The organism is Hanstruepera flava (genome assembly GCF_023634025.1).
Classification (GTDB): Bacteria; Bacteroidota; Bacteroidia; order Flavobacteriales; family Flavobacteriaceae; genus Hanstruepera; species Hanstruepera flava.
Genome location: NZ_JALJCW010000001.1, coordinates 172,388 through 230,058, shown reverse-complemented (window position 1 = coordinate 230,058; position 57,671 = coordinate 172,388). Strand labels below are relative to the sequence as shown.

The following is a 57,671-nucleotide window of genomic DNA, read 5'->3' as shown; positions in this document are numbered from 1 at the left end:
GTGTTACATCTGGATGTGTAGCATCAACCATGACTACTCCTTTTACCTCATCTTTATATTCTACAGCAAACAAATTGGCTTGAATACCGCCCAAAGAATGTCCAACGACAATGTATGGTGCTTTGTAGCCAGCTTTTTGTAAGGCCTGATAGGTATCGTATACTTGTTGGTTTAATGCTAGCCCGTGCCCATGTTCACTCCAGCCTTCTCCTGCAAAATCAATAGCTACAGCTGTTGCAAACCTTCCAACTTTTGGTAGTACTAAATTCCAATGTAAGGCAATATCGCCTGCACCATGAAAAAATACTACCGTTGGTCCTTTTTTGTCTTTGCCCTCCACTAATAAATGAATATTATATCCGCCTATATCAACAAACTCTCCAGGAGCATTAAATTCTTTTTCTTGAGGACTTGCTTTAATACTACTCATTAAGAACAGGACTATTACTAACTTCTTCATTTTTTTGTTTTTTGTAGTTTTATTATTTGAAAATTTATTAACTAATTTTTAATTAGTTGCGAGATGATTCTATTGCCTTTAAATACTCTACTGCACGAGCTTTGCCTTTTTTTGATTTCTCTGATAAAATGACATCAAATTCATTTTGAGAGACTACCTTACCACCTTTAGGAGTTTTAAACTCTTTCCTTTCGTTTTGAAGTTCTACATTTGTACATAGATAGCTGAAGTTGCCATCATCTGCCTGTAAAATGAGCCCTGGAAGGCCATCATATAAATAAGGTCCATTAGCTATTGGGATTTGAGTTGTAAACCACGCAGTAACCAAAATCAAGGAGTCGTTTTTTTTGTATTGAAGCGTTGCTTTGGAGCATGAATAAACCCCTATGTTTTTTGTTTCCTGATGAATTTGCCATTCTTTAGCTTGAATGGTGTCTTGAATTGAAAACACCTTTCCTTGCAATTCCTTTTTATGGACATAACGTCTTGTTGTGAAATTTTTGAACAATTTATCATTGTAATTATTGGTGCTACCATTTAGATCTAGTTTTTCTTTTTCAAAGAATAAGGATTTGGTTTTATTAAACTCTAAAACATATTCCTTTTGAAATTGTTTAGTAAAATAGCCTTGTACGTTTTCTATCGTTTCTTTATCATATTTAGTGCTATCTAACAAGGTTTTCATCTTTTTATGGGACTTATAAGTTACCTTTCCTACAATGTTTTGAGAATTCAAATAAGTATCTGATTTTTCTTCAAAATCGTTGGTTTTTATGTGAGATTGAAAAAAGGTCAATGCTGTTAAGCATACTATTGCAATAAATATTAGGTTTATTTTATTCATTATTGTTTCCATTCTCTTGACAACTAAGAGCAAGTGCAAATGCAAAGAGTATAAAATAATCAATTATTGTTTTTTTATGTGTCATTACTATATATAGAGTTATAATTCTGAACAAAAATATTTTTATTAATTGATATATCAATTATATTTGTATCAAATATATGTTAAATGTTTGAAATAGATCCTCGTAAAAGTATTTTCTATTATATAGATGAGGCTATAAAAGAATATAGAAAGTATGCTCAAAAAAAAATATCGGTCATTGATCCAAATATAACTTTAGATCAGTTACTGACGTTAAACCTTATAAAAGAAGATCCGGATAGTGCTCAAAAAGAGTTAGCTCAAATTCTATTTAAAGACTATGCATCTTTAACTCGAATAATTGAGCTATTGGTAAAAAAGGGCTATTTATCTCGATCAATTAATCAATCAGACAGAAGAAAATTTCTTTTAAAACTTACAGCAAAAGGCTATGCAATTGTTGATAAATTAACTCCTATAATTATTGAAAATAGAAAAATAGCGCTCGAAAATATTTCAGATACCGATTTAAAAAGCTTAAAGACAACATTGAAAAAAATTACAGATAACTGTAATTCTGATTTATAAGACGAATAGGTATCTACTTTTAAACATTAAATCAAACTAGAATTATGAAAATCTTGAAATTAATAAATGATGCCGCCTTTTTAAATATTATTTTTTGTCAATGTTCATTATTACAACATTTATAAATGCTCAATACACAAGTGCAACAAACAAGTCAGAGGTATTACGTTTTCTTGAAGGGCATTGGGATATTAAAATTATGCATTAGAAAATGAAATATGGAATCCCATTGGCAGCACTATTTCTGTTATTATTGTTGAACTAAATGGTAAATTTATTACAGAAAAAGTAAAATATTTAACCATATTTGGTGAGATTAATATGATCGCAAATATAATGTTTTGAAGTGTTTTTAGTTTTTATCAAGACTTTATGGTTGGGACCATTTTTTCAACTTTACAATTTTTAAGGATGTAATTAAAATGTTCAACATCATCTACATTAAGAGACAATATTCCCTTGACCATAATTAAATCGTCTGTTTCATAGGGTTGCTTTTCTTTAAACTGTAACTCTATGGCTGTTTCTGGTCCGCCTACACCGCAAAAGAAGCATGAAGCCATAGGATTTTTTGATAGAATATAGATGTTTTCTGCTGGCGAAATATTTAAAAAGTATCCAATAATTACAATTTCCTTTCCTTCTAAATCTTTTACAGCTTGACTGAATTCTGGGTACAAAAAAGTCTCACCCAAAGCTGGAAAGTATTTTTCTGAAAATTTAACTTGCGCGAGATCATCCCAGGTCACTTTCTTTTGACTGAAACAGGTATAGGTGCTTAAAACTACAAGGGCTATTAAAAGGGCTAATTTATTTTTCATTGCTTAAAATTTTTGAGACGTTCATTGATATGATTGGGAGTATAGATAACGTGATGGCCACTACAATCATTGCAAATACCCATACACTGGTCTGTAATATATCAATATAGGATAAATTTTGCATTATGGTTTGTTTGTATTCTTCTTTAATCATTCTGTAAACAAAAAATAGGCCAGATTGTGAAATGATTACTCCACAGACTGTTGCCAATACGCCTATCAAAAAACCTTCGTAAGCGACAATTTTGATCAATTGAAAATTACTGGCTCCATAGGTTCTAAGTAAGGCCAAATCAAACGCGCGTTCTTTTACCATTTTAAAAAGGCTAATAAAAATGGTGATGCATGAAATGATTAATATGATATAAGCTATCCATGAGATAACCTTTACGCCAATTCCTGTAAATTGAAAAAGACGTTCAATTTCATATTTTGGTAATGCAGCTTGCATGGATGTTTTTTCATTGATCTGTCTCGGAATGGTTAATAGTCCCATGGGACTTTTAAAATTGACTAGTAAAGACGTAATTTCTTTATCCTCATCTATGTGTTCAATATGTTCGCTATGGTCATCATGTCCCTCATGGTTTTCGTGATCTTTATGGTCGTCATGGTCATGTGCTTCCCAAACACTTTCTAAATTGGTTACAATAAGCCTATCAATAACTTTTTGAGTGGGTTTGTAAATACCTACAACAATCAACGGATCAGAATGCACATCCATATCATTATCCATAAAACCATGAGAACTTAAAAAGGTATCGCCAACCTTAAGGTTTAATTGTTGCGCAACGGTATGCCCTAAAACGACTTCCATGGCTTTTTGTGCCAATTGCCCTTTATCAAGCTCGGCTTCATATAAAGCAGCAAATTGCTCGGTTGACCCAACAATTCTAAAGCCTTTATAATTGTCTCCATAAGAAATAGGTACAGCGGTTTTAATCAATGGGTTTTTGCTTATTTTTTTGGCTTCTTGATACGAGATGTTCCCAGTAGGATTGTCTATATGCATGACCGATGCCAATACCAACTGTAAAGGACTTCCTTTAGCACCTATAACCAAATCGATATTACCTAAACTGTTATCAAACTGTTGCTTTACAGCGGTATCCAATTGCCTAATTCCTAAAAGCAACCCAATACTAATAGCCAATGCTATAATACTTAATAACGTATATAAAGGTTTATGAAACAGATTTTTTATGCTGATTTTCCAAATATTCATAACTCCAATATATTTTGAAATAGCGGTTTTACACGTTGGTCATGTGTAATAACCACAAGATTGGCTTTGTTTTTCTTGGCTTGATCTAATAACAAGCTCATAACGGCTTGACAGTTTTCATCATCAAGACTGGCTGTAGGTTCATCGGCTAAAATTAATTTTGGTTCATGTATTACAGACAGCGCAATGCCCAATCGTTGTAATTGACCTTCGCTTAACTCATTAATTTTTTTCGATTTACAGCTTTCTATATTGAGCTGTTGAAGCAAATTTGTAATAGCTGAATGATCAACTTTTTTCTTACAGAAGAATAAGCGAGCCTGGATGTTTTCCATAACGTTTAAAGACCGAACCGCATAGTTTTTTTGAAATACCAAACCAATATTCTCACCAATAAACTTATCCAATTGTTTGCTGTTAAGCGATTGTAAATTGACATCAGTAATGGTTACAGTCCCTGAACTGGGTTTTAACAAACCAGCCATTAGGTGAAGTAAAGTGGTCTTTCCAATTCCAGATTTACCCAGAATAAGCAGGTTTTCAGTTTGATTTAAGTCAATATCAGGGAATTGAAAAACCGTTTCTTTTTGATGGTATTTAAATGTTAGATTTTCCGTACGTACCATATACTTTTTCGAATGGGAATTTAAAACTGCTTTAAAAAGGTTATTTTACTAATACATTGTTTTTTCTGGGTCATAGGATCAAAAAGGTCTGTTTGAATATTATTAAACACCAAATATATGAATGATAATGGCATATATTCCCAACTTAATCTTAAATTCCATTGACCATGTTTATCAAAACTATTGTATTGATAAAAGGTATTGAATAGTATTCTAGGATTTAAGACTAGTCTTAAGTTTGCAGAGTATAATTCTGTGTCTAAATCTTGGGCAGGTAGACCAAGCGCATTAATGTTGTGTTCGGACAACATGTTCTCATTCAGGTTACGCTAATGTACCTATTTGGTGGTTAATTGATCACCTCTTTTTATCGGTTTAGAAATAGTCATAGTACTATATTTTTGAAAACGAGCATTGACGGATTTTTGAAGTTGTTGAACATGTTGTTTGTTGTCTGCTATTTTAGTAAACCTACTTTCCAGTTTTAAATAATCTTCAATGGGTATAGTTGGATATTGAGAATCCAATTTTAAGGTGTTCAGGTTTTGGTTTTTTCTTCTTGGGTCGTTTCTATATAACAGCCATTGTCCTGAAGCAACTGCTGCTTTATGATACTTGCTTGGACTTTTCATGTCGATACCATGATTGCTACTATGGCAATAGGCTATTATGATGGATGGTCCATTAAAACTTTCGGCTTCGTTAAAGGCTTTTAAGGTTTGTTCTTGATTGGCACCAATGGCCACAGACGCTACATATACGTTTTCGTAATTCATGGCATACCAGCCTAAATCCTTTTTTTGCTTGTTTTTGCCACCAAAAGCAAATTTGGCTTGTGCTCCCAGCGGTGTTGCTTTTGAGGCTTGGCCTCCTGTATTGTCATACACCTCGTTATCTAGAATAAGGATGTTGAGGTTTTCGCCAGATGCCATAACATGGTCTAATCCGCCAAAGCCAATGTCGTAAGCCCAACCGTCGCCACCTACAATCCATACGCTCTTTTTGACCAAGTTATCAACTATGTTCAGTAGTCTTTTTGCGACTGGTGAATTGATTTCGAGAAGCTTTTCTTTTAGAGTGCAGATGCGTTCACGTTGTTCGTTAATTTCCTTTTCGTTGTTTTGGGTTGCTTTTAATATGTCGTACGCCAAATCGAAATCCAAAACTGGCAATAAGGATTCCAATAGATTTTTAGCTTGTTTTTCCAATTGGTTTATGGACATTCTGTAGCCTAAACCGAATTCGGCATTATCTTCAAAGAGGGAGTTTGACCAAGCAGGCCCTTGACCCTTACTATTAGTTGACCATGGCGTAGTGGGTAAGGCGCCGCCAAAAATGGAGCTAGAACCTGTAGCATTGGCAATAAGCATACGGTCACCGAATAGTTGTGACATGACCTTTAGGTAAGCCATTTCGCCACAACCTTTATCTCCATTGGCATATTTGAATAAGGGTTCCTGTAGTTGTTGCTGACTGACTTTTTCGGTATTGATTTTGGATCTATCAAATTCTGGAATGGTTTTAAAATGGCTCCAGTTTGATACTTCCTCTTGAAACCTATTTGTTTGTGTAAGTGCGTTAGACGGGCAAACATCCAAACAGTTATTGCAGTGATTGCATTGTTCAGGGTTTACTTGAATGGTATAATTTAGCAAATCAAAATCAAGTGATGTGGTCTGATTGAATGAATCGGGTTTGTCTTTTAAACACTTGTTATCATATACTTTAATACGCAGAGCCGACAATGGGCAAGCCATGCTGCAAGCGCCACATTGCGTACAGGTATTGGCATTCCATGATATGATCTCTTGGTTGTTGGTTGGTGAATTGAACTGCGATGTGTTTGTTGGATACTTACCATCGATAGGAAGGAGGCTTACTGGTACATCATTGCCTCTGTTTGATAATAACTGACCTAAAAGCGTTTGATTGAAAGCTTTGTCAAAGTCTGCTGTAATATATTCAGGATTGTGATTCACTGTTTTATCGACTTGGTAGATGAATTCCTTATATTTTGAAAATTCATTTTTAAACGCATAATCGGATTTTAAAGCCAAGAAGCATGCATGTATAGCTGAAATTGCATTGATTTTCTGTATGTTGGAGGCTTGTATTTCTTCCGTATTTACTGTTAGTAGCTCAATGTTTTTTTCAATGATTTGATACTGTTTATTGGCTGAAAGCATTTGCCAGAGCGCTTTTGTTGAAAGCCGTGTTTTAACCAAAATGGTGCCGCCTATTTTGGTTTTTGAAATGATAGCATCATTATGGTTTAGTTGCGTATCGGTACAACTTATAAAATTGGCTTGCGTGATTAGATACGGTAAGTTAATGGAGCTATTACCCATTCTTAAATGTGCCTCACAGTATGCATCGGACTTTTTATAACTTCTGGTTATGTAATTCTGAACAAAGTGGTCTTTTTGATACCCTAAAAGTTTGGTTATGGTATTAAAACTGTTGACCTCTTCATTTGTTTTTTCTTGATAGAAGATGGCTTCGTAATGGTTGTTATTCAGTTTAAAGGTTTTTGGATAATCCAGGCTTAAATGCGTGACATCGTCGGTTATTCCAATGGTGAAATTATTTTTAGGTTGGTCTTGTTTTAAATTTTGAAAGATGGCGGTCACCATACTTGGTGTGAATTCTTTTGAGGATAGTCCATAACGCCCTCCAACTATTTTAGGCATTGTTGTGATTTTGTTTTCTTGATAAGCCTGATTTAAAGCTTGTACGATATCTAAATATAAGGGTTCGCCAGTTGAGCCAGGTTCTTTGGTTCTGTCCAAAACAGCGATTGATTTCACTGTATTTGGTAAGGCTTTTATAAGGTGTTTGGTGCTAAAGGGCCTGAATAAACGCACTTTAACTAAGCCTAGTTTTTCACCCTTTTCATTTAATTGATTGATTGTCGCCTCAACCGTACTACTAGATGAAGCCATAGCTATAATTATATGTTCGGCTTCAGGATGACCTACATAGTCGAAAAGTTTGTATTCCCTGTCTGTTAATCGGGCGAATTCATCCATCTTTTTTTGAACTACTTCAGGGCATAGCTTGTAATGCGTATTCACGGCTTCACGGCTTTGAAAGAATACATCAGGGCCTTGCGATGTCCCTCTAATTACAGGCTTGTTGGGGTTTAAAGCTCTGTTTCTATGTTGTTCAATATGTTCGTCATCTAACATACGTTGAATAACACTATCTGGGATTAGTGCTATTTTATTCATTTCATGCGATGTTCTAAAACCATCAAAGAAATGCAAAAAAGGAACCCTTGATTCCAAGGTTGCTGCTTGCGCTATGAGTGCAAAATCATAAGCTTCCTGAACCGTTGAACTACCCAACAGAGCATAACCAGACTGACGTACAGCCATAATATCACTATGGTCGCCAAAAACAGAAAGGGCATGGGTCGCGATGCTTCTGGTTGCTACATGAATGACATTTGGTGTTAATTCACCGGCTATTTTATACATATTGGGAAGCATTAACAACAAGCCTTGTGAGGCTGTAAACGTTGTTGCCAAAGACCCTGTTTGCAATGCACCATGCATGGCTCCAGCTACTCCAGCTTCACTTTGCATTTGAAATGCGGAAGGGGTATTGTTAAAGATGTTTATTTTGTTTTCTGCACACCATTGTTCAACCATCTCGCTCATTTCCGAAGCAGGTGTAATAGGATATATGGGAAATACATCGTTTGTTTTAAAGGCTATTTCAGCGACAGCTTGATTGGCATTTAGTATGGCTTGAGGTGCGGGTTTCATTTTTTGTGAATGATGTGATAATGTTATCTTAAAGCAAAAAATGGCTGATCACGTTCTGTGATTCAGCCATTTTTTAAGTTTTACTACTCCTTTACAATTTCTATTGAAACTGGAGTAGGATTGGTAATCATGTCGAAAACTGGAGAAAATTTGGCTAAATTTTCCAATTGTTCAGCTGAAGCATCGGATTTTACCTTTAATTTAAAAGTAATACCGTTAAATCCTGTACGCACTTCAGGATCCAATCCTAAGAATCCGTGTAAGTCGGCATTACCCTCTAAAGAAGAAGATGCGCTCTCGATGTCAATTCCGTTAGCGGCTGCATGGTAGACCATAGCGCCCGTTAAACACGAACCTAAAGCATGTAATAATACCTCTGGTGGTGTTGCAGCTTCGTCTTGGCCTAAAAGGACTTGTGGGTGACTGCATTCCATAGTGAAGGTTTCTTCACGTGATGAATCTTCTGCACCTGCGCCGTAAAAGCTTTTGATGCTCGATACACAATGTCCGCCATCGATCCAGTTGTTTTTAGCTCTAAATTGAAACTTGGCTAACTCTGGTTGTTCTTGAATGTGACTAATTGTTTCTACTAATTGGTCAACGTTTACTCCGTTTTTAACATTTGCTGTTGTAATCATTTTTTTAAAATTTAAATTGTTAAACATTTTTGTTGCCAATATATAAGCAGTAGCTGTGCCAAATTTTATAAATAGTTGATAATCAGTTATTTATTGTATATTTTATTGTAGTGAATTATAACGATATGTCGTTTATTCACGAATTATCGTGAGTTTATTTCCGAGATTTCGTGAATTTTGAGAAGTTTAAATGGGTCTCTCGATACCTAAAGCTTTTATTCTTGAAGCAAGTGTGGTTGGTGGTAGTTTTAATAGTTTGGCGGCACCATTCTCGCCAGAGATTTTCCATTTGGTACGTTTAAGTGCACGTTCAATATTGGCTTTTTCAATTTCTATAAGCTCTGGTGCTGTATAGATTGTATTGGATGTTTGTAGCGTAGTTGCTTCCTGTTCAATACCACCTTGAGGGATAATAGATTGCCAAGAAATGCTATTGTTTTGTGAAATAATAATAGCGCGTTCAATTAAATTTTGAAGTTCACGAACATTGCCTGGCCAATTGTAGTTTATTAAGGCCGCTTTATCTTCTTTGGACAATTGGTTTATAGGTCTGTTCAATTCGCGTGAAAATTCTGCTATCATATGATCGGCAATCAAACAAATATCATTACCACGATCGCGAAGCGGTGGAACTGTAATAGGAAATACATTCAACCTATAAAACAAATCTTCCCGAAACTTTTTATCCTGAACATGTTGCAATAAATCACGATGAGTAGCCGCTATGATGCGAACATCTACCTTTATAGTTTCGGAGCTACCAACAGGATCAAACTCACCTTCTTGAATAACACGCAGTAATTTTGGTTGTAACTCCAAAGGTAATTCACCTATCTCATCTAAAAAGATGGTTCCCTTATCAGCCAACAAAAACCGGCCTTTTCTGGTTGCTGTGGCGCCTGTAAAAGCCCCTTTCTCGTGACCAAACAGTTCGCTTTCAATTAAATTTGTTGGTATCGCACCGCAATTAATACGTATAAGTGGTTTGTCTTTTCTATCACTTAGTTGGTGTATGGCTCTTGCAACAAGCTCTTTTCCTGTGCCAGTTTCACCATTGATGAGAACCGTAGCATTTGTGGATGCCACTTTATTGACAAGTTGCAGTACCTTCTTCATGCTTTTATCTTCAGCTATGATTCCATGGTCGCTGGTGAGTTCCTTAATTTCTTCTTTGAGATACTCCGTCTGTGAGGTTAAAAATTCGATTTTATCTTCTGCTTGAAGCCTGTCTTGAATATTTCTTAAAATTAAGGTGTAGAATGATGTTACATTATCTCCCCATTTGCTTATAGTTCCTTCGTTTAAGGTTTCGGTTTCATGTGATCCTATTACTTTGATGACATCAGGAAGGTAATTGCTGCTCAAGGGCTGGTCGTTATTCAAATCGTTTTTTATAAGATTTTGGATACGATTGGCACTGCTTTCGTCTAAAAATAGTAACAAATTACGTTGGATAACATCGTTATTCTCGAACAATACGCTAGCTGAAGGATTGGTTAGTAGGATTCTAAATTTTTCGTCAAACATAATAATCGCATCCATGGCGCCATCAATCAAGCCACTTAATTTAGAATTGGCTAATTCCAAAGCTTTTTTTGAAGAAGCTAAATTTTCCTGTATGATATCGATATTGCGATGCCTTTTAATAAGTACCGAAAGAATACCTTGCGAAAACCCAATATCATTTGAAATAAGTTGAAAAAAGTGTTCTCTATAAATTTTTAAAACATGAGTTTCTTCTAAAGTAGTAATTGAAGCCGAGCGTTTATTACTATCAATAAGGGCATATTCACCAAAGCATTCGCCAGCGTGCATGTGCCCGAACACATGATTTTTTTCATGTACTTTAACACTGCCTGATAAAATGATGTACATATATTCGCCTACACTGCCTTTTTCAAACACCAATTTATTTTTTCTAAAAGTCTCTCGTTCCAGTACAGTGGTTAAATGTTTAAGGGAGCTTTTGGTGACTTCAGAAAAGAAAGGGATGTTTGATAAAAACTCAATTAGATTTTCAGTTGCGGGTTTAGGCATTGTCTAAAAATTGTCCCATAAATATATTAATATTTATCGTGTTATTGCATCGTTTGTTAATTTGAAAATTAAGTTTAATAATATTTACTTAAATTTAATCTGTTAATTAATTCGTCGTTTAGATGTCTCAACAAAGGTTGCTTGCCGCTATTATGTTTACTGATATTGAGGGTTACACTTCGTTGATGCAACGGGATGAAGCCGAAACAATAGCAATTAGAAATAGGCATCGTGAAACTTTTAAAACTATTACGGCCAAACATAATGGTAACATTATTCAGTATTTTGGAGATGGTACATTAAGTACATTTAAAAGTACTGTTGAGGCTGTAGACTGTGCCATTGAATTACAGATGGAGTTTTTAAAAGAGCCCAAAATTCCTGTAAGGATTGGTATTCATGTTGGTGATATTGTATATTCTAAAGATGATATTATTGGTGATGCTGTAAATGTAGCATCCCGTATTGAGGACTGTGCGCTACCTGGTAGTATATTGATTTCTGACAGGGTACATGACCAAATACGGAACCATAGTCATATTGAATCAAAATTCCTTGACGCGTTTGAATTAAAGAACGTGAACGATACCATGCCATTATTTGCGATATCAAATAAAGGTTTGGTTATCCCCAAAAAGGAAATAATTAAAGAGAAATTAAAAAACTCTGTTCCGCAAAAAAAGAAGCATTTGGGTCTCAAGGTATTAGCTATTGCCTTACTTTTATCAGCTATTGTTTTTACTTTTTATAAGTTGGATTTTTTTAAAGGCAGCAATCCTGTCAATGACAAATCTATAGCTGTACTGCCTTTTGATAACTTGAGTGATGACCATGATGCTGAAATTTTTAGAGATGGCATGACAGAGGATATCCTTACCAATTTATCTAAAATAAAAGACTTGCATGTTATATCCAGAAATTCTGTTATGGGCTATAAAGACACCGACAAGAGTCTGGATAAGATAGCTAAAGAGTTAGGGGTTTCCTATGTTTTGGTGGGTAGTATTTTAAAATATGATAGTGATGTACGAATTAACACCCAATTGATTGAAGTTAGCACAGATAAAATTATTAGCGGCAACAAATACGATGTTGTTTTAACCGATATTTTTAAGGTGCAATCTGAAGTCTCCCAAAAAATTGTTGAAGCTTTAGATATGAGTATTTCCTTTGAAGAACAAAAAGAGTTGGCTACAATACCTGTTCGTGATATTGAAGCCTATAAACTCTTTTTAATGGGAAGAAAGGAGGCCGATAAACGAAATAGCGAAAGTTTGGCAAAAAGTATTGAGCTTTACGAAAAAGCCATTGAGCTTGATTCTAATTACGCTGAAGCCTATGCCGAAATTGCGAATTCCATTTATTTGGAAACCTATTATTCTTCACGAGATCCAGAAGAAGCTTCGCAATTGGCCCACACCTATCTTAATAAAGCCGAACAAATTAATAACAAGGTGTCCAGAATATACTCTGTTAAAGGTTTAATTTATAATATTGAAGGTGAAACAGAAAAGGCAGATGCCGCTTTTAAAAAAGCCATTGCGTTGTCGCCAAACGATGTAACAGCTAGACACCAATATTCAACATTTTTTTATTACAACCAAGAGTACGAAAAACAATTGGAACAAGCAGAAATTGCCTATAGGTTGGATCCGCTGTCATTTGCTACGGCTAATGGATACTTTACGGCTTTAATGGCAAATTATAAATATGATGAAGCTGAACAACTCATGAAAAAGGTTCAAAAGGACGATTCTGGAAATAACGAATTTGTTATCAATAGAAATTTCTTCAGACTGTATTTAGACCAAGATAAATACAACGAGGCTATTGTGCCCTTGCGTAAAATGGTAAAAAAGCAGAATGTTTTTAATAGGTTTTTAGGGTATTGTTACACAAAGGTTGGTGATACGGCCAGTGCTTATAGAATTATAGATTCTATACGAAAAAACGCTACCGAAAGAGAAAAAAGTCACCAGCTGGCTATGGTATATTCCAGTTTAAAACAAACCGATAGCGTGTTGTTTTATTTAGATACGGTTAGAAATAAGCAAACACGAACATTTAAGCGCGAACGAAATGCCTTTTTTGGTTACTTAAAAGACGACCCGCGTTTTATTCAGGTTCTTAAGGATCATGGTATAGATACCAATAAATAAGAATTGGTTGATAACATTATTGCTTCGTAAGCAAAACTGTACTTGACATGAATAGGCGGTACTCACTTTTTTAAAAGCTGCTTCATGACTTTTAAGGTTCCTTACTTCAATAATTTGTATAATTGTAATTATTAAATGATTTTTTGTGAAGTTAAAAGCAATTTATATTTATTTTCTTTTTCTGGCTTTTTTGTCTAGTAAATTACTAGCACAAGAATTACCTCCAATTGAAAGTTTTACGCCTCAACAATATGATGCGGATAATCAAAATTGGGATGTTTCGCAATCGTCCAACAAGTACATTTATATAGCAAACAATAAAGGTTTATTAGAGTATAATGGAGCTACATGGGATTTTTATAAAAATCCAAATGAAACTGTTATGAGGTCTGTTCATGTTGTTGGGGAAAAGGTGTATACAGGTAGCTACATGGAATTTGGTTTTTGGGTTAAGGATGATACAGGAACATTAATTTATACATCTTTATCTAATAAGCTTGAAGGCATTGTTGAGGATGAAGAATTTTGGAAAATCATTAACATTAAAAATTGGATTTTATTCCAATCACTTGACAGAATATATATATACAATACTCTAGATGAAAGCTTTGATGTTGTGGAACCAAAATCTAGCATTGTTAAAATGTACAACATCGAGGATCAAGTGTTTTACCAAGTATTTGGGGAGGGTATTTTTAAGATTGAAAATGGCACTTCAGAACTATTTATAAATTCACCTGAAATTTTAGAATCTAGAGTTGCGAATATGTTTGATTATAATAAGGGTTATTTAGTTTTAACTGAACGAAAAGGGTTTTATTATTTTAAAGATGGCAATTTGACTCGTTGGAATATTGAGTTTGGTGAAAAAATTAAGGACATTACGGTTTATTCTGCTGAAATACTTGAAAATAAAACTATTCTATTGGGAACAATATCTAATGGTTTGATTGCTCTAGACTATGATGGTAATTTACTTTATCATATTAATCAAACTAGAGGGCTTCAAAATAATACTGTTCTTTCAATAATTGAAGATATTGATAATAATATTTGGCTTGGATTAGATAATGGAATCAATTTTATAAAAAGTAACTCGCCATATGATATATATTATGATTATTCAGGTAAATTAGGAACTATTTATACGTCCATTGTATTTAACAATAATATTTATTTAGGTACAAATCAAGGGCTGTTTTATAAGAGAGTTAATAGTAATGAAGAGTTTTTGCTAATTCCAGAAACTAATGGGCAGGTATGGAATTTGTCGGAAATCAATGGAGAGCTATTCTGTGGGCATGATCGTGGTACATTTGTTGTTAAGGATGATAATCGGGCTCTTTTGTTACTTAATACGCAGGGTACTTGGGCCGTTAAATCTATTAAAGATAATCCAAACCTATTGATTCAAGGAACATATGATGGTCTCAATATATTGGAAAGAAAAGTTGGTGAGTGGCGTTTTCGAAACAAAATTAAAGGATTCGATATTTCTTCCAGGTACTTTGAATTAATTGGTCGTAAAGTTTTTGTAAGTCATGAATACAAGGGTGTCTTTAAAATTGAATTGGATTCATCTTTAAAAAAAACAATACAAGTTAATAAAGAACCAGATTTTGAAAAAGACCTGAATTCTGGGTTGATCAAATATAAAGGGTCCGTTTTTTATGCAAATCAAAGTGGTGTTTTCAAATACAATAAATTACAAGACCGCTTTTATAAAGATTCCATTTTTTCAAAGCTATATAGTAAAATTGAGTACACATCTGGAAAACTTATTGTTGATGAAACAAATAAGTTGTGGGGATTCTCAAAGTATAATTTAGCATTTCTAGATTTTGATTCCTTTAGTAATATTCCGGAGCTAACAAATATACCGTTACCAAAAAAACTTATTAATAATAAGAATGGCTATGAAAACATTAGTTATTTGTATGATACCCATTATTTATTAGGAACTTCAAATGGTTATTTAATAATTGATTTATCAAAATTGAAGGTTGACGATAAATTTAATATACTAATCAATCATGTTGAGGCTGGAGCGCTTGATTCAGAAATGAAAAAAGTTTCTCTAGAGGAATTATCAATATTTAAGAATAAGACCAATAATATTTATTTTTCTTTTAGTATTCCGGAATACTTCAAATATTCTGAAAAGCGATATCAATATATTTTAGAAGGTTATAATAACAATTGGAGTAATTGGTCTACAGAAAACGTTCACTTATTTGAAAACCTACCATATGGTGATTATAATTTCAAAGTTAGAGGAAAAATTGGAAATGTAGAAACCATTAATACTGCTTCATTTAACTTTAAAATTAAAAAACCTTGGTATTTGTCAAATCTTTTTCTGGTAATTTATGTTATTATTGGTATTATAATGCTTTTGATTATTCACTTTATTTACAGAGCATATTACAAAAACCAAAGAAAAAAGATATTAGCCCAAACCCAAAAGGACCTCGAATTAAAAGAGTTGGAAAACCAACAGCAGGTTATTAATTTTAAGAATGAGAGTTTAACACAAGATATTGAGAATAAAAATCGTGAGTTGGCGATTTCCACGATGAGTTTAATTAAGAAAAATGAGTTTTTAAATAGCATTAAGGAAGAGTTGAAAAAGATTAATGCAGAAAAGAAGCTCAACCCTGTAATCAGATTGATTGATAAAAATATCAACAACACAAATGATTGGGAAATGTTTGAAGAAGCTTTCAACAATGCTGATAAAGACTTCTTGAAAAAAGTGAAATCCAAACATTCATCCTTAACACATAATGACCTTCGCCTGTGTGCGTATTTGAGACTTAATCTATCTTCAAAAGAAATAGCTCCTTTGTTGAATATCTCTGTGAGGAGTGTTGAAGTAAAACGATATCGATTGCGTAAAAAAATGGAATTAGAGCATGAAACAAGCTTAACAGACTACATATTGGAATTGTAAAGCATACAACAATTAGCTTTTTTGACCATACATTACCACAACATTTTGGTTTTACAGTCTTTATTTTTCTCCCCAATCATAAAAATGTTATGTTGCATTTTCTTCCATTTTAAAAGCAAACATTGATGATTTGATAATTTTTGGTCATATTTTTTGAAATGTATGTTTTTTGTTGGGGTTGAAAATGACAAATTCATAGAATCAAAGGTTAAATTTACAATTATGGTCTTGTGGGTTTCAACTTTATTTATACTAACAGTACGCTCGCTTACTTTATTTCATTAAAAACTTAACACTATGAGAGACAAATTAGTAACAATATTTATATTCTTTTTCACATGTTTTTGCTTTTCCCAACAAAACACAGTAACCGTTAAAAAAGATGCTTCTGGAATGCGATTAATGGTTAATGGTGAAGATTTTATTGTTAATGGTATGAATTGGGATTACATTCCAATAGGTAAAAATACTGTAGATGCTAGATTTTGGGAGAATTCTGACGATATCATTAAAGAAGGGCTTGACACAGAGATGTCCTTATTGAAAAACATGGGCGTAAATGTGATAAGACAATATACAGGAGTGCCAGCAAGATGGATAAAGTATATTTATGATAACTATGGGATTTATACTATGTTGAACCATTCTTTTGGTCGCTATGGATTGACACTTGATGGCGTTTGGACACCCGTAACCATTTACGATGACCCTAATACTCAAGAGTATTTGTTAACAGAAATTGAGGGCCTAGTTAATGAGTATAAAAACACACCTGGATTATTAATGTACCTATTAGGAAACGAAAATAATTATGGTCTTTTCTGGCAAGGTGCTGAAACAGAAGACTTTCCTGACGATGAAAAAGAAAAAGAATATATAGGTGAAAAAAGAGGTAGACCTATGTACCGTTTAATGAATGAAGCTGCAAAACTCATGAAATCGGCAGACCCATCTCATCCTGTGGCTATTTGTAATGGGGATGTTCTCTTTATTGATATTGTAGCTGAAGAATGTAAAGATGTTGATATATATGGAACTAATACTTATCGAGGCGTGTCCTTTACTGACATGTTTGATGTCGTAAAGGAAAAATTAGATATGCCATTATTATTTACTGAATTTGGTGCAGATGCTTTTAATGAAATAGAAAAGAAAGAGGATCAAAAAATGCAGGCATATTATATGTTGGGTAATTGGAAGGAAATTTATGAAAATGCGGCTGGATTGGGTAAGTCTGGAATTTCAATAGGAGGTTTCACCTTTCAGTTTAGCGATGGTTGGTGGAAATATGGGTTCGATGATAGGGTTAATGCTGATGTTCATGATAGTAACGCCTCATGGGCGAATGGTGGATATCCGCATGATTTGGCTCCTGGTGAAAATAATATGAATGAAGAATGGTTTGGAATTTGTGCCAAGGGCCCAACAAATGAGCGAGGCCTTTACGACCTTTATCCACGCGCGGCTTATTATACACTCAAAGAAGCTCATCAATTAAATCCTTATGATGAAGGGATGACTTTAGAATTCTTAAATAATTATTTTAAGAATATTCAAATTATGGATGCCGTTTTAAAGGCAAGAGGTGATAAGGCTGCGCTCGAATCGCAAAGCTCACAAAAATTAGGAATTAGTCAATTAAGAGCTGAATTCACAACTTTTAATACTGGTGGTAGCTTAATTACGACACCTGATGAACCTAGTGAAGATGATTTGGTATTTCCGGATGAGTTAGGTTTTGATCATATGCAATCTTTCTATATTGGAGTAGAAGCTAATCCAACAGCAAACATGAGAGCTAATGTGAATGTGAATATTGTGGGTAATGTAGCCGAAAATCCAATAGATGAAATATTTTATGAAAATAGAGCAAGAACCAGAGCAGTTAACACAGCCGAAGGAGAACTTCAACTTTCGGATATTGAAAGGGTTAAAATATATAGCGCAGAATACGAATGGAACCATAAAGACTTTGATTTAAGAGGATTTTATAGAACCAATCATTATCACTGGCAATATGAAGGCGATTTTTTTGGTTTATATCCAGAGGCCAATTACGGCCCCAATTTAGATATCTACAATGGGGAGATTTCAGGTATGGAAATTGACGCTAAAGGTTCACTTAAAGGATTAAAAGCTGCTTTTGGACCACAATTGTGGTGGGGAGCAAATCCAGCTTTTCTTTTAAAATATGAACGAACTTTTGGTAAGTTTGATGTAGCTGCTGTTTTCCATAATGATATTGATGATGCACCTGAAGCCGTATCTTCTATTGCAGTACCATTACCTCAGACTAGAAGAGCTTCGCTTTATGCTAAAACCAAAATTGGTAATGTAGGCCTTGAGATTGGTGGGATTTGGGCTGGACAACCTCTGAATGGTCGCAAGTTTCAATATGCTGTAGGAGAATCAGGAAATTACACGGTTTATGAAGATGAAATTAAAGGCCAAGATAATTGGGGTGGAAAAGCAAAAATCACCTATTCTAAAGGGCGATTTAATTGGTATGCACAAGGTGCTGTAATGGGATTGGTTGCTAATGGTGGAGCCGATGCTACTCAAACTTTTACAGGCTGGAGACTCAAAGATTCAGGTAGTGGAAACCAAAGCAATTTTTTAACTGGGTTTACTTACTCATTTGGAAACTTACAGGTAGCACCTAATTTCCTATGGCAAAAACCATTGGTTGATCCTATGCCAGGGGATGTTGGCGCTCCAGGACGATTAAGAAATATTCAAGATGATCCATTTGCAGTTAGAGTTAACAGAGAAACGGTGGCTGGTGAATTACTCTTAACTTATGATCCAACGCCAGGAACATGGATGTACCAATGGGACAATGATAGACAAGAAGACGCCAAATTTGCTTTTAGTACTGGTTTTGTTTTTCGTCATTTACCCACTTCACAAGATGCTGCCATTGGTATTTTGCCTGATGGAAGAACTACATTTGCATTTCCAGGAGCAGCTCCAGCAGAGGACCTGTGGGAATCTAATACCAGAATAGTATCTAAAATTCATTCAGATTTTGGAATTATAGCCAACTTGTATTTTGGGAATGCCCAAGCAAATGGTAGTGACCCAAGATTGATTGAACGGTATGGTGGTGATATAAGGGTAATTTATAAAAAATTAAAGGTAGTTTACTCATCAAAGTTCAATGATTGGGGACCTTATGATTATCATCGCGACTTCAACCTGACATTCCCTGTTCAGGTAATGCTTGATTTATCAACTACATTAGGAAAACCGGATTGGTATATTTTACCAAATACACAAATTGGCATTAGAGGGACCTATCGTACTTTAGACCAATATTCTAATAGGTATGCTCCAGCTGCAGTTGAGGGATTTTCTACTTTACCAATATTAAGCCCTGTTGGGTTTCCTGATGGAAACGAATGGGAGATTAGAACATATATCCATATTAACGTAGGTAAATAAAAAAATAAGATTATGAGAAATATACAAATCAATAATAAAATTAAAGGGCTACTATTAATATTTGCCGTTTTATTAATAGGAAGCTGTGAACGTGATTTATCAGATGATGCTGTTTTGGCTGGATTTTCCAAAGAAGGTGATATTTTTATTGATGGGCCAATTGCTTTAGGAAGCAATTTTTACTTTCCTTACAACGGCTCTAAACCGGATGCCGTATCTTTTGATGGAATTGATACATATAGAGGTAGCGCGTCAATTCGTATAAATGTACCAAATGCTGATGATCCAGAAGGTAATTATGCTGGAGCGATTTTAAGAATTGATGGTGCAGGAAGAGATTTAACAGGGTTTGATGCGTTAACCTTCTATGCCAAAGCATCGCAAGGAGTAAACTTGGATGCCATTGGTTTTGGTGAAGATTTTATAGATAACAAATATCAAGCAACAATAACTAATGTAAGTATTGGTACAGGATGGAATAAATATATTGTTCCAATTCCAGATCCGTCTAAACTTGTTGAAGAACGAGGTGTATTTAGATATGCTGCGGGAACACAAGCAACAGGTGGCCTAGGATATACAATTTGGCTAGATGAGATTAGGTTTGAAAAATTAGGTACACTAGCTCATCCAAGACCCCAAATTCAAAACGGAGAGGATGTTATAGTAGATACTTTTACAGGTGTAGAGTTGGAAGTTTCAGGTTTAACTCAAACCTATAATTTAGGAACAGGCCTTGATCAAACAGTTGTAGCAGCGCCTAGTTATTTTGAATTTGTTTCTTCTAATCCTGGTGTTGCTAGTGTCGACGAATTAGGCCAGATAACGGTTAATTCTGGTGGAACAGCTATTATTACTGCTGCTATTGGAGGATTGGAAGCTGTTGGATCTCTAACAATTAATTCTTTAGGGGATTTTGATTTAGCTCCTGAACCAACACGAGACCCAGATAACGTGATTTCAATTTTTAGTGATGTTTATGAAAATGTGCCAGTTGATTTTTATAACGGCTATTGGGAACCATTCCAAACTACCTTATCAGCTGATTTTGCTATTAATGGAGATAATATATTAAATTATACGAACTTTAATTTTGTTGGAAATCAGTTTGCGAACCCAACTGTAGATGCGACGGGACATTCCAATTTACATCTCAATATGTATATACCAGGTGATGTCCCATCAGATTTTGACTTTTTAATTTCGGTTGTAGATTTTGGCGATGACGGACAAGATGGTGGTGGTGATGACACCAGACAGCAGATTTTTGTTAATTCTTCCGACGTTGTTTCTAATCAATGGGTCACTTTAGAGTTCCCTTTAACTTTAGCTAATAAAGATAATTTAGGACTCATTATATATGAAAACATTAATGGCTCATCGTTAAGTAATTTCTATTTAGATAATATTTATTTTTACCGTGATGTACTAGAACCTTCACCAAATGTGGATGATTCTATGGCAACTGAAGTCGCTTTTCCAATAGGTTTTGAATCTACGAGTTTAGTTTATGATTTTGTTGGATTTGAAGGAGCAGACTCTTCGATTCAGCCCAATCCTATGGCGACCGGAATTAATCCAACATCAACAGTTATGCAGTCGATTAAAACTGTAGGAGCTCAATTTTTTGCTGGTACTGCATTAAATTTGGATTCTCCTATTGATTTTTTGACCTCTCAAAAAGTCAGGATGAAAATTCTATCTCCAAAAAGTGGTATCCCAATAAAGGTTAGGTTGGAAGATCAAAATAACACTGCGGGTATAGAAATTGATGCTTCAACAACCACTTCGGATGAATGGGAAGAATTGGAATGGGATTTCAGTAGCGTTTATAATCCTTCAATAGATTACGTAAGAATAGTAGTATTTTTTGAATTTGTTGTAGATCTACCTGGTGACGGTAGCACCTACTATTTTGACGATATTCAAATTATTGATTAATAAAAAAAAGAAACTATATAAAATGAATAAATTAAATTATATACTATTAATAGTATTTAGTCAGTTTCTAATAAGTTGTTCTACAGATGAAACCCAGACTGTAACAACTTTGAACCAACTGGTTTGGCAGGATGAGTTTAATACGGATGGACCATTAGACACAAGCAAATGGAATTATGACATTGGAAATGGTTCCGAGCAAGGTATACCCGGCTGGGGAAATAACGAATTACAATACTATACAAGCAGACCAGAAAATATTAGTGTTCAAGATGGGATGTTGATGATTACTGCTCGTGAAGAATCTTATGAAGGTTCAGGTTTTACTTCGGCCAGAATTCAAACTAAAGATTTATTTGAAAAAAAATACGGACGTTTTGAAGCCCGCATTCAGTTACCATGGGGACAAGGTATGTGGCCAGCCTTTTGGATGTTAGGCTCAAATTCTGATGTGGTTGAATGGCCAGCATGTGGCGAGATTGACATCATGGAAAACCGAGGGAGTGAACCAACTATTATTAATGGAACAGTACACGGACCTGGATATTCTGCAGGAGAATCTATATCAAAAGCTTACGATTTAGTAAATGATAGGTTTGATACAGGTTTCCATGTCTTTGGTATTGAATGGGGTCAAGGATACATTAACTTTTATGTAGATGATGTGTTGTACAATCAAATAACACCAGAAGATGTTCCTGGCCCTTGGATTTTTGATAACCAACCGTTTTACATAATCATGAATGTTGCAGTAGGTGGTAATTATGGAGGGCCTCCAAATGCCAATACTATTTTTCCACAGACTATGTACGTTGATTATGTCCGCGTTTATCAATAGAACACTTTAAACATATTATATTAAAGGTCGAGACAGTTTCTCGACCTTAAAAAATACCCAAATTTTTACGAATCATCAATCTAGCCTACTAGTTTGTAGGTGTAGGTTTAAAAAACTACAATGACGACAAAAGCTTTAACTAATAATCAAGATATAGATGACAAAGAGATAATTATGAGTCGTAATAAAATTTATTTAGGCAACAACCAGGCTTCCTTTGACGAGGAAGCGATTACTGGTGAACTTATAAATTTTGAGGGCGAGGTTTATTTTAAAATTTCAAATTCCGACCGGATGAGACCATTTTTTATGAGTCTCATCAGTAATTCCAATCACTGGATGTTTATATCAAGTAATGGTGGTCTGTCTGCAGGAAGAAAAGACGCGAATCACGCATTATTTCCATATTATACAGATGATAAAATCACAGAATCTGCTGAAACAACAGGGAGTAAAACCATATTGGGTGTTATTAAAAGTAATAAGACTTATTTATGGGAACCTTTTTCCAATAGATATTACGGCATCTACGACATTCAACGAAACATTTATAAAAATCAATATGGCAATAAAGTGATTTTTGAAGAAATCAACAATGATTTAGAACTGACTTTTAGTTATCAATGGAGTACCAGTAACGCCTATGGTTTTATTAAAAAGTCAAAGCTAATTAATCATTCAAATTCTATTGTGACCGTGAATGTTCTAGATGGGCTTCAAAACATAATTCCTTTCGGAGTCGGATCTGACTTACAAAATAGTTACAGTAATTTGGTCGATGCCTACAAACGTAGTGAGTTGCAAGAACAAACAGGTATAGGTATATATGCATTAAGCGCCATAATAGTTGACAAGGCTGAACCGAGTGAAGCTTTAAAATCAAACACCGTCTGGAGTTTAGGGTTTGAATCACCAAAATATCTATTGTCTTCAATGCAACTGGATAAATTCAGAAGAGGAGAACCCGTTCAGACAGAAACAGACGTTAAAGCTGAAAAAGGTGCTTATTTTATTTCTACAGATTTCAACTTGGAATCAGGACAGAAACAAGATTGGATGTTCGTTGCCAATGTTAACCAAAGCATTAGTGATGTGGTTAGTATTTCAGAAAAAATAAAATATGAAACCAACTTAAAAGCTCAAGTTTTAGATAATGTTCATTTAGGTACCAAGCATTTATTAGAATTAGCAGGAGCATCTGATGCTATGCAGCTAAGTAGAAACAAATTGCGCAATGCTCGTCATTTTTCAAATACCTTGTTTAACATTATGCGCGGAGGTATTTTTGACAATAACTATCAAATTGAAAAAACCGATTTTATACCATATCTACAAAAAGCGAATAAACAAGTCTATAAAGAAAAGGTACATGCACTAAATAGTTTACCAGAAACCTTTAGTCTAGAATACTTAAAAGGTCTCGCAAACGCTGATAATAACAGTGATTTTAAAAGGCTTTGTTATGAATATTTACCATTAAAATTCAGTAGAAGACATGGCGATCCAAGTCGTCCATGGAATCAGTTTTCAATTAACACAAGAAGCGAGGTTGATGGTTCCAAAATTTTAGACTATGAAGGGAATTGGCGCGATATCTTTCAGAATTGGGAAGCCCTAGCTCATTCTTATCCAGAATTTATTGAAGGCATGATTCATAAATTCTTAAATGCGACAACATTTGATGGCTATAATCCATATCGCGTTACAAAGGACGGTTTTGATTGGGAAACGATAGAGCCAGATGATCCATGGTCTTACATAGGATATTGGGGAGACCATCAAATTATTTATCTACTCAAGTTTTTAGAAATTATAGAAAGTCATTATCCACATAAATTAGCTACTTATTTTAATGAGAATATGTTTGTGTATGCCAACGTACCATACAAGATAAAAGCTTATTCAGATTTGTTAAAAAACCCAAAAGACACCATTGTTTTTGATGATGCACTAGATGCCAAAATACACCAATTACGTGATGAGTTTGGAGCTGATGGTGCTTTGTTGAGAGATAAAACCAAAGGCATTTGTAAGGCTAATTTAATGGAAAAGCTTTTGGCAACTGTTTTGGCAAAATTGTCCAATTTTATACCAGAAGGCGGTATTTGGATGAATACGCAAAGACCTGAATGGAACGATGCTAATAATGCCTTGGTGGGGAACGGTGTTTCTATGGTTACGCTATATTATTTAAGACGATTCATTAGCTTTTTCGAAAACATAGTATCAAATACTGAAACCGAATCTTTTGAAGTTTCAGAAGAACTTAAAGTGTTTTTTGATAGAATACTGAACACTTTTAATGATTTTAAAAATCACCTAAACACTAGTTTTTCAAATAGCGATAGAAAATTGGTACTAGATGGACTAGGTCAAGCCGGAAGTGATTTTAGATTGAAAATTTACGATAACGGATTTTCGGGAAATAAAGGCAACATAACCAAAGCTAGTATTTCACAGTTTCTAGATTTATCCAATGCTTATCTTGAGCATTCTATCAACGCCAACCAACGCGAAGACAAGCTCTATCACGCATATAATTTAATGACTGTTAAAGGTGATTCTGAAATAGCAATTTCATATTTGCCAGAAATGCTGGAAGGACAAGTAGCTGTTTTAAGTTCAGGGTATATTTCTGGAGAGCAATCGTTAGAAGTTTTAAACGCCTTAAAATCTAGTACTTTGTTCAGGCCAGATCAGTATAGTTATTTATTATATCCGAATAAGGAGCTTCTAGGATTTTTTGAAAAAAATAAGCTACCTAAACAAGCCGTTGAGCAGTCTGAATTGTTGCAACAATTACTCAAAGATGGAAATAAGCAGATTATTCAACAAGATGTTTTAAATAGTTATCATTTTAATGGCAACTTTAATAATGCAGATAAATTGAAGGAAGCTCTTGATGCGTTACCACAAAAGTATGAAGCACTTGTTAAAAAAGACAGAACCTTACTTTTAAACACCTATGAAGAACTGTTTAATCATAAGGCATTTACAGGACGTTCGGGAACATTTTTTGGATATGAAGGTCTTGGTTCCATTTACTGGCACATGGTATCAAAGTTATTATTAGCAGTTCAAGAAACCAGTTTGAAAGCGTATAAAGATGGTGAAAGTGAAGTGACCATTGGAGGTTTGTTGGACCATTACTATGAAATAAATGAAGGTATTGGTGTTCACAAATCACCAAAACTATATGGAGCCTTTCCAACAGATCCATATTCGCATACACCATTAGGTAAAGGTGCTCAACAACCCGGGATGACAGGTCAAGTAAAAGAAGATATTCTATGTCGTTTTGGTGAATTGGGTGTTTTTGTGGAAAACGGAAAAATAGTCTTCAACCCCAAACTATTGAGAGGCAATGAATTCTTAAAAGAGACTAAAACTTTTGTTTACACAGCACTGAATAACGAAATCAAAAAATTGCCTGTCGATGAAAAATCTATTTGCTTCACCTATTGTCAAGTGCCTATCATATATAAACTATCTAGTCAAAGTTCTATAGAAGTAGTCAAAAACAATGGTAAATCAGAAGTCTTTGATTCTCTAATTATGGACACAAAATCAAGTGAGAGCGTCTTTAAAAGAAAAGGTGAAATAAACTATATACTAGTTTCTCTAAAAGAATAAAAACCAATGAAAATAACATCATTACATATCATCTATGTCTGTTTATCAATAGTTATGTTTTCATGTAATGATTCAAACCCAAAAAAGAGCAATACAGTACCTGTGAAAAAAGTGAAGCACTTAACAGCAAAAGATATTTTGGGTAATCCAGAATATCTAGCAATATCCTATGGCGGTTACAGAGAGATATCCAGAGATAGTCAGCCAACCATTAAGCAGCTTAAAAATGATATGAGACTATTGTCTGCCATGGGCATAAAAATTTTACGTACCTACAACGTACAATTAGATCATGCGCCTAATGTATTGAAGGCTATTAAAGAGTTAAAATCTGAAGACCCTAATTTTGAAATGTACGTCATGCTAGGTGCTTGGATAGACTGTTTAAACGCATGGACAGACCAAGCTCCCAACCACGATATAGAAAGTCCCAATAACGCAGGAGAAATTGAACGTGCCGTAAAATTAGCAAATGCATATCCTGATATAGTGAAAATTTTAGCTGTGGGTAATGAAGCCATGGTAAAATGGGCAACAAGTTACTATGTGCAGCCTCATGTCATTTTAAAATGGGTTACCCATTTGCAAGACTTGAAAAAGGAAGGAAAACTTCCAAAAGATTTATGGATAACAAGCTCGGATGATTTTGCATCCTGGGGCGGAGGTGATAGCCAATATCATAATGAGGATTTAAATAAATTAATTGAAGTGGTTGATTATATTTCAATGCATACTTACCCATATCATAATACACATTATAATCCACAATTTTGGGTAGTTCCTGAAGATGAAACAGAATTATCCAGTATTGAAAAAATTAATGCAGCCATGAAACGGGCTATTCAATTTTCAAAAAAACAATTTGATAGTGTTTCTAATTATGTAAAAAGTTTAGGCATAACCAAACCCATACACATAGGAGAAACAGGTTGGGCTAGTGTATCTAATGGTCATTATGGTCCAAATGGTTCTAAAGCCACTGATGAGTATAAACAAGGGCTTTATTACAAACAAATTAGGGAATGGACAAATAACAATAATATTTCCTGCTTTTATTTTGAAGCATTCAATGAAAAATGGAAAGATGCCCACAATCCCAAGGGTTCAGAAAATCACTTTGGTTTATTCACAGTGGATGGTCAAGCTAAATACCCTATTTGGGAATTAGTAGATAAAGGTGTTTTCAATGGGTTAACACGAAATGACAATGCAATTTCAAAAACCTACAACGGTGAATACAAATCGTTAATGGTTGATGTTTTGGTGCCGCCATCACATGAAGAATTAATGGCCCATAGATAATGGGCAAAAAATGAAAATGAAGCAATATGAAAATAATGAGCTATGTAATGGCTTGTCTTTTTTTAGGGTTTATGGTTAGTTGTAATCAGAAAGAACAAAATAAGGCTTTGAACGTTGAGGTATATGAAACTTCAGCCAGTGGGAATAAATTATCCAAACTCGATAGCTTTCAAATCAATGATTCTGCTAAAATCATTAGAATTTTACCGAGTAAGAAATATCAGACCATCACAGGTTTTGGAGGTTCATTTACAGAATCTTCAGCATATTTATTAAACAAGCTCAGTAAAGTTAATAGAAAAAAAGTGTTAGATGCCTATTTTTCAGAAGATGGTGCACACTATTCTTTAACGAGAACTCATATAGCTTCGTGTGATTTCTCTTTGAATAATTACACCTATGCACCAGATGAAGGAGATTTAGAGTTAACTAATTTTTCTATTGAAGAAGATAGAGAAGATCTTATTCCTATGATAAAGGACGCTATGGCTACTTCAAAAGATGGGTTTAAAATCATAGCCTCACCTTGGACCGCTCCGCCTTGGATGAAAGACAATAAAAATTATGTTGGCGGAAAATTACTACCAGAGTTTTATGACACATTTGCTTTGTATTTTAATAAGTATTTAGAAGCCTATAAAGTTGAAGGGATTGATATTTGGGGAATTACGCCAGTAAATGAACCACATGGTAATGGTAATAACTGGGAAAGTATGCATTTTAACCCAGTAGAAGAAACAGATTTTGTTCAGAATCATTTAGGGCCAAAATTAGAAGCAGAAGGGAAAAGAGATGTGAAAATTTTAGGTTACGATCAAAATAGAGCTGGTTTAAAAGAATGGGTAGATGTTATGTACGCCACAGAAGCATCTTCAAGATATTTTGATGGAACTGCTATTCATTGGTATGAAAGCACTTACGAAGTATTTCCGGAAGCTTTGCAATACGCACACCAAAAAGCTCCTGATAAGTTTTTAATTGAAACGGAAGGATGTGTAGATTCAGAAGTTCCAAAATGGAAAGATGATGCTTGGTATTGGAAAAAAGAAGCCACAGATTGGGGATGGGATTGGGCTGCAGAAGATGAAAAATATTTGCATCCAAAGTATGCTCCAGTTAATAGATATGCTAGAGATATTATTGGTTGTTTAAATAACTGGGTTGATGGATGGGTAGACTGGAATATGGTTTTAGATAGGCAAGGTGGTCCTAATTGGTTCGAAAATTGGTGTGTTGCACCTGTTATTGTGGATCCAGATGCCAATGAAGTCTACTTTACACCACTTTATTATGTCATGGCTCATTTCAGTAAGTATATCAGACCAGGTGCCCAGGTGATAGGTGTTTCAAATCCAATTACTGATCTTGTTATGACTGCTGCAAAAAATCCAAATGGCTCAATAGCTATAATTATTTTCAATGAGGGAAAAGAATCAAGAGAATTTCGAATAGAATTAGAAGGAAAACAAATAGGAATCGGGATAGGTGATCAAGCTATTCAAACAATAATTATTCCGAATAAAATCTAAATAATTATGTCAACGACTCATACCATTTCAAGAAATAAAGTCCCAATTGGTCAAAAAGCAGCTTTTGGAGCTGGACATTTTGTGTTGAATCTTTTGCCTGGAGTCTTGGGTGTTTATTTACAAGTATTTATACTCACAGCTTTTGGTATGGATCCCGTTTGGGCTGGACTTCTTGGTGGCTTGCCTAGAATTTTTGATGCATTAACAGATCCCATTATGGGATTCATATCAGATAATACAAAATCGCGATGGGGACGAAGAAGACCCTATATTTTCAGCGGAGCTATTATTAGTGGTATTCTGTTTATATTAATGTGGCAACTTGATGAAAATGCATCACAGACCTTCAACTTTTGGTATGTGATGATTTTGCAAATCTTGTTTCTCGTTGGTAATACTATGTTTGCCACTCCGTTGGTGGGTCTTGGTTACGAGATGACTTCTGATTATAATGAAAGAACCCGCTTAATGAGTCTTGCTAATTCGATGGGGCAAATTGCATGGATGATTGTACCATGGTTGTATGTAATAATTCCAGATGTAAATACTTTCGATAATCCAGCTCAAGGTGTTAGGACCATGGCTGTTATTGTTGGTGCAGTTTGTATAGTTTTTGGGGTTTTGCCAGCCTTTTTTTGTAGGGGAATTGATGCGGCACATATGGAAAATAGAAAAGAGATAAATTTCAAAACGCTGGCTTCAAATATGAAAGAGCTATGGCATGGAATTAAGCAAGTTTCCAAAAATAAGCCGTTTATGAAGTTATGTGGAGCAACCTTTTTGGTATTTAATGGATTTCAACTTGTAGCAGCCTTTTCGGTTTTTATAATTGTATTTTATATGAATAAAGGAAGTTGGGAACTTGCAGGAACTTGGCCAGCTTGGTTCAACACTCTAAATGCTATTATTACGGCTTTTTTAGTCATTCCAATAATTTCCAAAATGGCAACCAAATGGGGTAAACGAAAAGCGTTTTTAATTTCAACTTTTCTGTCCATAGTTGGTTACATTTTAAAATGGTGGGGTTTCGATATACAACTTAATGATCAATTTAATCAGACATCTTTTGGGCAAAGCTTAAACAATGGTGTAGCTTCCGTTTTTGATTTTTTAAATCCATACTTGGATCAGGCAGGCATGTCATGGTTCAGTATTGATGCTAGTAATGGTATACCTTGGCTAATTTTTATTCCAATACCACTATTCGCCTTTGGAATGGGTGGTTTATTCACATTAATGATGTCCATGACAGCAGATGTATGTGATTTAGATGAATTAGAAAATGGGATGCCACGTAAAGAAGGAACCTTTGGTGCAATTTATTGGTGGATGGTTAAACTAGGTCAAGCACTAGCTATTATATTAAGTGGTGTAATTTTAAAAATTGTTGGATTTGATCAAAATATAACTGAACAAGCTGTTGAAACTATGACTAGGTTGAGAATTGCGGATATTATTGTCCCAGCCACTACTGCTGCGATGGCAATGATTGTTATGTGGAAATATAGTTTGAATGAAAAAAGGGCAAAAGAAATTAAAGCACAGCTTGTTGAAAGGAGAGGTGAATTATAAAATTTAATGGATAGAATATATGTCGTATAGAAAAGAGTCATATTATAAATACCGAGGCTATAGTCAAAAAAACACTGTAGGAATTGATGCATCAAAATTATCACTTGAAGCCTTAAAAGATTTATGGCATAAAACTATAAATGAAGGATTTCATGGAATATGTTTTAGTATGTATGAAGATGGACAACAACCAGGTGATGATATTAGTTTTGATCAGGTTGATCGTCGTGTGCAGATTCTAAAACCATATGTTGAAGCCATTCGTTCTTTTTCATGTATTGAAGGCAATGAGCACGTACCTGTTGCAGCTAAAAAGCATGGATTGAATACATTAGTTGGGGCTTGGTTAGGAGATGATAAGGAAGATAATGATAAAGAAATCGATGGTTTGATTTCTTTGGCAAAGGCAGGTTACGTTGATGTGGCTGCTGTTGGTAATGAAGTGTTATATCGAAATGATTTATCATTAGAAGAGTTACTAGCTTATATAAGCCGCGTTAAGGATGCTTTATCAGGTTTAGATATTCCAGTTGGCTATGTGGATGCTTACTATGAGTTTTCTAGGCATCCTGAATTAGTGGAACATTCAGATGTTATATTGACTAATTTATATCCTTATTGGGAAGGTTGCCCGATAGAATACGCTTTGGGCCATATGCAAGCCATGTATGGTCAGGTTGTAGATGCTGCAAATGGAAAACCAATTATTATAACCGAAACAGGTTGGCCAAGCGAGGGAGGAAGTTTAAAAGGAGCGGTTGCAGGCGATATTGCCGCTATGAAGTATTTTATTGATACCATTAGCTGGACCAAAGAAAATAACATACCTATATTCTACTTCTCATCTTTTGATGAGTCTTGGAAAGTTGGCGATGAGGGTGATGTTGGTGCGTATTGGGGACTTTGGAATAAAAATGAAAATTTAAAATATTAGTTCACAAATTGATAATCATATTTTTTTAAAGTTGTAAAGCATAAAATTAAAAAAGGAGATCAAGAAATAATAACGCAACATTTAGTGACATCGCCACAACATGACCCATACATTATCAAATTATCAAAAATCACTTAAAAAGCTTGATGTCATATAAAACCATACTAATTCTATATTTTATATAGCTTTAATGTACGCTACAGTTTTTTTTTGATTTGTATGTTTTTTGTATTGGTGGTTATTATGGATTTTTCATTTTTTGAGTCTTATCTTTACTAAAATCGAATTTTATGTATCGAGTTTTTAAATATTTAACAATTAACAAATAAAAATTATGAAGAAAATTACACTGATTTTTGCTTTTATGTTATCTGTTGTTGGTTTTGCTCAAGCGCCAACAGTAGATCCAAATACACCACCAGCAAGAAACCCTGGAGATGTAATATCAATTTACAGTGATGCTTATGATAATATAGCAGGAGCTGACTATAATCCAAATTGGAGTCAATCTGGATTTGGAACTGCGAACACGGCTTATGATACAGGTACCGGAAATCTTGTGCTTGCCTATCCCAATTTTAATTACCAAGGAATTGATCTTAACGGATCTTACAACGTTGCTGGAATGGAGTTTTTACATGTAGACATTTGGACGGATGGAGGAGTGGCTCCAAATGTATACATTATTAGCCCTGGACCTGTTGAAACACCGTATGCAATTCCTAACTCACCTGGAGTTTGGCAAAGTTTTGATATCCCTTTGGGAGATTTTAGTCCTGTAGATTTGGCTAATTTAATTCAATTTAAATTTGACGGTGGAAATGGTACAACAAGTGCTATTTATGTTGATAATTTATATTTTTGGAAAAATCCAATAACCCCTGCAGATGATGCAACATTAAGTGATTTACAAGTAGATGGTGCAACAATTGATGGGTTTAGTCCTACAGTTTTTGATTATAGTTATGAATTAGTAGTAGGAACAGTTACAGTTCCTCAAATTACTCTTGCAACACCAACAGAAGAGGGTAATGGGGCTATGGCAACAATTACCCAAGCATCTGGAATTCCAGGTGATGCAACTGTTGAAGTAACTTCGTCTAATGGAAATGTTACAGAAACATATACTATTTCTTTCATAGCAACGTTACCCGATACTCCACCTACACCCGTTACACCAGATGGAGATGTTGCATTAAGTCTTTTTAATGATAATCCAGGTTATACAAATGCCTATGTAGCTGAAGGAAGTTTTGGGGTTAGAAATGTTGTAGAATTAGGGCCATCAAATGATGAGGTTATTAAAATGGATTTCTCTGTTGATTCTTGGGGTCAGTTTAATAATACTACAGTTGATATATCATCAGCTGGATTTATGCATTTTAACTATTTTGCTCCAGATTTGACTCCAGGTCCAGATGGGCATGAGTTTTATATCATGATTAACAGTGGTTCGGGTGAAAAATTTTACACATTTAAAACTGATGGCAGTAGTGAAGAGGATATTGTATTTGGATCATGGCAAACAGTTGTAATTCCAATGAGTTTTTGGACTAATCAAGGATTTGACCCAAGTACATTTTTAGTATGGAAGCTTGGTACGCCTTCTACAGCATTTACAACTGTAGTTTATTTTGATAATATTTATTTTTCAGCATCCAACCCATTGAGCACGGAAGAATTTGTTTTGTCAGACTTTGACGTTTATCCAAATCCTACTCAAGACGTTTGGAATGTAAAAACTAATAATCAAGAAATCAGTTCCATTCAGGTAGTTGATATTCAAGGTAGACAGGTATTAGATTTAAAAATTAATACTACAGGAGCTATTATTGATGCTTCAAGCTTACCAGCTGGATTGTATTTCGCGAGAATTAATACTGCAATAGGAACTAAAAGTGTTAAATTAATTAAGCAGTAATTATTAACCACTAGAGTAATATTGAATAATATTAAAAGTGCGTTACAACTGTTAGCGCACTTTTTTATTTTTTAAAACTATGGTAACTTTAAAAAAATTAGCTGAAGAACTCAATGTTTCTGTTTCTACCGTTTCTAAAGCTTTAAATGATAACGATGAAATAAGTTTAGAAACAATTGAGAGAGTTAAGGAATTGGCTAAATTATACAATTATAAGCCCAATCGTGCTGCTCTTAATTTAAAGAGCAGGAATACGAAGACAATTGGTGTTATAATTCCTGACATTTTAAATCACTTTTTCGCAAAAGTTTTATTTAGTATTGAAAGAGAAGCTGCTAGGCATGGTTATAATATTATAACATGTTTATCAAATGAGTCTTATGATAAAGAGATGAAAAGCCTTGAAATATTATCAAATGGAAGTGTTGATGGATTTATTGTTTCAGTTGCTGAAGAAACGCAACTAAATAATAGTTCGGAACATTTTAATTCAATAATGAATGAACAAATTCCTTTGGTAATGTTTGACAGGGTCTTAAATGATGTCAATTGTACTCAAGTAATTATCAATGATTATGTTTCAGCTTATGAGGCAACTAATCACTTACTAAAGGAAGGTAGGAGAAAAATAGCTTTGTTGAGTAATATTTCTGATTTAAGCGTAGGGAAATTAAGAATAAGTGGTTATAAAAAAGCACTGCTTGAAAGAAAAGATTATATGAACGAACCATTCATTCTTAGCTATTTAGCTGATGCCGATTGTGAGTTTAAAATAGAGTCATTATTAGTCAATCATCATGATATTGATGGTATAATAGCAATAGATAATACATCAGGAGTTATTGCTTTGCATAAAGCATTGAAACTTAAGCGAAAGGTGCCAAAAGATATGTCAATAATTGGGTTTTCTGATAGTAATGTATTACAATTTACTAACCCTAAACTTTCAACAATTGCTCAACATCCAATTGATATAGGACTTAATGCTACAAAATTGGTTATTAGGGAAATTGAAAATCAATTAGTTAAAAACAAAAAGATGTCAATTAAGACAGAACTTGTTTTAAGAGGTACAACTCTTTAAAAAAACATAACCTTTGTTTATGTGTTTACATTATAGTAATGGTTTAGAACTTTATTATGGCAGTTGATGATTTGGTTTTCATCATGAGATTGTCGTTGACTATGTCAAAGTATATATTCAAATGTTTTTTTTGTAACGTTTTAATCTAACCTGCGTCACATAAGTACATCAATCAATAAATCAAAACCATCATGAGAGAAGACAATCAACTTTTAGTTATAACACATTTATGCCAATTACTTACCTGTTTTACCGGTTTTGGCGGACTGATAGTTCCATTGCTTATTTGGGTTACGCAAAAAGATAAGGTGTATAAAATGGATGAGCATGGTAAGAATATTCTAAACTTTCAATTAAGTATTATTATCTATTCCATTCTGTGTGTTCCAGCTATACTGTTATTAGGTTTAGGTTTTATAGGACTTATAGTAATAGGACTTATAGCGTTTATATTTCCAATTGTCAATGCCATAAAAACCAGTAATGGTGAAATACCAAAATATCCCTTGTCTATTAATTTTGTTAGTTAGTTAAAGTATTCAAGGCAAGAAAAGTGCTCACCATTTGGTGGGCGCTTTTTATTTTAGGGCTTTTGTCGGTAACCTTTGTTACTGACTACCCTGGTTTCCCAATGTATTTTTGCTCTGTAAAATGACAATACATTATGAAACAACTCACATATAATTTAATATTTATTTTAACCTTTATTGGGTTTTCCCAAGCTCAAGAACGCATTCCTTTAAGGAAAGCAGAAGTTTTGGATAAGGTTTTGAAATCCAATTACAGTTTGCAAATTTCTGAAGCGCAGTTTGACGCTTCAAAAGCCGATTTTAAGCAAACCAATGCCGTGTTTTTGCCTAACATTACGGCATCGCATACAGGTGTTAGCACTACCAATCCATTAATGGCCTTTGGTTCTAAATTGAATCAGGGAATTTTAACGGCTGCCGATTTTAATCCAGCCTTGTTAAACGACCCTGAACCAACCCAAAACTTTGCAACCAAGTTTGAAATTCAACAGCCTTTAATAAACGTAGATGGTTTTTACCAACGTAAAGCGGCCAAAAACAAAATGGAAGCAACAGCTTTACAAACAGAGCGTACCAAAGATTATTTGGAATTGGAGGTAGAGCAAGCCTATATGCAATTGCAATTGGCCTATAAAGGTGTAGCTGTTTTGGAGCAGGCTCTTTTAACAGCCGAAGCCAATGAAAGATTAGCTAAAAACAGCTTTAATCAAGGCTATCTTCAAAAGTCAGATGTTTTAGCGGTTTCTGTTCGTGTGACCGAAGTCAAAAATCAGTTGCAAATGGCGCGAAGCAATGTGGTAAATGCATCCAACTATTTGTCTTTTTTGATGAATGAAAACCAGGAGGCTATTTATCAGCCAACAGACAGTTTGCAGGTCGTTATTCCGCAGAACAATCTTCTATTGCAGGTGTCTGAAGATCGTGCAGATATAAAAGCCATGTCTTTGGCAACAAATACTTATGAGACTATGTATAAAGCAGATAAGATGACCTTTTTACCACGATTGAATGCTTTTGGAAGTTACGAGTTGTATGATGACCAAATCTTTCAAGGCAATGCTAATGGTTACATAGTTGGCGCTCAATTAAGCTGGGATATTTTACAAGGCACCAAACGTTTTGGTAAGGCACAGAAAAGCCGCTCGGAATTTGAGCAATCCAAATTGAAGTACCAACAATACGTATCGCAAAGTCAATTGGAGCTTAACAAGGCCAAGCGTTTGCTACAAGATGCTCAAAATAAATTAGAATTAACCACTTTGGCTTTAGAACAATCCAAAGAATCGCTCCGAATTCGTAAAAACCGATTTGAAGAGGGGTTGGAAAAAACAACCGATTTACTACTGGCAGATACACAATATGCTCAAAAACAATTGGAATATTATCAAACTATATACGAATACAATTATGCACTGGCGTATGTGCAGTTTTTAACAAAGTAAGAATCTAATTAAATATAAAATCATGAAATTTATATATACAATCACCTTATTTGTCCTATCACTATTGATTTTTAGCTGTTCTGAAGATAAAAAAACAACCCCTTCAGATAATGCTTCGGCCATTCAAGTAAAGGTAAGTGAGGTGGCATCCAATAGCAACTATCCCTTTTTGGCGGTTAGTGGAAAAATCCAGTCGGTTAACAGTGCTGATTTAAGCACCCGTATGATGGGTTATGTAACCCAAGTACCTGTGAGTGTTGGTGATTCTGTTAAAAAAGGACAATTATTGGTAGTTATCAATAATGCCGATCTACAAGCTAAAAAAGCACAGATAGAGGCGAGTATTACGGAGGCTCGAGCAGCCTTTACCAATGCTGAAAAAGATTACAACCGATTTAAAAACCTATTTTCAGAAAGCAGTGCAACCCAGAAAGAATTGGATGACATGAAAGCGCGTTTTGAAATGACTAAAGCCCGTTTAGAGGCTGCAAAACAAATGCGAAACGAAGTTAATGCACAATTTGCTTATAGTAATATTACAGCACCCTTTGCAGGTGTTGTAACCAGTAAAATGATTGAAACTGGTGATATGGCTAATCCAGGAATGCCTTTAATAACTGTTGAGGCTCCAGGTAACTTTGAAGTGATGGCTATGGTTCCTGAAACGGAAATCTCTAAAATTAAAGCTAACACAGAAGTGGCGGTTTTGGTAAAATCAATAAACAAGACGCATTCGGGTAAAGTTTCTGAGATCAGTACGTCTTCCAAACATACTGGAGGTCAGTATTTAGTTAAGATTACTTTAGATAAAACAGATGCCGATATATTGTCTGGCATGTTTGTTACGGTTCAATTCCCAGTAGAAAAACAAACCGATAATGCCATGGTATTAGTACCTAAAGAAGCATTGGTTTATAACGGTCAATTAACAGGCGTTTATTCAGTTAGTCCAACTAATACAGCCATTTTAAGATGGTTGCGATTGGGTAGGGAGTATGGTAATCAGGTTGAGGTATTGTCAGGTTTGTCTGCAGATGAGTCCTATATCGTTTCAGCTGAAGGTAAATTGTACAATGGTGCAAAAGTCACAATCCAATAATAAAATATTAATCAGATGAAAGAAGGTATCGCTGGCAAAATTGCCAAAATATTTATACAGTCAAAACTTACTGTTCTTCTCATGATCGTCTTTATGGTTATTGGGGTGTACAGTTCGTTCTTGATTCCGCGAGAGGAAGAGCCTCAAATTGATGTGCCTATGGCCGATATTTTTGTAGGTTATCCAGGAGCAAGTCCAACTGAAGTCGAATCGCGGGTTATCAAACCGCTGGAAAAATTAATATCCAACATCAAAGGGGTGGAGTATGTGTATTCTACATCCATGAAAGAACAAGGTATGGTCATTGTTCAGTTTTATGTGGGTGAGGATATCGAGCGTTCCTTTGTGAAGCTTTATAACGAAATCAACAAGCACATGGATCAAATGCCACAAGGTGTAACCTTTCCGTTGGTTAAAACACGTGCCATTGATGATGTACCTATGTTAGGGTTGACCTTATGGAGTGAAAATTATGATGATTACCAATTGAGCCAAATGGCTCAAGAACTGGAAGCAGAAATCAAAAAAGTCAATGATGTAGCCATTACCCATAAAATAGGTGGCCGTGATAGACAATTACGTGTGGTATTGGACAAAGATAAACTGGCGGCAAGTGGATTAGACTTTTTGTCGGTTTCTGAAATGATCAAGGCAAACAATGCCCAATTGAATTCAGGAAGTTTCAATAAAAATGATAACGAGTTTTTAGTGAATACGGGGAAGTTTCTCGAAACAGTAGCCGATGTTGAAAATTTAGTTGTTGGCGTCCAACAAAATCAACCCATTTACTTAAAGCAGGTTGCCACTATTATAGACGGTCCCGAAGTACCTCAAAATTACGTGAGTTTAGGATTTGGAAAAGGTAGTGAAAAAGCCAATCAATTTCAATCAGAATATCCTGCCGTTACCTTATCTGTTGCCAAACGTAAAGGTGCTGATGCCATGAAAATAGCAGATGTGATTATTGACAAGGTGGAGCACTTACGTAAAAATCTCATACCTGATGATGTCCACGTGGAAATCACAAGAAATTATGGTGAAACAGCTTCTCATAAAGTATCAGAACTGTTATTGCATCTTATTGGTTCCATTGTTGCTGTAACATTTGTAGTGATGTTAGCTATGGGTTGGCGCGGTGGGTTGGTAGTGTTTTTATCAGTACCAATAACTTTTGCTTTAACCTTATTAAGCTATTATATGCTGGATTACACCTTAAACAGAATCACCTTATTTGCTTTGGTATTTGTTACAGGTATCGTTGTTGATGACTCCATCATCATAGCCGAAAATATGCACAGGCATTTTAAAATGAAGCGCCTGCCATTTAAACAAGCCGCATTATACGCTATAAATGAAGTTGGTAACCCAACCATTCTAGCCACTTTTACGGTCATTGCATCTGTATTGCCTATGGCTTTTGTTTCTGGTTTAATGGGTCCTTATATGGCTCCCATGCCAATAGGCGCATCTATAGCGATGATTCTGTCTTTGTTTGTGGCTTTAACCATAACACCGTATTTGGGGTATATTTTCCTTCGTGAAAAGGATAAAAAGCAAACGGTAGAGAAAGCAGAAAAACCTATAGAAGAAACCTTAATTTATAGACTCTATAATAAGTTTGAAAGACCACTTATTGAAAACCGCACAAAGCGTTGGATGTTTTTAGGGTTGACATTTGTTTTATTGTTGGGGACCATGACCATGTTTTTTACAAAATCCGTAGCTGTTAAAATGTTACCGTTTGATAACAAGAATGAATTTCAGGTAGTCATTGATATGCCAGAAGGTACAACATTGGAACGCACAGGTGTGGTGACCAAAGAAATTTCTCAATTCTTAGCAACACGTCCAGAGGTGGTGAATTATCAAAATTATATTGGGACTTCTGCACCAATAACTTTTAATGGATTGGTGCGACATTACGATTTACGTGGCGGTAGTAATATGGCCGATATTCAAGTCAATTTGTTGGACAAGGAGGATCGCAGTGAACAGAGTCATGATATAGCCAAGTTATTACGACCAGACATCCAAAAAATTGCTTCAAAGTACCATGCCAATGTGAAACTGGTCGAAGTACCGCCAGGACCACCAGTATTGTCAACTATTGTGGCTGAAGTTTATGGACCTGACTACGAGCAACAAATGGAGATTGCCAACAGTGTTCAAGCTATTTTGAATAATACGGAAGATGTTGTGGATATTGATTGGATGGTGGAAGCCGATCAGAAGGAATACACCTTTGTTATCGACAAGGAAAAAGCCATGCTATATGGTATAGCACCACAGCAAATTGCCTATACCATGAATATGGCCTTGTCAAACAGAGCCATTACCAATTTATATGATGAAGATGCCGTTAACCAGATAGGTGTAGTATTAACACTTGATGAAAAGGAAAAATCAACCATTCAGGATATTTCCCAATTAAAAATCAAATCCAAGCAGGGCAATATGATGCCGATAGCTGATTTGGTTGAAATCAAGGAAACAACAAGTGCCAAAAGCATTTATAGAAAAAATCAAAAACGCGTGGTATATGTTATGGCTGATATGGCAGGTGAATTAGAAAGCCCAGCTTATGCCATTTTAGGAATGGAGGAGAAATTAAAAGCCATTGAATTGCCACAAGGTTATGAAATTAATGAAATGTATTTAGGACAACCTGAATATGAAGATGATTATACCGTAAAATGGGATGGTGAGTGGCAGATTACTTTAGAAGTCTTTCGAGATCTAGGGATAGCATTTTTAGGTGCCATCATCTTGATTTACATCTTAATCGTTGGTTGGTTCCAGAACTTTAAGGCGCCTGTGGTTATGATGGTGGCCATTCCATTATCATTAATAGGTATCATATTGGGACACTGGTTGATGGGTGCCTTTTTTACAGCAACGTCATTTATCGGTATGATTGCTTTAGCAGGTATTATGGTGCGAAATTCGGTACTATTAATAGATTTTATCAATCTGCGTTTAGATGAAGGTATCCCACTAAAACAGGCAGCTATAGAAGCAGGAGCCGTAAGAACAACGCCCATTTTGTTAACAGCTGGGACAGTAGTCATTGGTGCATTTGTGATCCTATTTGACCCTATTTTCCAGGGCTTGGCAATCTCTTTAATGGGAGGCACCATTGTAAGTACCGTATTGACCTTGTTGGTAGTGCCATTAGTGTATTATATGATTGAACACAAAAAACACAACTAATATGAAGCTAGTAATCGTAACTACAGTTGAAGCATTTCACAACGATGTAATAAAACTGTTTAAAAAATCAGGTATTGAGAATTTCAGTGAGTCTGAAATTGATGGATACAAAAGCGCGCCAACACTATTGACAACCAATAGTTGGTTTGCCAACGAAAAAGGAGGTAACGAATCGAGTTTGTTCTTTTCGTTTACCACTGATGATAAAATTGACAATCTTTTTAAATTGATACAAGATTATAATAATGATTTAGAAACAAACAATCCTATAAGAGCGGTTGTATTGCCTATAGAACGAAATATTTAAACATTTTATATTATGATAAATAGATATATAAGAGCCATAGCTGGCGCATTTGTAATTATTAGTGTGCTACTTGGTATGTATGTAAACGAGAATTGGTTTTGGTTTACCATTTTTGTAGGTGCCAATTTATTGCAATCGGCTATTACAAAATGGTGCTTAATGGAAACCTTTCTGATAAAATTGGGTGTTAGACGCGAAGGGAGTAACTGTGAGGCGTCATAATGCTTTTTTCTTTTTTAATAGTTAATAGCGAGGCATAGTATGCCAAAACTTTTGATGCAAAAACGCCCACAATTTGTGGGCGTTTTATTTTATAAAAGAAATGAAATGTATTATTAATTATTCAACATTACAGGCATCACCAACATAGTAACTTGTTCACCTTCGTCAAGTCCGTCAACTGGTGTGAGAATGCCAGCTCTGTTGGGTAAGCTCATTTCTAATTGTACATCATCACTTGTAAGGTTGTTCAACATTTCGGTCAAGAAACGTGAGTTAAACCCTATTTGCATATCATCACCTTGATAATCACAAGTTAAGCGCTCTTCGGCTTTATTACTGTAATCAATGTCTTCTGCAGAGATATTCAATTCTGCTCCAGCAATTTTTAAACGAATTTGATGTGTGGTTTTATTTGAAAATATGCTCACACGACGCACTGAATTTAAAAATTGTGTTCTACTAATGGTCAGCTTGTTTGGATTTTCCTTCGGAATTACGGCTTCGTAATTCGGGTATTTGCCATCTATTAATCGGCAAATTAACTCAACGTTTTCAAAGGTGAATTTAGCATTGGAATCGTTGTATTCAATAGTAACATCTTCATCGCTTGCTGCTAAAATACCTTTTAAAAGATTTAAAGGTTTTTTGGGCATAATGAATTCTGTTACTTCATTAGCATTAACATCTTCACGAGAATACTTTACCAACTTATGCGCATCGGTAGCTACAAAGGTTAAGCCTTCAGTTGAAAACTGAAAGAATACACCACTCATTACTGGGCGTAAATCGTCGTTACCAGCAGCAAAAATAGTTTTATTAATAGCTGTAGCTAAAATATCACCATTTAATACGGTTGAGCTTGCGTTTTCTAAACTTACCGCTTTAGGGAACTCGTTACCATCTGCATAAGCCAATGCATACTTACCATGGTTTGAACTGATTTCAACAGTATTGTTATCTTCAACAACAAAGGTTAAAGGTTGCTCTGGAAATGTTTTTAAGGTATCAAGTAGCAAACGCGCTGGGACAGCAACACTACCACTGTTATCACTTTCTACGTCTAACTTGGCAGACATTGTAGTTTCTAAATCACTGGCCGAAATAGTTAATTCGGTATTATTTAATTCAAAAAGGAAATTATCTAAAATAGGCAGGGTATTTGAATTATTAATAACACCACCCAGAACTTGTAATTGTTTTAGTAAATAGGTACTCGATACTATAAATTTCATCTATTTAAAATACTTTATTTGTTCAAATGAATACTACTACAAATATATCTTAAAGCTATTAATATTGGAAACAAACTTATTAACAAATAAAAGGGTAAAACAAGCCTTGAACAGACTTTAAATACCACCTTTATTTTGCATACTTTTTTCGTCGCATAAAATTAAAAATAAGCCCGAATACCACTAAAACAGCTAGAGGTGCTAAAATATTTAGTATTTGCCATTTTGTTTTTTCGTTACTTGTTTTTTGAACATCCAAAAAGGCTACAGCAACTTCTTTGGTACGAATGTTTATAAGTCCGTTTTCATCCAACAGATAATTTACAGCATTAACTAAAAATTCTTTATTACCATAGGTTTGACCAGTCCATCTATCAAATCCTAATTCTTGAGGGCCATTTTTACCTAGATCATTTTTTATGACATCGCCATCTGCTATCACTAACATTTTGGTTGGCGGGCTTATAGTTTTGTCATTGTTATAATTAAGGGGCTTAATTCTATTGTTATAAACAGATGTAAAATTACCTTCCAACAATACCGCTAAATTCTGATTGCCATTGGTATACAAATCAGGTTTCGGTTCTTGGGTTGTCATGTCTAGACTTATTTCCCGAGGCGTACCGTCTAACTTACTCAAAATAGAGCTTTCCAACAGCACGGTTTTTGTGATGTCATTTTCTAATGTATCGATCTGATTGGCAAAATCAAATCGAATTAGGTTGAGGTTGTTTACTACAGGGTGATTTACTGAAGCGTTTATCAAAGGCGAATAAAACCAGGGTAATTGCTGAAACTGCGACTGACTACCTTCTCCTGTCGCTAATGTGATTTTTGCCGAATATAAATCATTTACCAAAACTGGATTAACACGCACACCATACTTAAAAAAGAAATCGGTTAAACTTAAATCTCTGCGGGTGGCTATAGCAGTACCCGTTTCGTTATATAAACTGTCCTTTTCCATGGCTACAGCATCCATTAACCAAAGGCTCTTTCCACCAGACATAGTGTACTGATCGAGTACGTACTTTTCTTCTTCGGTAAACGGTTTGGTTGGTTTTGCAGAAATTATTAAATCGTAATCCTGCAACGCTATCAAGGTTTTAATTGGATTGCTTGACACGCTATCTAATGTAAATGGCGCAATAAAATAATAGTCTTTAATGCTTTTTACAAAGTCGAAAATGTACGCATCCTGTAATTGCCCGTTACCTTTTAAAATAGCTATTTTTTTACGTTTTGGATTGATTAATTTGCTAAAGCCATCGGCAAACGTATATTCCAAATGCTGAATGGAATTGGTGGCTAATTCTTGAATGGCAGCACCAATTTTATTTTTTACCAAAGGAATTTTAACCGTTACACCATTATAACTGGCCAATGCCCATGGAAAAATAACTTCTTGACTTGATTTTCCTGATTCTTGAACCGTAACTTGCATAGGTGTTAACCCACGATTCATTAACTGTTGGATGTTCTGCTCGCGAATGGCATCGTCTTCCAAGGGGTTGATAAACTGAAAGTTAATCTGATTATTTTTAGCAGCAAACTCTTCAAGTATTTGTTTAGTTTCCGTTTGCAGACGCCTAAATTCTGAAGGCAAATTTTCAGATTGTAAAAAGACATCAACAATTAAAGGAGATTCAGCAGATTGTACGATGTCTATGGCAGCAGGGCTTAAGGTATAGCGTTTATCCGAAGTTAAATCAAACCGTTTGTAAATCGATTTTGTAAAGGTTAATACACCAAAAGCCAATACCAAAACAATAGAAGGGAGGTAGGTTTTTTTATTGAATGTCTTTTGGCTTATGATTATTTGGGATAGTATTAAAAACAGTATAGTTACACTTAAAAAATAAGCAACATCACGAGTGTCTATGACGCCACGACTCATACTCTTGTAATGGGCATTCATGCCTACTTGTTCCACTAAATTATTCGACACAAAATCGGCAAGACCTTCAAAGCCTATGTATAACAATAGACTTATAAATATACTCGCAATAAAAGCAACTATTTGATTGTCGGTTAGGCTAGAGCAAAACAGCCCAATGGCAGTAAAAGCAGCGGCTAAGAATAATAGTCCTAAATACGAACCAAAAGTACTTGCCAGATCTATATTGCCCATAGGGTTTCCTAATTCATAAACTGTGTAAACATAGAGTAGCGTAGGTATTAAGGCTAAAATTATTAATACTAAAGCACCAAGATATTTGCCCAATACAATTTTAAAAAGACTAATAGGTTTGGTGAGCAGTAATTCTAATGTGCCTTGTTTTTTTTCATCTGCAAAACTGCGCATGGTAACAGCAGAAATTAAAAAGATGAATATCCAAGGCGCCAATAGAAAAAAGCTGTTTAAATCGGCAAATCCATTATCCAGAACATTAAATTCTCCATGAAACAGCCATAAAAAGAGGCTGTTTATCGTTAAAAACAAGGCTATGACCAAATACCCAATAATGGAAGTAAAAAACGTATTTATCTCTTTTTTTAAAATGGCAAACATCTATTGTTTGTTATGTTGGTTTTTAAAATCTTCAATACTTTTAATAACGCAAAGCTATTCATTATTTTATTTGAGTGAAACTACTTTATCAACACTCCAGGCTTCAGGTTTAGCATTAAATAAAGGTTTGGTTTTGGACCAAACCGATTTAAATAATTCAGAATGCCTGTAACGTTCCAGATCAGCTTCAGAATTCCAATAACTATACGCAAAAAACACATTGGTATTGTGCTTGTCTCTGTAGAGTTCTAATAATTGGCAGCCTCTAAAACCGCGAATAGCTTCTTTGTTGGCATGAAAATTATTTAAAAAAACATCTATAAACTTATCATCAAAACTCATTTTTACTATGCGTACAAACATGCCTTATTTTTTTGTAAAGTTAACAGTTATAGTGTCCATTAATTTTAATCCCATAAGTGTGGATGCACTACCAACGGTTTGCGGGTTACTTTTATAAACGGCTATTTCAATATAATCGGCAGAATTATATACCACCAAACCACGACCTTCATCATGTCTTTTGTCCGCTGGAATCTTAAAGTCAACTATGTCGCTGTACTTGGTGTGAATGGTTTTAAATTTATTATTGCGTGCCGATATAACATAGTCGCGCCCTTTTTGGATGGTTTCAAAAAATGACCGCTTAATATTGGTTATTACATTACCATAATTATCAATGTAAATAATACTTCCAATGATTTGTGTTTGGTCTTCGTTTACAAACGGAATCAAGTTTTTAATCGGTTTGATTTTATCTATAATTTTACCAACTACCTCAAGGGTTCCTCCACGCGCAATATGGCAAGCTACTTTTACAAATACATCTAAAACGGGAAAACTGGTTTGAATTTTATCGTGAATATTAATTTCAACAATCTTTTCGGGAGCAATTTCGGAACATATCATACTCATAATACCATTGTTGGCACAAATAAAATAGTGGCCATCCAGCAATACGGCAATATGTTTATTTTCCTCATTTATTTCAGAATCAATACCAATTATATGAATGGTCCCTTTTGGGAAACTACTATAGGCATTTAAAATTATATAAGCCGCTTCTGGAATACTAAACGGTGAAACAGAATGCGAGATATCAACAATTCTAACATCGGGCAATTCATTGTAAATGGCTCCCTTTGTCGCACCAGCAAAGTAATCTTTCTCTCCAAAGTCGGTCGTCAAAGTTATTATCGCCATATAAGAATTGTTGATATTTTTTTAACCTAACACACCGTAAAAATGTGTAGTTTTGTTTAGACACAAATCTAATAAAAGTAAATAGATAATTTTAATTAAATCACCTAGCTTTTGAACGAAATCATTATCGAACTTGAAGAGGTATCTCCAAAGGATTTTTTTGGAGCTCAAAACGCAAACATTACGCTCCTAAAAAAATATTTTCCCAAACTTAAAATTGTAGCCCGTGGTACTAAAATAAAAGCCTATGGCGATGAGGATATGCTGGAGGAGTTTGACCGTAGGTTTAATATGCTTATGGAGCATTATATGAAGTATAACAAACTTGATGAGAATGTTATTGAGCGTGTTTTAACCAGTCAGAGTAAAGACGATTACACTACTAGTGAATCCAGTGGTGAAGTTATTGTTCATGGTGTTAGCGGAAGAATTATAAAAGCACAAACAGCCAATCAAAGAAAGTTGGTTGAAAGTATGCGAAAAAACGATATGGTTTTCGCTATTGGACCAGCGGGTACAGGTAAAACCTATACAGGTGTGGCTCTAGCTGTTCAGGCTTTAAAAAATAAAGAGGTTAAGCGTATTATCTTAACGCGTCCTGCGGTTGAAGCGGGTGAAAACCTTGGATTTCTTCCGGGTGATTTAAAAGAGAAGTTAGATCCTTACATGCAACCTTTGTATGATGCCCTACGTGATATGATTGCACCAGAAAAACTGGCACATTATATTGAGAATGGTACCATCCAAATTGCACCATTAGCTTTTATGCGTGGTCGTACTTTAGATAATGCGTTTGTCATTTTGGACGAAGGACAAAATACCACACATGCCCAAATGAAAATGTTTTTAACCCGAATGGGTAAGAATGCCAAGTTTTTACTAACAGGCGACCCTGGACAGATTGATTTACCAAGACGTACTATTTCTGGTTTAAAAGAAGCGTTGTTGATTTTAAAAAATGTTGAAGGTGTAGGTATTATATTTTTAGATGATAAAGATGTAATTCGCCATAAACTAGTTAAGAAGGTTATAGAGGCTTATAAAAGTATAGAGAATAGGGAGTAATGAGTAATACCATAATAGATACCAATTTTAATTTTCCGGGTCAAAAAAGTGTTTATAAAGGAAAGGTTAGGGAAGTTTATAATATTAACGATGAGCAATTAGTCATGATTGCTACCGACAGATTGAGTGCTTTTGATGTTGTTATGCCCAAGGGTATACCGTATAAAGGGCAGATATTGAATCAAATAGCAACTAAAATGATGGAAGCTACTGAAGATTTAGTGCCTAATTGGCTGACAGCTACTCCAGATCCCAACGTTGCCGTGGGCCATTTATGTGAACCATTTAAGGTGGAAATGGTAATTCGCGGTTATATGTCAGGGCATGCAGCACGCGAATATAAGGCAGGAAAACGTATGCTTTGTGGGGTTGCCATGCCAGAAGGCATGAAAGAGAATGATAAATTTCCGCAGCCTATTATTACTCCTGCTACAAAAGCAGAAATGGGTGATCATGATGAAGATATTTCACGTGAAGATATTTTAAAACGCGGCATTGTATCAGAGGAAGATTATGTGATTTTGGAAGATTACACCCGTAAGTTATTCCAACGTGGTACTGAAATTGCTGCCTCAAGAGGCCTGATTCTAGTGGACACCAAATATGAATTTGGTAAAACCAAGGACGGTAAAATTGTTTTGATTGATGAAATTCACACCCCAGACTCTTCTCGCTATTTTTATGCTGATGGTTATCAAGAGCGTCAAGATAGAGGAGAAGCTCAAAAACAATTATCCAAAGAATTTGTTAGACAATGGTTGATTTCAAATGGTTTTCAAGGATTGGAAGGTCAAAAAGTTCCTGAAATGACTGACGACTATATTACATCGGTGAGTGAACGATACATTGAACTATACGAAAATATAACGGGTGAAACCTTTGTGAAAGCTGATGTTAGTAATATTCAGGAACGAATTGATAAAAATGTAATTGCTTATTTAAAGTCATAATCAAATTTTAATCTTCAAATAGTTTCTTTTCACGTTCGATAAATGATTGAAGTGTTGTTGGCTCTTTTCCCATAAGGACTTCGTAGTTATTTGATATTTTAGGTTCTTTTTGAAAACGTGGTAAATAATGAAGTATTATTAAAACCATAGTTTTACCGAAAGACATACCTGCTTTCATTTTCAGAATTAAGAAATGAATAGGGTTTACACTTTTGTAGATAATGTTATTACTAATTTCAGAATTTATTAATTGGGTTACTTCGTAAAAACTTTTATTCTCTAATCCAGTTATGTCATAAACTCTGTTGCTATGAGCCTCAAAATTATTTAATACAAAGGCGGCCACTTCACCAATATTATTTATGTCAATCCAGTTGAATTTTGCTTTGCCTGCAGGTAAAATAATCTGCCGTTTTGTTTTAATGTCTTGATACAAAGTGGTTGTTAAGTTTTGCATGAAATAGCTTGGGCGTAAAAAAATATAATTAAGATTTTGGCTTTTAATCAGTTGTTCAATTTTATAATGAGGTATTATTTTGCTTCTATCAGCTCCTTGAACAGAAAGAAAAACTAGCTTTAAAATTTTACGGTTTCGTATCCTTAAAATAAATGGTCTGAAGTAGCGATTAATATCGGTAATTTGTGGTGGTCTTAGAAGAAAAATTTTATCAACGTCTTCTAATGCTTCGTCATACGTATTTGGGTCACCAAGATCAAAACGGACAAACTCTAAATTTTGATGATCTTGAAATATTAATTTTGCCTTGTCAATGTTTCTAACACCTGCAATAATTTGATTGGAAGTTTTTGTTTGTAATAAGAATCGAATAACTTGAAATCCAATATTCCCTGTTGCGCCTGTTATAAGTGTTTTAGCCATTTATAATTAGTTGGTACGAAGTCCGGATTAATTTATTACTAATTATGTTCTTAAAATTTTCTCTATTTTACGGCCTTTGGCCAATTCATCAATCAGTTTTTCCATTTGCCTACACTGTTTGTACAATGCAAATTCATCCTCTATTTCTTCAATTCTGTAACCGCAAACAACACCTTTAATCATATGGGCATTAGGATGCATGTTTGCTTTTTCAAAAAATGTTCTAAAAGTAGCTTTTTCGTCAATAAAGGCTTGTATTTTGGTTTCATCAAAACCAGTTAACCATTCAATAACCTTGTTGAGTTCATCTTTTGTCCTACCGTTTTTTTCCAATCTATTTAGGTAAAGAGGATAAATAGATCCAAAAATCATGTTTGCAACTTTTTCATTTTTTTCAGCCGTAACCTTCATTATAATAAGTATTGGATTAATATGTTTATGTGAATTTAATGAAAGAAAATTGAAAAGAAAAAATAGATTTGGTTTTTAATGGAATAAGAAATTGCTCTATTGTACTCAAAAGTGTTTGCACTTCACTATTTTTATAACCATGCAACAACTTGATCAATTACTATCAGATTTTTCATCTTTGGCTTGGGGCCTACCCTTACTCATCCTACTTATCGGTGGTGGACTCTACTTATTAATCCTGTCTCGCTTTTTGCCATTTCGTATGTTTGGGCACGCATTACAGGTGCTCCGTGGTAAATATGACAACCCCAACGACCCTGGTGAAATCAATCACTTTCAGGCCTTAACAACCGCTTTATCGTCAACCATTGGTATGGGTAATATTGCAGGTGTAGCAGTAGCTATTTCCATTGGTGGTCCTGGTGCTGTGTTTTGGATGTGGGTTAGTGCCATTATTGGGATGTCTACCAAGTTTTTTACGTCCTCTTTGGCTATCATGTATCGCGGTAAGGATAGTAATGGTGATATTCAAGGTGGTCCCATGTACTTTATTACGGAAGGTTTGGGAAAAAACTGGAAACCCTTGGCGGCCTTTTTTAGTGTCTGCGGTTTGGTTGGTGCCTTACCCGTATTTAACGTGAACCAATTGACGCAGGCCATCAACGATATTCTTTTGGCACCCAATGGTGTGGCTACCGGTTTTACCACCAATTTGATTATTGGTTTGGTATTAGTGGCCATTACTGCTGTGGTAATCTTGGGCGGACTCAACCGCATTAGTAAAACGGCAGCACGGTTGGTACCTAGTATGGTGTTGCTGTACTTTGTCCTTGTATTAATTATACTCATTGTCAACATTCACGAAGTACCACATTATTTGGCTCTGATTTTCACCGATGCCTTTGCAGCCGAAAATTATACAGGCGATGCCTTTTTGGGTGGTGTGGTTGGTGGTTTAATCCTATTGGGAATACGTCGTGGGGCTTTTTCCAATGAAGCAGGAATTGGTACAGCACCCATGGCACATGGTGCCGCCAAAACAACCGAACCGGTTCGCGAAGGTTTGGTTGCTATGTTAGGTCCTTTTATCGACACCATTGTCATCTGTACATTAACGGCATTGGCTATTTTAGTTACAGGCGTCTGGCAAACCACCGATGCCAATGGGGTGAGTTTAACGGCTTCGGCTTTTGGGCAAGTATTCTCTGGCGTGGGTAAATACTTGTTGTTGCTATGTATTGTGGTGTTTAGTGTATCCTCCTTGTTTTCCTATTCTTATTATGGTAGTAAGTGTCTGTCTTTTTTAATGGGCTCCCAGAACAAGCATTACTACAACTATATCTACATAGCAAGCATTATTTTGGGAGCTACCACCTCGTTAAGTATGATGATTAATCTTATAGATGGTGTGTTTGCTTTAATGGCAATACCCACTATGACAGCTACGCTAATAATGGCGCCAAGGGTGGTGAAGGAGATTAAAGTTTATAAACAACGGAGTAAACTTTAATGAAATCATTGTGATTAATTATTGCTAAATTACTATATTTATGCTAAATTAGTATATATGAAAATTAATCTCTGCCCAAATTGTAATTCAGACCGATATATTAAAAGTGGTATTGTCAACAATCGGCAACGTTATAAGTGTAAATCTTGCGGATATTTCTTTACCGTAAATAAGCTAGGCAAACGGATTGATGATTACTACGTTAATAAAGCATTACAGTTGTATTTAGAGGGGCTGACTTATAGAGAGATTGAACGCATTTTGGGAATTTCCCATGTGAGTATTATGAATTGGGTAAAGAAATACAACATTAAACGACCTTATAAAACCGATTACCATCCTACCTATAAAATTTTGAACGCAAACGAGTTGTCCAAATACTTTCAAAACACCGAAAATTTATCGGGTGCTGGTGTGTTGGTTACCGAATTGGGTGATAAATTTATGCTTATAAAATGGGAACGTTTCCGCGATTAAATATTTTAAATTAGCAATTACCTATAACAACTTTTATTTAACTCATACATTTTAAGAGATTAGTGGTGCACACAAAACCAATTAATTAACTAATTAACTCTTAAAATTATGAAGAAAAAACTATGGTTATTTACCATTTTGACTTTCACCTTTTTGGGAATGGTTTATTCTCAAGGAGCACCAGATTATACTGGAGGGATGAAAGTAAAACTCAATGAGGATGGTACCAAGTATTTTAGGATTATCTCTTGGGCGCAATTTTGGGCTCAGCATAATGCTGATAGACCGCTTGATGCCAATGGAAATGAGCAAAGCGATTTAAATTTTAGCATACGTCGTGCACGTGTGCTTATGTATGCTCAATTAAATAAAAAGTTTTTAATCCTTACCCATTTTGGACTTAACAATTTAAATGGAAATAATTTATCACCAACAGGAAAAGGGGATAGCTCACAGCTGTTTTTCCATGATGTTTGGGGTGAATATACCGTTTTTAAAGATTACATTTCCATAGGTGGTGGTTTGCATTATTGGAATGGAATTTCCAGGGCAAACAACCAAAGTACCTTAAACATGTTGACTTTAGATAACACACGCCAAGCATGGGCGACCATAGGCTTGTCTGATCAATTTGCAAGACATATGGGTATTTACCTTAAAGGAAAGTTCGGAAAGCTTCAATATAGATTAGCTATAAATGACGCCGTAACCAATAACCTGCAAGCATCTGCAACACCAGTTAACGGTGGAGATGCCATTTATTCAGGAAGACGCCTTTTAGGTTCTAAAGAAGCTGGAAGAACATATGCAGGTTATTTTGATTTCAACTTTTTTGATCAGGAATCTAATTTTTTACCCTATAAAGTGGGAACCTACTTGGGTGGTAAACGGGTATTCAACGTTGGAGCTGGTTTCTTTTTACATCCAAAAGGCGCGGTTACTGCAGATAATTTAGGTGTCCTAGAAGGGCAAGATGTCGCCATTTTTGCTGTTGATGCTTTTTATGATGCACCAATAGGAGATAACGGTTCGGCTATTACAGCTTATGGTTTATTTCAAACCAATGACTATGGAGACAATTACACGTTAGGTCAAACCTATGAAACTGGTAATATGTTTCATGCGCATGTAGGATATGTTATTCCAACTCAAAAAAGCACCAAGTTCCAACCGTATTTACATTATACCAACAGGTCTATAGATGCGATTAACGATGATGCAAATCAATTTGGTATTGGCGCAAACGCATATTTCAGTGGGCATCATTCCAAATTAACATTAGAGTACCAAAACACAAAATATGGTGACAACGATAGTGTTGGTACGATAACACTTCAAGCAATGATTTACCTATAAAAAACAGAAAATTATGTCAGATAAACAAAAACACGCATCGGCCTATTGGAAAGAGAACCTGAAGTATTTAGTAATACTTCTGTCTATTTGGTTTATCGTTTCCTATGGTTGTGGAATTTTATTTAAAGATGCTTTAAATGAAATTCGTCTTGGCGGATTCAAATTAGGATTTTGGTTCGCCCAACAGGGCTCTATATACGTATTCGTAATCCTCATTTTCGTGTACGTAAGAATTATGAACAAATTAGATAAAAAATACGGTTTCGACGAGTAAGCCTTAACTATTAAAACAAATTATTATGAGTGTACAAACATGGACATGGATTTTAGTAGGGCTTACATTCGCTCTATATTTTGGAATCGCTATTTGGGCCAGAGCAGGCTCAACGAAAGATTTTTATGTTGCTGGTGGTGGTGTATCGCCATTGGCAAATGGTATGGCAACTGCAGCCGATTGGATGAGTGCCGCTTCCTTTATTTCCATGGCAGGATTGATTTCCTTCATGGGTTATGATGGCTCGGTTTTTCTAATGGGATGGACCGGTGGCTATGTATTACTGGCTTTACTATTAGCGCCTTATTTACGAAAGTTTGGAAAGTTTACAGTACCCGACTTTATAGGTGATCGTTACTATTCCAATACCGCTAGAACAGTAGCTGTTATTTGTGCGTTAATTGTTTCATTTACCTATGTAGCTGGGCAAATGAGAGGTGTTGGTATTGTATTTTCACAATTTCTTCAAGTGGACATCAATCTAGGCGTTATCATTGGTATGTCAGTTGTATTGGTATTTGCCTTTTTGGGAGGTATGAAAGGTATTACCTATACGCAAGTAGCACAATATTGTGTCTTGATTTTTGCCTTTATGGTACCTGCATTCTTTATCTCTATGCAAATGACCGGAAACCCAATTCCTCAAATTGGTATGGGAGGCAAGTTGGAAGGTGGAGCATACCTTTTAGATAAACTAGATACGTTGCACACACAATTAGGATTTAATGAATATACTGATGGTACCAAATCTACGTGGGATGTATTTGCCATCACTTTGGCATTGATGGTTGGAACAGCAGGTTTACCTCACGTAATTGTACGTTTCTTTACGGTGCCCAAAGTAAAAGATGCGCGTAAATCAGCTGGTTTAGCCTTGTTGTTTATTGCTATTCTATATACAACAGCTCCAGCAATTGCCGTTTTCGCCAGAACCAACTTAATTGAAACCGTTAGCGAGCAACAATATAGTGAGATTCCAGAGTGGTTTAAGAATTGGGAAGACACTGGGTTGATTGCTTGGTCAGACAAGAATAATGATGGTAAAATTCAATATGTAGCTGGAAGCGCTATTGATGGCAAGAAACCAGTTTACACGAGTGAACGCGGTGCTCATGGTGAACGTATGATCTCCAATGCCAATGCAGAGGTAAACGAATTATATGTTGATAGAGATATTATGGTACTGGCAAATCCAGAAATAGCCAAATTACCTAATTGGGTTATTGCATTAGTGGCAGCTGGTGGATTGGCAGCAGCATTATCAACAGCAGCTGGTTTATTGTTAGTGATTTCAACATCAATTTCTCACGATTTGATTAAAAAGCAATTAAAGCCCAATATTTCTGAAAAAGGCGAATTAATGGCAGCACGTATTGCTATTTTAGTAGCTATTATCATTGCGGGACTATTTGGTATTTATCCGCCTGGTTTCGTGGCAGCCGTTGTTGCTCTGGCTTTTGGTTTGGCAGCAGCATCCTTTTTTCCGGCCATTATTTTAGGAATTTTTGATAAACGTATGAACAAACAGGGTGCCATAGCTGGTATGATTGTGGGTATTACCTTAATGTTGTTCTACATGATACGCTATAAAACCGGATTGATTGGTGTGATGGATCCAAGACCTGCCAGTGAATGGTGGTTTGGAACTTCGCCAGAAGGTTTTGGTACGGTAGCTATGATTGTAAATGTTGTTGTTTCTGTAGTAGTTTCTAGAATGACAGCAGCACCACCTGCTGATGTTCAAGAAATCGTTGAGAATATTAGAATACCTTCGGGAGCAGGTGAAGCTTCCAGTCATTAATCGTTTCAGATTTATAAAAAATTTGAAAGTTTGTTTAGTTAGTTAAAACAGTATGGTTCTTTCGACCATACTGTTTTTTTCTTACATTTAACTGCATTTGTAATTATGAAAAAAAGACACGAGCAGAAATTGGTGGTTTTGGCATTGGCACTGTTGCTATTGTTCAACGTTCCCTTTTTATTGATCTTTAATGTGGAAGGTCAGGTTTTGGGAATTCCAATTATCTATTTTTCCATATTTACCATTTGGTTTGCGGCTATTATTATATCATACATGATTCTAAAACGACATTATGAGTAATTATAGTTTGTTCATAATTATTATCATCTATCTGGCAATACTATTCTACATCGCTTTTATTGCTGAAAAAAATGCCAAAAGTAAATGGGTAAACAATCCTTACATCTATACTTTATCATTGGCGGTTTATTGTTCTGCTTGGACCTATTATGGCAGTATTGGTATCGCGGCTAACTCGGGAATGCAGTTTCTGCCTATTTATTTAGGGCCTGTAATTGCGGCACCTTTATGGATTATCGTTTTGCGAAAGATTATTCGAATTTCCAAACAGCATAAAATTTCGTCTATTGCCGATTTTATTTCTTTACGTTATGGAAACAATCGGTTTATTGGTGCCTTGGTAACTGTAGTTTGTTTGGTGGGTATTGTACCCTATATATCCCTTCAATTAAAGGCCGTTTCAGAAACCTTTGAAATTATGGTCGATGAAACCAGTTATATTTCAAAGAGTATTTGGGACGATTCCACATTTTACATTGCGGTTCTCTTGGCTGTTTTTGCTACTTTCTTCGGAACGCAGGCCACAGATGCCTCTGAAAAACATCGTGGTATCGTGGCGTCTGTTGCTTTTGAGTCGGTTTTAAAATTAATATTCTTTTTGGTTATTGGGTTATATGTCACTTTTTACCTCTTTGATGGTACGACAGATATTTATGATAGGATCTCAACTATGGAGTCATTTAAGAGCTTGTCCACATTTGGAGATATTGGAAACGGATTCAATTGGTTCTTTATGATAATGTTGTCCTTTTTAGCCATATTCTTATTGCCTAGACAATTTCAAGTATCGGTTTTGGAAAACAATCGAGAAAAATATTTAAAACAAGCTATTTGGTTATTTCCGCTATACCTATTGCTGTTTAATGTGTTCGTGATATTTATTGCATGGGCTGGGAAGTTATCATTCAGTGATAATGTTAATGCCGAGTATTATACCTTGCTGTTGCCATTGCAACAAAGCAATACAATATTAGCCTTATTGGTTTTTTTGGGAGGCTTTTCAGCAGTTATTTCTATGGTCGTTGTGTCAACTTTGGCGCTGTCAACTATGGTTAGCAATAACCTCATTATACCTTATGGGTTTTTAGACAAGTTCAGTAAAAGTCAGCCAGAAAAGAATGCCAAATACATCAAGATCATCAGACGGGTTTCTATTTTTAGTATTATCATTTTAGCCTATTTCTTCTACGTGTCATTTTCAAAAGCCTTATCCTTATATTCTATAGGCTTGATTTCATTTGTGATTATTGCCCAGTTGGCACCATCGTTTTTTATAGGAATATTTTGGAATAGAGGATCCTCTCGAGCAACTAAAGTCGGTATTATTGCCGGTTTTTTAACAACCCTCTATACCTTGGTTTTACCATTTGTCATGCAGGTGCTCACCGGAACTTCTGAATTTTCTGATTATGGTTTGTTTCATATTAAGGCATTGCGGCCAAGCGCCTTATTTGGTATTGACTTTTTAAGTCCACCAGCACATGCTTTTTTCTGGAGTTTGAGTATCAATACGTTATTATATCTCACTGTTTCTCTCATGTTTAAAGGAAATTATAGGGAGCGGAATTATGCCGAAATGTTTGTGGATAGCAAAAACTATGCATCGCTTCAGGATAATGCCTTGGTTTGGAAAGGGGAAGCTTATGTGTCTGATATCAAAAATGTTCTCAACCGATTTTTAGGCGAACAACGTGCGCAGCGCGCCTTGAGTATCTTTTTTACTAAATATAAATTACCACAAGACACGCAATTGGCAGATGCTCGACTCATTAATTTTTCAGAAAAACTCTTGACAGGAAGTATTGGAAGTTCTTCAGCCAAAATTCTGATATCGAGTGTGGTGAAGGAAGAACAGATTAGTTTGGTTGAAGTGTTGAAAATTTTAGAGGAATCTAAAGAAGCTATTGCCAGTAATAAGCTGTTAAAGGAGAAGTCTGATGAACTTCAGCATTTAACCAACAGACTTAAAAACGCCAACGATGAGCTAATTCTGAAGGACCAACAAAAGGATGAGTTTTTGGATACGGTAGCCCATGAGTTAAAAACACCAATAACAGGTATACGTGCGGCAACCGAATTGATTATGGAAGATACCGATATGCCAGCTGAAGTAAAGGCTCAATTTTTAAGCAATATTCTTCAGGATTCAGATCGATTATCGCGATTGATTCATAATATCTTGGATTTTGAAAAATTAGAAACAGGAAGGCAGGAATTAGACATCAAGCAGCATGATATTAAGTTAACCATAGAAAAAGCAATTAATAGTGTGAGTCAGATTGCCGCTAAAAAGCATATTGAAATAGTAGTTAAAAATCCACATAAGTGTAAGCTGAATTACGATGAAGATCGAATCATTCAGGTGTTAACCAATTTACTTTCCAATGCCATTAAGTTTTGCGAACCAAATACTGGCAAGATAGTGGTTGACTATAAGCTTGGAAATGCTTCTGTTGAGGTGTTGGTTAGCGATAACGGTAGAGGTATTTCGGATAAAGATTTGGAATTTATTTTTGATAAGTTTTATCAAACCAGTGACCAGAACAC

General features: G+C 35.1%; 43 protein-coding genes (2 of these 43 running past the window's edge). 28 read left to right on the top strand and 15 right to left on the bottom strand.

Annotated elements, in window-relative coordinates; all coding sequences use genetic code 11:
• Together MTX13_RS01125 and MTX13_RS01120 are read right to left on the bottom strand one after the other, a co-directional pair.
• On the bottom strand, positions 1-460 hold the beginning of the coding sequence (locus MTX13_RS01125; RefSeq protein WP_250432532.1) for an alpha/beta hydrolase. Its footprint begins 524 nt before the window's first position; 460 of the gene's 984 nt are visible here — the first part of the coding sequence; it begins with the start codon at positions 458-460; its stop codon lies beyond the left edge, outside the window.
• Positions 461-512: 52 nt separating this feature from the next.
• Entirely contained in the window at positions 513-1,304 is a 792-nt protein-coding gene (locus MTX13_RS01120; RefSeq protein ID WP_250432531.1) for a GLPGLI family protein, read from the bottom strand.
• Positions 1,305-1,472: 168 nt separating this feature from the next.
• Here MTX13_RS01120 and MTX13_RS01115 point away from each other — a divergent pair, with 168 nt between their 5' ends.
• The gene (locus MTX13_RS01115) at positions 1,473-1,916 is read left to right on the top strand and encodes a MarR family winged helix-turn-helix transcriptional regulator (protein ID WP_250432530.1); all 444 of its coding nucleotides are present in this window, start codon (positions 1,473-1,475) and stop codon (positions 1,914-1,916) included.
• Between the two features lie 362 nt (positions 1,917-2,278).
• On the opposite strand, the gene MTX13_RS01110 is transcribed toward MTX13_RS01115, so the two are convergent.
• From MTX13_RS01110 to MTX13_RS01080, 7 genes are all read right to left on the bottom strand, one after another.
• Positions 2,279-2,737 (bottom strand): hypothetical protein, encoded by a 459-nt coding sequence (locus MTX13_RS01110; protein WP_250432529.1) that lies wholly within the window; start codon positions 2,735-2,737, stop codon positions 2,279-2,281.
• Complete coding sequence (locus MTX13_RS01105) at positions 2,727-3,962, bottom strand: ABC transporter permease (protein WP_250432528.1); 1,236 nt, start codon at positions 3,960-3,962, stop codon at positions 2,727-2,729. The genes MTX13_RS01110 and MTX13_RS01105 overlap by 11 nt, the downstream gene beginning before the upstream one ends.
• The gene (locus tag MTX13_RS01100; protein WP_250432527.1) at positions 3,959-4,588 is read right to left on the bottom strand and encodes an ABC transporter ATP-binding protein; all 630 of its coding nucleotides are present in this window, start codon (positions 4,586-4,588) and stop codon (positions 3,959-3,961) included. The genes MTX13_RS01105 and MTX13_RS01100 overlap by 4 nt, the downstream gene beginning before the upstream one ends.
• A gap of 20 nt (positions 4,589-4,608) precedes the next feature.
• The gene (locus tag MTX13_RS01095) at positions 4,609-4,899 is read right to left on the bottom strand and encodes a hypothetical protein (protein WP_250432526.1); all 291 of its coding nucleotides are present in this window, start codon (positions 4,897-4,899) and stop codon (positions 4,609-4,611) included.
• A gap of 27 nt (positions 4,900-4,926) precedes the next feature.
• On the bottom strand, positions 4,927-8,358 hold the full coding sequence (locus tag MTX13_RS01090; RefSeq protein WP_250432525.1) for a 4Fe-4S binding protein: 3,432 nt from the start codon (positions 8,356-8,358) through the stop codon (positions 4,927-4,929).
• Positions 8,359-8,441: 83 nt separating this feature from the next.
• Positions 8,442-8,996 (bottom strand): OsmC family protein, encoded by a 555-nt coding sequence (locus MTX13_RS01085; protein WP_104736154.1) that lies wholly within the window; start codon positions 8,994-8,996, stop codon positions 8,442-8,444.
• Positions 8,997-9,182: 186 nt separating this feature from the next.
• Positions 9,183-11,033 (bottom strand): sigma 54-interacting transcriptional regulator, encoded by a 1,851-nt coding sequence (locus MTX13_RS01080; protein WP_250432524.1) that lies wholly within the window; start codon positions 11,031-11,033, stop codon positions 9,183-9,185.
• A 122-nt stretch (positions 11,034-11,155) separates the two neighbouring features.
• On the opposite strand from MTX13_RS01080, the gene MTX13_RS01075 reads away from it, so the two are divergent.
• The 18 genes from MTX13_RS01075 (at position 11,156) to MTX13_RS00990 (ending at position 41,153) form a co-directional block, all read left to right on the top strand.
• Positions 11,156-13,192 (top strand): FlgO family outer membrane protein, encoded by a 2,037-nt coding sequence (locus tag MTX13_RS01075; protein ID WP_250432523.1) that lies wholly within the window; start codon positions 11,156-11,158, stop codon positions 13,190-13,192.
• A gap of 145 nt (positions 13,193-13,337) precedes the next feature.
• Complete coding sequence (locus MTX13_RS01070) at positions 13,338-16,145, top strand: triple tyrosine motif-containing protein (RefSeq protein WP_250432522.1); 2,808 nt, start codon at positions 13,338-13,340, stop codon at positions 16,143-16,145.
• Between the two features lie 297 nt (positions 16,146-16,442).
• The gene (locus tag MTX13_RS01065) at positions 16,443-19,589 is read left to right on the top strand and encodes a glycoside hydrolase family 2 TIM barrel-domain containing protein (RefSeq protein ID WP_250432521.1); all 3,147 of its coding nucleotides are present in this window, start codon (positions 16,443-16,445) and stop codon (positions 19,587-19,589) included.
• Positions 19,590-19,601: 12 nt separating this feature from the next.
• Entirely contained in the window at positions 19,602-21,530 is a 1,929-nt protein-coding gene (locus MTX13_RS01060) for an Ig-like domain-containing protein (protein WP_250432520.1), read from the top strand.
• Positions 21,526-22,368, top strand: coding sequence for a glycoside hydrolase family 16 protein (locus MTX13_RS01055; RefSeq protein WP_394801241.1), 843 nt, complete (start codon positions 21,526-21,528; stop codon positions 22,366-22,368). The genes MTX13_RS01060 and MTX13_RS01055 overlap by 5 nt, the downstream gene beginning before the upstream one ends.
• A 174-nt stretch (positions 22,369-22,542) precedes the next feature.
• Complete coding sequence (locus tag MTX13_RS01050) at positions 22,543-26,001, top strand: hypothetical protein (RefSeq protein ID WP_250433849.1); 3,459 nt, start codon at positions 22,543-22,545, stop codon at positions 25,999-26,001.
• A 6-nt stretch (positions 26,002-26,007) separates the two neighbouring features.
• Positions 26,008-27,303 (top strand): glycosyl hydrolase family 17 protein, encoded by a 1,296-nt coding sequence (locus MTX13_RS01045; RefSeq protein ID WP_250432518.1) that lies wholly within the window; start codon positions 26,008-26,010, stop codon positions 27,301-27,303.
• 26 nt (positions 27,304-27,329) lie between these two features.
• Positions 27,330-28,832, top strand: a complete 1,503-nt coding sequence (locus tag MTX13_RS01040) for a glycoside hydrolase family 30 protein (RefSeq protein WP_250432517.1) — start codon at positions 27,330-27,332, stop codon at positions 28,830-28,832.
• 6 nt (positions 28,833-28,838) lie between these two features.
• Positions 28,839-30,404, top strand: coding sequence for an MFS transporter (locus MTX13_RS01035; RefSeq protein ID WP_250432516.1), 1,566 nt, complete (start codon positions 28,839-28,841; stop codon positions 30,402-30,404).
• Between the two features lie 19 nt (positions 30,405-30,423).
• Positions 30,424-31,338 carry a glycoside hydrolase family 17 protein gene (locus MTX13_RS01030; protein ID WP_250432515.1) on the top strand — a complete coding sequence of 305 codons (915 nt, stop codon included), beginning with the start codon at positions 30,424-30,426 and terminating at the stop codon, positions 31,336-31,338.
• A gap of 334 nt (positions 31,339-31,672) precedes the next feature.
• Positions 31,673-33,259: a T9SS type A sorting domain-containing protein gene (locus MTX13_RS01025; protein ID WP_250432514.1), complete on the top strand. Its 1,587-nt coding sequence runs from the start codon at positions 31,673-31,675 to the stop codon at positions 33,257-33,259.
• 79 nt (positions 33,260-33,338) lie between these two features.
• Positions 33,339-34,343, top strand: coding sequence for a LacI family DNA-binding transcriptional regulator (locus MTX13_RS01020; RefSeq protein ID WP_250432513.1), 1,005 nt, complete (start codon positions 33,339-33,341; stop codon positions 34,341-34,343).
• 191 nt (positions 34,344-34,534) lie between these two features.
• Positions 34,535-34,873, top strand: a complete 339-nt coding sequence (locus MTX13_RS01015) for a DUF4870 domain-containing protein (protein WP_223033368.1) — start codon at positions 34,535-34,537, stop codon at positions 34,871-34,873.
• A gap of 134 nt (positions 34,874-35,007) precedes the next feature.
• The gene (locus tag MTX13_RS01010; RefSeq protein ID WP_250432512.1) at positions 35,008-36,315 is read left to right on the top strand and encodes a TolC family protein; all 1,308 of its coding nucleotides are present in this window, start codon (positions 35,008-35,010) and stop codon (positions 36,313-36,315) included.
• Positions 36,316-36,337: 22 nt separating this feature from the next.
• A complete protein-coding gene (locus tag MTX13_RS01005; protein WP_250432511.1) occupies positions 36,338-37,414 on the top strand; it encodes an efflux RND transporter periplasmic adaptor subunit in 1,077 nt (358 codons plus the stop codon).
• Between the two features lie 15 nt (positions 37,415-37,429).
• A complete protein-coding gene (locus MTX13_RS01000; RefSeq protein WP_250432510.1) occupies positions 37,430-40,624 on the top strand; it encodes an efflux RND transporter permease subunit in 3,195 nt (1,064 codons plus the stop codon).
• A 1-nt stretch (position 40,625) separates the two neighbouring features.
• Complete coding sequence (locus MTX13_RS00995; RefSeq protein WP_250432509.1) at positions 40,626-40,931, top strand: hypothetical protein; 306 nt, start codon at positions 40,626-40,628, stop codon at positions 40,929-40,931.
• 12 nt (positions 40,932-40,943) lie between these two features.
• Positions 40,944-41,153: a YgaP family membrane protein gene (locus tag MTX13_RS00990; RefSeq protein ID WP_250432508.1), complete on the top strand. Its 210-nt coding sequence runs from the start codon at positions 40,944-40,946 to the stop codon at positions 41,151-41,153.
• Between the two features lie 113 nt (positions 41,154-41,266).
• On the opposite strand, the gene dnaN is transcribed toward MTX13_RS00990, so the two are convergent.
• The 4 genes from dnaN to MTX13_RS00970 form a co-directional block, all read right to left on the bottom strand.
• Positions 41,267-42,385 carry a DNA polymerase III subunit beta gene (gene dnaN / locus MTX13_RS00985; RefSeq protein WP_250432507.1) on the bottom strand — a complete coding sequence of 373 codons (1,119 nt, stop codon included), beginning with the start codon at positions 42,383-42,385 and terminating at the stop codon, positions 41,267-41,269.
• Positions 42,386-42,515: 130 nt separating this feature from the next.
• The gene (gene gldG, locus MTX13_RS00980; RefSeq protein ID WP_250432506.1) at positions 42,516-44,897 is read right to left on the bottom strand and encodes a gliding motility-associated ABC transporter substrate-binding protein GldG; all 2,382 of its coding nucleotides are present in this window, start codon (positions 44,895-44,897) and stop codon (positions 42,516-42,518) included.
• A gap of 66 nt (positions 44,898-44,963) precedes the next feature.
• A complete protein-coding gene (locus MTX13_RS00975; RefSeq protein ID WP_250432505.1) occupies positions 44,964-45,260 on the bottom strand; it encodes a putative quinol monooxygenase in 297 nt (98 codons plus the stop codon).
• Positions 45,261-45,263: 3 nt separating this feature from the next.
• Positions 45,264-46,100 carry an SAM hydrolase/SAM-dependent halogenase family protein gene (locus MTX13_RS00970; protein WP_250432504.1) on the bottom strand — a complete coding sequence of 279 codons (837 nt, stop codon included), beginning with the start codon at positions 46,098-46,100 and terminating at the stop codon, positions 45,264-45,266.
• Positions 46,101-46,211: 111 nt separating this feature from the next.
• On the opposite strand from MTX13_RS00970, the gene MTX13_RS00965 reads away from it, so the two are divergent.
• On the top strand, positions 46,212-47,165 hold the full coding sequence (locus MTX13_RS00965; protein ID WP_250432503.1) for a PhoH family protein: 954 nt from the start codon (positions 46,212-46,214) through the stop codon (positions 47,163-47,165).
• Entirely contained in the window at positions 47,165-48,115 is a 951-nt protein-coding gene (locus MTX13_RS00960) for a phosphoribosylaminoimidazolesuccinocarboxamide synthase (RefSeq protein WP_250432502.1), read from the top strand. Before MTX13_RS00965 ends, MTX13_RS00960 begins: the two co-directional genes overlap by 1 nt.
• Before the next feature lie 7 nt (positions 48,116-48,122).
• On the opposite strand, the gene MTX13_RS00955 is transcribed toward MTX13_RS00960, so the two are convergent.
• Together MTX13_RS00955 and MTX13_RS00950 are read right to left on the bottom strand one after the other, a co-directional pair.
• Complete coding sequence (locus tag MTX13_RS00955) at positions 48,123-48,995, bottom strand: NmrA family NAD(P)-binding protein (RefSeq protein WP_250432501.1); 873 nt, start codon at positions 48,993-48,995, stop codon at positions 48,123-48,125.
• A 42-nt stretch (positions 48,996-49,037) separates the two neighbouring features.
• Complete coding sequence (locus tag MTX13_RS00950) at positions 49,038-49,406, bottom strand: DUF2200 domain-containing protein (RefSeq protein ID WP_250432500.1); 369 nt, start codon at positions 49,404-49,406, stop codon at positions 49,038-49,040.
• Positions 49,407-49,545: 139 nt separating this feature from the next.
• Between MTX13_RS00950 and MTX13_RS00945 the strand changes: the two genes are divergently transcribed.
• The 7 genes from MTX13_RS00945 to MTX13_RS00915 all read left to right on the top strand — a co-directional run.
• Positions 49,546-50,916, top strand: a complete 1,371-nt coding sequence (locus MTX13_RS00945) for an alanine/glycine:cation symporter family protein (RefSeq protein ID WP_250432499.1) — start codon at positions 49,546-49,548, stop codon at positions 50,914-50,916.
• Between the two features lie 57 nt (positions 50,917-50,973).
• Positions 50,974-51,393, top strand: coding sequence for a transposase-like zinc-binding domain-containing protein (locus MTX13_RS00940; protein ID WP_250432498.1), 420 nt, complete (start codon positions 50,974-50,976; stop codon positions 51,391-51,393).
• 108 nt (positions 51,394-51,501) lie between these two features.
• The gene (locus MTX13_RS00935) at positions 51,502-52,749 is read left to right on the top strand and encodes a hypothetical protein (RefSeq protein WP_250432497.1); all 1,248 of its coding nucleotides are present in this window, start codon (positions 51,502-51,504) and stop codon (positions 52,747-52,749) included.
• Between the two features lie 13 nt (positions 52,750-52,762).
• Positions 52,763-53,023 (top strand): DUF4212 domain-containing protein, encoded by a 261-nt coding sequence (locus MTX13_RS00930; protein WP_250432496.1) that lies wholly within the window; start codon positions 52,763-52,765, stop codon positions 53,021-53,023.
• A gap of 25 nt (positions 53,024-53,048) precedes the next feature.
• Positions 53,049-54,824 (top strand): sodium:solute symporter family protein, encoded by a 1,776-nt coding sequence (locus tag MTX13_RS00925; RefSeq protein ID WP_250432495.1) that lies wholly within the window; start codon positions 53,049-53,051, stop codon positions 54,822-54,824.
• 105 nt (positions 54,825-54,929) lie between these two features.
• Positions 54,930-55,124 (top strand): hypothetical protein, encoded by a 195-nt coding sequence (locus tag MTX13_RS00920; RefSeq protein ID WP_250432494.1) that lies wholly within the window; start codon positions 54,930-54,932, stop codon positions 55,122-55,124.
• On the top strand, positions 55,117-57,671 hold the 5' portion of the coding sequence (locus tag MTX13_RS00915; RefSeq protein ID WP_250432493.1) for a sensor histidine kinase. Its footprint extends 133 nt past the window's final position; the window shows 2,555 of its 2,688 coding nt (coding positions 1-2,555); the start codon lies at positions 55,117-55,119; its stop codon lies beyond the right edge, outside the window. The genes MTX13_RS00920 and MTX13_RS00915 overlap by 8 nt, the downstream gene beginning before the upstream one ends.

Excerpts from the sequence above, each read along its gene's own strand:
- MTX13_RS01120 (WP_250432531.1), bottom strand. The coding sequence starts at position 1,304 with ATGAATAAAATAAACCTAATATTTATTGCAATAGTATGCTTAACAGCA.
- MTX13_RS01115 (WP_250432530.1), top strand. The coding sequence starts at position 1,473 with ATGTTTGAAATAGATCCTCGTAAAAGTATTTTCTATTATATAGATGAG.
- MTX13_RS01110 (WP_250432529.1), bottom strand. The coding sequence starts at position 2,737 with ATGAAAAATAAATTAGCCCTTTTAATAGCCCTTGTAGTTTTAAGCACC.
- MTX13_RS01105 (WP_250432528.1), bottom strand. The coding sequence starts at position 3,962 with ATGAATATTTGGAAAATCAGCATAAAAAATCTGTTTCATAAACCTTTA.
- MTX13_RS01100 (WP_250432527.1), bottom strand. The coding sequence starts at position 4,588 with ATGGTACGTACGGAAAATCTAACATTTAAATACCATCAAAAAGAAACG.
- MTX13_RS01095 (WP_250432526.1), bottom strand. The coding sequence starts at position 4,899 with ATGTTGTCCGAACACAACATTAATGCGCTTGGTCTACCTGCCCAAGAT.
- MTX13_RS01090 (WP_250432525.1), bottom strand. The coding sequence starts at position 8,358 with ATGAAACCCGCACCTCAAGCCATACTAAATGCCAATCAAGCTGTCGCT.
- MTX13_RS01085 (WP_104736154.1), bottom strand. The coding sequence starts at position 8,996 with ATGATTACAACAGCAAATGTTAAAAACGGAGTAAACGTTGACCAATTA.
- MTX13_RS01080 (WP_250432524.1), bottom strand. The coding sequence starts at position 11,033 with ATGCCTAAACCCGCAACTGAAAATCTAATTGAGTTTTTATCAAACATC.
- MTX13_RS01075 (WP_250432523.1), top strand. The coding sequence starts at position 11,156 with ATGTCTCAACAAAGGTTGCTTGCCGCTATTATGTTTACTGATATTGAG.
- MTX13_RS01065 (WP_250432521.1), top strand. The coding sequence starts at position 16,443 with ATGAGAGACAAATTAGTAACAATATTTATATTCTTTTTCACATGTTTT.
- MTX13_RS01060 (WP_250432520.1), top strand. The coding sequence starts at position 19,602 with ATGAGAAATATACAAATCAATAATAAAATTAAAGGGCTACTATTAATA.
- MTX13_RS01050 (WP_250433849.1), top strand. The coding sequence starts at position 22,543 with ATGAGTCGTAATAAAATTTATTTAGGCAACAACCAGGCTTCCTTTGAC.
- MTX13_RS01045 (WP_250432518.1), top strand. The coding sequence starts at position 26,008 with ATGAAAATAACATCATTACATATCATCTATGTCTGTTTATCAATAGTT.
- MTX13_RS01040 (WP_250432517.1), top strand. The coding sequence starts at position 27,330 with ATGAAAATAATGAGCTATGTAATGGCTTGTCTTTTTTTAGGGTTTATG.
- MTX13_RS01035 (WP_250432516.1), top strand. The coding sequence starts at position 28,839 with ATGTCAACGACTCATACCATTTCAAGAAATAAAGTCCCAATTGGTCAA.
- MTX13_RS01030 (WP_250432515.1), top strand. The coding sequence starts at position 30,424 with ATGTCGTATAGAAAAGAGTCATATTATAAATACCGAGGCTATAGTCAA.
- MTX13_RS01025 (WP_250432514.1), top strand. The coding sequence starts at position 31,673 with ATGAAGAAAATTACACTGATTTTTGCTTTTATGTTATCTGTTGTTGGT.
- MTX13_RS01020 (WP_250432513.1), top strand. The coding sequence starts at position 33,339 with ATGGTAACTTTAAAAAAATTAGCTGAAGAACTCAATGTTTCTGTTTCT.
- MTX13_RS01015 (WP_223033368.1), top strand. The coding sequence starts at position 34,535 with ATGAGAGAAGACAATCAACTTTTAGTTATAACACATTTATGCCAATTA.
- MTX13_RS01010 (WP_250432512.1), top strand. The coding sequence starts at position 35,008 with ATGAAACAACTCACATATAATTTAATATTTATTTTAACCTTTATTGGG.
- MTX13_RS01005 (WP_250432511.1), top strand. The coding sequence starts at position 36,338 with ATGAAATTTATATATACAATCACCTTATTTGTCCTATCACTATTGATT.
- MTX13_RS01000 (WP_250432510.1), top strand. The coding sequence starts at position 37,430 with ATGAAAGAAGGTATCGCTGGCAAAATTGCCAAAATATTTATACAGTCA.
- MTX13_RS00995 (WP_250432509.1), top strand. The coding sequence starts at position 40,626 with ATGAAGCTAGTAATCGTAACTACAGTTGAAGCATTTCACAACGATGTA.
- MTX13_RS00990 (WP_250432508.1), top strand. The coding sequence starts at position 40,944 with ATGATAAATAGATATATAAGAGCCATAGCTGGCGCATTTGTAATTATT.
- dnaN (WP_250432507.1), bottom strand. The coding sequence starts at position 42,385 with ATGAAATTTATAGTATCGAGTACCTATTTACTAAAACAATTACAAGTT.
- gldG (WP_250432506.1), bottom strand. The coding sequence starts at position 44,897 with ATGTTTGCCATTTTAAAAAAAGAGATAAATACGTTTTTTACTTCCATT.
- MTX13_RS00975 (WP_250432505.1), bottom strand. The coding sequence starts at position 45,260 with ATGTTTGTACGCATAGTAAAAATGAGTTTTGATGATAAGTTTATAGAT.
- MTX13_RS00970 (WP_250432504.1), bottom strand. The coding sequence starts at position 46,100 with ATGGCGATAATAACTTTGACGACCGACTTTGGAGAGAAAGATTACTTT.
- MTX13_RS00960 (WP_250432502.1), top strand. The coding sequence starts at position 47,165 with ATGAGTAATACCATAATAGATACCAATTTTAATTTTCCGGGTCAAAAA.
- MTX13_RS00955 (WP_250432501.1), bottom strand. The coding sequence starts at position 48,995 with ATGGCTAAAACACTTATAACAGGCGCAACAGGGAATATTGGATTTCAA.
- MTX13_RS00950 (WP_250432500.1), bottom strand. The coding sequence starts at position 49,406 with ATGAAGGTTACGGCTGAAAAAAATGAAAAAGTTGCAAACATGATTTTT.
- MTX13_RS00945 (WP_250432499.1), top strand. The coding sequence starts at position 49,546 with ATGCAACAACTTGATCAATTACTATCAGATTTTTCATCTTTGGCTTGG.
- MTX13_RS00940 (WP_250432498.1), top strand. The coding sequence starts at position 50,974 with ATGAAAATTAATCTCTGCCCAAATTGTAATTCAGACCGATATATTAAA.
- MTX13_RS00935 (WP_250432497.1), top strand. The coding sequence starts at position 51,502 with ATGAAGAAAAAACTATGGTTATTTACCATTTTGACTTTCACCTTTTTG.
- MTX13_RS00930 (WP_250432496.1), top strand. The coding sequence starts at position 52,763 with ATGTCAGATAAACAAAAACACGCATCGGCCTATTGGAAAGAGAACCTG.
- MTX13_RS00925 (WP_250432495.1), top strand. The coding sequence starts at position 53,049 with ATGAGTGTACAAACATGGACATGGATTTTAGTAGGGCTTACATTCGCT.
- MTX13_RS00920 (WP_250432494.1), top strand. The coding sequence starts at position 54,930 with ATGAAAAAAAGACACGAGCAGAAATTGGTGGTTTTGGCATTGGCACTG.